The organism is Streptomyces sp. Alt3 (assembly GCF_030719215.1).
In the GTDB taxonomy this organism is placed as follows: Bacteria; Actinomycetota; Actinomycetes; order Streptomycetales; family Streptomycetaceae; genus Streptomyces; species Streptomyces glycanivorans.
The window spans coordinates 7,093,775-7,150,529 of record NZ_CP120983.1 but is presented as its reverse complement, the minus strand read 5'-3'; the positions used below and the strand labels follow the sequence as shown (position 1 = coordinate 7,150,529).

General features: G+C 70.6%; 48 protein-coding genes, 3 pseudogenes and 1 riboswitch (2 of these 52 cut by a window edge). Of the genes and pseudogenes, 18 read left to right on the top strand and 33 right to left on the bottom strand.

The genetic code is table 11. The features are described from left to right. Window positions 1-361: the 5' portion of an Lrp/AsnC family transcriptional regulator gene (locus tag P8A20_RS31695; protein ID WP_147962434.1), read on the bottom strand. It extends 80 nt beyond the left edge of the window; the window shows 361 of its 441 coding nt (coding positions 1-361); the start codon lies at window positions 359-361; its stop codon lies beyond the left edge, outside the window. Window positions 362-564: 203 nt separating this feature from the next. Between P8A20_RS31695 and P8A20_RS31690 the strand changes: the two genes are divergently transcribed. After that, window positions 565-993 (top strand): hypothetical protein, encoded by a 429-nt coding sequence (locus P8A20_RS31690; protein WP_306104720.1) that lies wholly within the window; start codon window positions 565-567, stop codon window positions 991-993. Window positions 994-1,404: 411 nt separating this feature from the next. On the opposite strand, the gene P8A20_RS31685 is transcribed toward P8A20_RS31690, so the two are convergent. Beyond that, window positions 1,405-2,577, bottom strand: a complete 1,173-nt coding sequence (locus P8A20_RS31685) for an acyl-CoA dehydrogenase family protein (RefSeq protein ID WP_147962432.1) — start codon at window positions 2,575-2,577, stop codon at window positions 1,405-1,407. A gap of 352 nt (window positions 2,578-2,929) precedes the next feature. Here P8A20_RS31685 and P8A20_RS31680 point away from each other — a divergent pair, with 352 nt between their 5' ends. The 6 genes from P8A20_RS31680 to P8A20_RS31655 all read left to right on the top strand — a co-directional run bounded on the left by P8A20_RS31680 (window position 2,930) and on the right by P8A20_RS31655 (window position 11,661). After that, window positions 2,930-4,195, top strand: coding sequence for a glycoside hydrolase family 18 protein (locus tag P8A20_RS31680; RefSeq protein WP_306104719.1), 1,266 nt, complete (start codon window positions 2,930-2,932; stop codon window positions 4,193-4,195). A 221-nt stretch (window positions 4,196-4,416) separates the two neighbouring features. Next, window positions 4,417-5,454: an extracellular catalytic domain type 1 short-chain-length polyhydroxyalkanoate depolymerase gene (locus tag P8A20_RS31675; RefSeq protein ID WP_306104718.1), complete on the top strand. Its 1,038-nt coding sequence runs from the start codon at window positions 4,417-4,419 to the stop codon at window positions 5,452-5,454. A gap of 486 nt (window positions 5,455-5,940) precedes the next feature. After that, the gene (locus tag P8A20_RS31670) at window positions 5,941-6,915 is read left to right on the top strand and encodes an alpha/beta hydrolase (RefSeq protein ID WP_306104716.1); all 975 of its coding nucleotides are present in this window, start codon (window positions 5,941-5,943) and stop codon (window positions 6,913-6,915) included. Between the two features lie 44 nt (window positions 6,916-6,959). Further along, a complete protein-coding gene (locus tag P8A20_RS31665) occupies window positions 6,960-7,679 on the top strand; it encodes an alpha/beta fold hydrolase (RefSeq protein ID WP_306104715.1) in 720 nt (239 codons plus the stop codon). A 176-nt stretch (window positions 7,680-7,855) separates the two neighbouring features. Continuing rightward, window positions 7,856-10,642: an AAA family ATPase gene (locus P8A20_RS31660; RefSeq protein WP_306104714.1), complete on the top strand. Its 2,787-nt coding sequence runs from the start codon at window positions 7,856-7,858 to the stop codon at window positions 10,640-10,642. A 116-nt stretch (window positions 10,643-10,758) separates the two neighbouring features. Further along, a complete protein-coding gene (locus P8A20_RS31655; RefSeq protein WP_306104713.1) occupies window positions 10,759-11,661 on the top strand; it encodes a helix-turn-helix domain-containing protein in 903 nt (300 codons plus the stop codon). A 41-nt stretch (window positions 11,662-11,702) separates the two neighbouring features. On the opposite strand, the gene P8A20_RS31650 is transcribed toward P8A20_RS31655, so the two are convergent. Beyond that, window positions 11,703-12,674 carry a helix-turn-helix domain-containing protein gene (locus tag P8A20_RS31650; RefSeq protein ID WP_147962426.1) on the bottom strand — a complete coding sequence of 324 codons (972 nt, stop codon included), beginning with the start codon at window positions 12,672-12,674 and terminating at the stop codon, window positions 11,703-11,705. 292 nt (window positions 12,675-12,966) lie between these two features. Between P8A20_RS31650 and P8A20_RS31645 the strand changes: the two genes are divergently transcribed. Continuing rightward, on the top strand, window positions 12,967-13,950 hold the full coding sequence (locus P8A20_RS31645) for an alpha/beta hydrolase (RefSeq protein WP_147962425.1): 984 nt from the start codon (window positions 12,967-12,969) through the stop codon (window positions 13,948-13,950). 171 nt (window positions 13,951-14,121) lie between these two features. After that, entirely contained in the window at window positions 14,122-14,769 is a 648-nt protein-coding gene (locus P8A20_RS31640) for a Dps family protein (RefSeq protein WP_147962424.1), read from the top strand. Between the two features lie 88 nt (window positions 14,770-14,857). Here the strand turns inward: P8A20_RS31640 and P8A20_RS31635 are convergent, their stop codons facing one another. Continuing rightward, complete coding sequence (locus P8A20_RS31635; RefSeq protein ID WP_147962423.1) at window positions 14,858-17,572, bottom strand: helix-turn-helix transcriptional regulator; 2,715 nt, start codon at window positions 17,570-17,572, stop codon at window positions 14,858-14,860. Window positions 17,573-17,983: 411 nt separating this feature from the next. On the opposite strand from P8A20_RS31635, the gene P8A20_RS31630 reads away from it, so the two are divergent. Together P8A20_RS31630 and P8A20_RS31625 are read left to right on the top strand one after the other, a co-directional pair. Continuing rightward, a complete protein-coding gene (locus P8A20_RS31630; protein WP_306104712.1) occupies window positions 17,984-19,321 on the top strand; it encodes a hemolysin family protein in 1,338 nt (445 codons plus the stop codon). Further along, on the top strand, window positions 19,318-20,337 hold the full coding sequence (locus P8A20_RS31625) for a hemolysin family protein (RefSeq protein WP_306104711.1): 1,020 nt from the start codon (window positions 19,318-19,320) through the stop codon (window positions 20,335-20,337). Before P8A20_RS31630 ends, P8A20_RS31625 begins: the two co-directional genes overlap by 4 nt. Window positions 20,338-20,393: 56 nt before the next feature. On the opposite strand, the gene P8A20_RS31620 is transcribed toward P8A20_RS31625, so the two are convergent. The 14 genes and pseudogenes from P8A20_RS31620 to P8A20_RS31555 form a co-directional block, all read right to left on the bottom strand. Further along, window positions 20,394-21,104: a phytanoyl-CoA dioxygenase family protein gene (locus P8A20_RS31620; RefSeq protein WP_306104710.1), complete on the bottom strand. Its 711-nt coding sequence runs from the start codon at window positions 21,102-21,104 to the stop codon at window positions 20,394-20,396. A 10-nt stretch (window positions 21,105-21,114) separates the two neighbouring features. Further along, window positions 21,115-21,921, bottom strand: a complete 807-nt coding sequence (locus P8A20_RS31615) for an ABC transporter permease (RefSeq protein ID WP_306104709.1) — start codon at window positions 21,919-21,921, stop codon at window positions 21,115-21,117. Continuing rightward, on the bottom strand, window positions 21,914-22,732 hold the full coding sequence (locus tag P8A20_RS31610; protein ID WP_147962418.1) for an ABC transporter permease: 819 nt from the start codon (window positions 22,730-22,732) through the stop codon (window positions 21,914-21,916). Before P8A20_RS31610 ends, P8A20_RS31615 begins: the two co-directional genes overlap by 8 nt. After that, the gene (locus P8A20_RS31605) at window positions 22,729-23,703 is read right to left on the bottom strand and encodes an ATP-binding cassette domain-containing protein (protein ID WP_147962417.1); all 975 of its coding nucleotides are present in this window, start codon (window positions 23,701-23,703) and stop codon (window positions 22,729-22,731) included. The genes P8A20_RS31610 and P8A20_RS31605 overlap by 4 nt, the downstream gene beginning before the upstream one ends. Further along, window positions 23,700-24,488 (bottom strand): aldo/keto reductase, encoded by a 789-nt coding sequence (locus tag P8A20_RS31600; RefSeq protein WP_306104708.1) that lies wholly within the window; start codon window positions 24,486-24,488, stop codon window positions 23,700-23,702. Before P8A20_RS31600 ends, P8A20_RS31605 begins: the two co-directional genes overlap by 4 nt. After that, window positions 24,485-25,261: a cupin domain-containing protein gene (locus P8A20_RS31595; protein ID WP_261988911.1), complete on the bottom strand. Its 777-nt coding sequence runs from the start codon at window positions 25,259-25,261 to the stop codon at window positions 24,485-24,487. The genes P8A20_RS31600 and P8A20_RS31595 overlap by 4 nt, the downstream gene beginning before the upstream one ends. After that, the gene (locus P8A20_RS31590; protein WP_306104707.1) at window positions 25,242-26,501 is read right to left on the bottom strand and encodes a radical SAM protein; all 1,260 of its coding nucleotides are present in this window, start codon (window positions 26,499-26,501) and stop codon (window positions 25,242-25,244) included. The genes P8A20_RS31595 and P8A20_RS31590 overlap by 20 nt, the downstream gene beginning before the upstream one ends. Window positions 26,502-26,963: 462 nt before the next feature. Then, the gene (locus P8A20_RS31585; RefSeq protein ID WP_306104706.1) at window positions 26,964-27,929 is read right to left on the bottom strand and encodes an arginase family protein; all 966 of its coding nucleotides are present in this window, start codon (window positions 27,927-27,929) and stop codon (window positions 26,964-26,966) included. Further along, window positions 27,926-29,137 (bottom strand): JmjC domain-containing protein, encoded by a 1,212-nt coding sequence (locus tag P8A20_RS31580; RefSeq protein WP_147962413.1) that lies wholly within the window; start codon window positions 29,135-29,137, stop codon window positions 27,926-27,928. Before P8A20_RS31580 ends, P8A20_RS31585 begins: the two co-directional genes overlap by 4 nt. A gap of 113 nt (window positions 29,138-29,250) precedes the next feature. Then, window positions 29,251-29,412, bottom strand: coding sequence for a hypothetical protein (locus P8A20_RS31575; RefSeq protein WP_187282333.1), 162 nt, complete (start codon window positions 29,410-29,412; stop codon window positions 29,251-29,253). A 132-nt stretch (window positions 29,413-29,544) separates the two neighbouring features. Further along, entirely contained in the window at window positions 29,545-30,087 is a 543-nt protein-coding gene (locus tag P8A20_RS31570; protein WP_147962412.1) for a GNAT family N-acetyltransferase, read from the bottom strand. A 447-nt stretch (window positions 30,088-30,534) separates the two neighbouring features. Beyond that, window positions 30,535-31,717: pseudogene (locus P8A20_RS31565) on the bottom strand (alpha/beta hydrolase family protein). Between the two features lie 482 nt (window positions 31,718-32,199). Then, window positions 32,200-32,784, bottom strand: coding sequence for a TerD family protein (locus P8A20_RS31560; RefSeq protein WP_014157423.1), 585 nt, complete (start codon window positions 32,782-32,784; stop codon window positions 32,200-32,202). A gap of 441 nt (window positions 32,785-33,225) precedes the next feature. Continuing rightward, entirely contained in the window at window positions 33,226-33,534 is a 309-nt protein-coding gene (locus tag P8A20_RS31555; protein ID WP_147962410.1) for a hypothetical protein, read from the bottom strand. Window positions 33,535-34,071: 537 nt separating this feature from the next. Between P8A20_RS31555 and P8A20_RS31550 the strand changes: the two genes are divergently transcribed. From P8A20_RS31550 to P8A20_RS31535, 4 genes and pseudogenes are all read left to right on the top strand, one after another. Further along, the gene (locus P8A20_RS31550; RefSeq protein WP_306104704.1) at window positions 34,072-36,432 is read left to right on the top strand and encodes a proprotein convertase P-domain-containing protein; all 2,361 of its coding nucleotides are present in this window, start codon (window positions 34,072-34,074) and stop codon (window positions 36,430-36,432) included. Window positions 36,433-36,663: 231 nt separating this feature from the next. Continuing rightward, window positions 36,664-37,389 (top strand): hypothetical protein, encoded by a 726-nt coding sequence (locus tag P8A20_RS31545; RefSeq protein WP_147962408.1) that lies wholly within the window; start codon window positions 36,664-36,666, stop codon window positions 37,387-37,389. 71 nt (window positions 37,390-37,460) lie between these two features. Further along, window positions 37,461-37,889, top strand: a complete 429-nt coding sequence (locus P8A20_RS31540) for a hypothetical protein (protein ID WP_147962407.1) — start codon at window positions 37,461-37,463, stop codon at window positions 37,887-37,889. A gap of 281 nt (window positions 37,890-38,170) precedes the next feature. Further along, window positions 38,171-38,329 (top strand): annotated as a pseudogene (locus P8A20_RS31535) (IS5/IS1182 family transposase); the annotation flags it as partial. Window positions 38,330-38,467: 138 nt separating this feature from the next. Here P8A20_RS31535 and P8A20_RS31530 read toward each other — a convergent pair. From P8A20_RS31530 to P8A20_RS31520, 3 genes are all read right to left on the bottom strand, one after another. Beyond that, the gene (locus P8A20_RS31530) at window positions 38,468-39,073 is read right to left on the bottom strand and encodes a peptidase inhibitor family I36 protein (RefSeq protein ID WP_306104703.1); all 606 of its coding nucleotides are present in this window, start codon (window positions 39,071-39,073) and stop codon (window positions 38,468-38,470) included. A 4-nt stretch (window positions 39,074-39,077) separates the two neighbouring features. Beyond that, window positions 39,078-40,136, bottom strand: coding sequence for an AraC-like ligand-binding domain-containing protein (locus P8A20_RS31525; RefSeq protein WP_306104702.1), 1,059 nt, complete (start codon window positions 40,134-40,136; stop codon window positions 39,078-39,080). A gap of 445 nt (window positions 40,137-40,581) precedes the next feature. Then, on the bottom strand, window positions 40,582-41,937 hold the full coding sequence (locus P8A20_RS31520) for a C39 family peptidase (protein WP_306104701.1): 1,356 nt from the start codon (window positions 41,935-41,937) through the stop codon (window positions 40,582-40,584). A gap of 187 nt (window positions 41,938-42,124) precedes the next feature. On the opposite strand from P8A20_RS31520, the gene P8A20_RS31515 reads away from it, so the two are divergent. Beyond that, window positions 42,125-42,739 (top strand): uridine kinase family protein, encoded by a 615-nt coding sequence (locus P8A20_RS31515; protein WP_306104700.1) that lies wholly within the window; start codon window positions 42,125-42,127, stop codon window positions 42,737-42,739. A gap of 367 nt (window positions 42,740-43,106) precedes the next feature. Further along, window positions 43,107-45,014, top strand: a complete 1,908-nt coding sequence (locus tag P8A20_RS31510; RefSeq protein ID WP_261988909.1) for an AAA family ATPase — start codon at window positions 43,107-43,109, stop codon at window positions 45,012-45,014. 61 nt (window positions 45,015-45,075) lie between these two features. Here the strand turns inward: P8A20_RS31510 and P8A20_RS31505 are convergent, their stop codons facing one another. From P8A20_RS31505 to P8A20_RS31455, 11 genes and pseudogenes are all read right to left on the bottom strand, one after another. Beyond that, window positions 45,076-46,158 (bottom strand): hemolysin family protein, encoded by a 1,083-nt coding sequence (locus P8A20_RS31505; RefSeq protein ID WP_306104699.1) that lies wholly within the window; start codon window positions 46,156-46,158, stop codon window positions 45,076-45,078. After that, the gene (locus P8A20_RS31500; RefSeq protein ID WP_147962402.1) at window positions 46,155-47,549 is read right to left on the bottom strand and encodes a hemolysin family protein; all 1,395 of its coding nucleotides are present in this window, start codon (window positions 47,547-47,549) and stop codon (window positions 46,155-46,157) included. Before P8A20_RS31500 ends, P8A20_RS31505 begins: the two co-directional genes overlap by 4 nt. 188 nt (window positions 47,550-47,737) lie before the next feature. Beyond that, window positions 47,738-48,217: a PH domain-containing protein gene (locus P8A20_RS31495; protein ID WP_147962401.1), complete on the bottom strand. Its 480-nt coding sequence runs from the start codon at window positions 48,215-48,217 to the stop codon at window positions 47,738-47,740. Between the two features lie 125 nt (window positions 48,218-48,342). Beyond that, window positions 48,343-49,191: an ATP phosphoribosyltransferase gene (hisG, locus tag P8A20_RS31490; protein ID WP_306104698.1), complete on the bottom strand. Its 849-nt coding sequence runs from the start codon at window positions 49,189-49,191 to the stop codon at window positions 48,343-48,345. Window positions 49,192-49,244: 53 nt separating this feature from the next. Continuing rightward, window positions 49,245-49,517: a phosphoribosyl-ATP diphosphatase gene (locus P8A20_RS31485; RefSeq protein WP_014157415.1), complete on the bottom strand. Its 273-nt coding sequence runs from the start codon at window positions 49,515-49,517 to the stop codon at window positions 49,245-49,247. 35 nt (window positions 49,518-49,552) lie between these two features. Further along, window positions 49,553-50,038: a 6,7-dimethyl-8-ribityllumazine synthase gene (gene ribH, locus P8A20_RS31480; protein WP_014157414.1), complete on the bottom strand. Its 486-nt coding sequence runs from the start codon at window positions 50,036-50,038 to the stop codon at window positions 49,553-49,555. A 36-nt stretch (window positions 50,039-50,074) separates the two neighbouring features. Then, a complete protein-coding gene (locus P8A20_RS31475; protein WP_306104697.1) occupies window positions 50,075-51,361 on the bottom strand; it encodes a bifunctional 3,4-dihydroxy-2-butanone-4-phosphate synthase/GTP cyclohydrolase II in 1,287 nt (428 codons plus the stop codon). Beyond that, complete coding sequence (locus tag P8A20_RS31470) at window positions 51,358-52,002, bottom strand: nicotinamide mononucleotide transporter family protein (protein ID WP_147962398.1); 645 nt, start codon at window positions 52,000-52,002, stop codon at window positions 51,358-51,360. The genes P8A20_RS31475 and P8A20_RS31470 overlap by 4 nt, the downstream gene beginning before the upstream one ends. Further along, window positions 51,999-52,619: a riboflavin synthase gene (locus P8A20_RS31465; protein ID WP_306104696.1), complete on the bottom strand. Its 621-nt coding sequence runs from the start codon at window positions 52,617-52,619 to the stop codon at window positions 51,999-52,001. Before P8A20_RS31465 ends, P8A20_RS31470 begins: the two co-directional genes overlap by 4 nt. Next, a complete protein-coding gene (ribD, locus tag P8A20_RS31460; protein WP_306104695.1) occupies window positions 52,620-53,720 on the bottom strand; it encodes a bifunctional diaminohydroxyphosphoribosylaminopyrimidine deaminase/5-amino-6-(5-phosphoribosylamino)uracil reductase RibD in 1,101 nt (366 codons plus the stop codon). A 159-nt stretch (window positions 53,721-53,879) separates the two neighbouring features. Next, window positions 53,880-54,010, bottom strand: a riboswitch (FMN riboswitch). Between the two features lie 555 nt (window positions 54,011-54,565). After that, window positions 54,566-55,136 (bottom strand): annotated as a pseudogene (locus tag P8A20_RS31455) (Scr1 family TA system antitoxin-like transcriptional regulator); the annotation flags it as partial. A 368-nt stretch (window positions 55,137-55,504) separates the two neighbouring features. On the opposite strand from P8A20_RS31455, the gene P8A20_RS31450 reads away from it, so the two are divergent. Next, entirely contained in the window at window positions 55,505-56,134 is a 630-nt protein-coding gene (locus P8A20_RS31450) for a hypothetical protein (RefSeq protein ID WP_306104694.1), read from the top strand. 272 nt (window positions 56,135-56,406) lie between these two features. Here P8A20_RS31450 and P8A20_RS31445 read toward each other — a convergent pair whose 3' ends face one another. Then, window positions 56,407-56,755, bottom strand: partial view of an ROK family transcriptional regulator gene (locus P8A20_RS31445; protein WP_306104693.1) — the final stretch only. The gene runs 851 nt beyond the window's last position; 349 of the gene's 1,200 nt are visible here — the last part of the coding sequence; the start codon falls outside the window, past its right edge; the stop codon is at window positions 56,407-56,409.

The following is a 56,755-nucleotide window of genomic DNA, read 5'->3' as shown; positions in this document are numbered from 1 at the left end:
TCCGGGTGAGCAGGTGCTCGAGCTCCAGAGGGCTGGCGACCCGCACCTTGAGGATGTAGTTCTCGTCGCCCGCGACGCTGTGGCACGCCTCGAGCTCCGGCACACCGGCGAGCCGCTCGGCGATGTCGTCGGGGGCGCTCGGGTCGAAGGGTTTCACCGAGATGAACGCGGTGAGGGGCAGGCCGACGGCCTCGGGGTCGACGACAGCGGCGTAGCCCCGGATCACTCCCCGCTGCTCCAGCCGGCGGACGCGCTGATGAACGGCCGAGGTGGACAGGCCCGTGGCCTTGCCCAGGTCGGTGTAGCTCATCCGCCCGTCCTTGACGAGCAACTCCACAATCTGACGGTCCAGCTCCTCCATGCGGATCAACCTATGGCCCCAGGTCCCTCCAGGCACAGTCGTAGGCGCCCCGGAAGGGCACGTTCGAGGGGCATGTGACCAATACCACATGTTTACGGGTGGGTAGCCGACGGCCTCGCGATTACGGCCGACTTCCGACGGGAAGTGCTTGCTGTGGCCGAGGCCGTGGCGCCATGCCGGCCCACCCGAGGGGGGAAAGACCCATGCAGAGCCTGAAGCTCACCGGACGTACCGAACCGCAGCCCGATACGGACGCGGTGGTCACCGCGTTCACCGCGCCGGACGAGGACACCGTCCTCGACGCGTACGACACCTTCGAGATGTACCGGGTGATCTGCCCGGACTGCTCCCAGCCGATCGCCCTGCTGGCGGACGAGGACGTACTTCCCGAGCACGCGCTGTGCGCCACGCCGTGGAACCCGTTCGTCCTCACCGTCTGCCCCGGCACGAACCGCGACGCCTCCCTGGCACTCCCGGCGGACGAGTCACTGGAGGCCCAGGAGCAGGAGACCGCACTGCTGTTGACGCTCCCTCAGGGGCTCGACTGGCGGATGCAGCCGTTCTCGCACGCCGGCGGCCCCGGTTCGCGCCCTCTGCGGTACGTGCCGCAGCTGCGGCGGGACGCCGCCTGACGCCCCCGCGCCCGAGGGCGCGTTCCTGTGCGCACCACGACGGCCGGGCCGACGTGGTGCGACAGTCCACCGGCCGGCTGGCCGCGGCACCCGAGGAACGGGCGCGCGAATCGGCCGGACAGTGACCCCGGACCCCGCAAAGGCGTTGGCTCTGCATGACCACGCTGCATCCAACGGCCGGACCCGCCCGGCGCCGTCTCGCCGCACCGGCGCCTGGAGAATCGGTTCCCCGGTCCGGGCCGTCGCCCCAGGAGTCCGCGCGGCAGTCCGTGCCGCACAGCACCGACCCGCCCATCTACCGGGCCATGCTGCGCCATTGGGAGAGCATGGGCCGGACCCTGCCGGGCCGCCATGACCAGGAGTGGAACCGGATCATGACGACACCGGTCTGGTCGGACCGGCCCCTGCGGTTCAGCGCGTCTCGGGACCCGCGAGGTGACGGGCGATGACCATGCGCTGGATCTGGTTGGTGCCCTCGACGATCTGGAGCACCTTGGCCTCGCGCATCAGCCGCTCGACCGGGAAGTCGAGGGTGTAGCCGTAGCCCCCGAGCACCTGGACCGCGTCGGTGGTCACCCTCATGGCCGCGTCGGTGCAGAAGAGCTTCGCCATCGCCGCCTGCCGCGAGAACGCCAGGCCCGCGTCGCGGAGCCGTGCCGCCTCCAGGTAGAGCGCCCTCCCGGCCTCGATCTGGGTCGCCATGTCGGCGAGCATGAACCGCAGCCCCTGGAAGTCCGCGACGGGACGGCCGAACTGGCGCCGGTCGGTGGCGTATCGGACGGCCTCGTCCAGGGCGGCCTGGGCGACACCGACGGCGCACGCGGCGATGCCCAGGCGCCCCGAGTCGAGTGCGGACAGGGCGATGGCGAATCCCTGCCCCTCCTCACCGATACGGCGGTCGCCCGGGATACGTACGCCGTCGAAGTGCAGTTGGGCTGTGGGCGAGCCCTTCATGCCCATCTTCTTCTCGGGCAGGGCCGCGCCCAGGCCCTGGGCGTCACCGGGGACGAGGAAGGCGGTGATGCCCCGGGGGCCGTCCACCCCGGTACGGGCCAGCACCGTGTAGAAGTCGGCGATGCCGCCGTGCGTGATCCACGCCTTGGTCCCGGTGAGCACCCAGTCCTCACCGTCCCGCACGGCTTTCGTGCGGAGGGAGGCGGCGTCGGAGCCCGAGGACGGTTCGGAGAGGCAGTAGGCGCCGAGCAGGCCGCCCGCGAGCATCTCCGGCAGGTGGGCGGCTCGTTGCTCCTCGGTCCCGAATCCGGCGAGCGCGTGACAGGCGAGCGAGTGGACGCTGACGCCGAGACCGACGGTGAGCCGGGCGGCGGCCAGCTCTTCCAGGACCTGGAGATAGACCTCGTACGGCTGGTCACCGCCGCCGTGCGCGGAGTCGTACGGCAGTCCGAGCAGGCCGGCTTCGGAGAGCAGGGTGAAGACCGGGCGCGGGAACAGCCCCGCTTCCTCCTCCTCGGCCGCCCGCGGGGCGATCTCCTTCGACACGATGTCGCGTACGAGCTCGACGAGCTGCCGGGACTCCTCGGTGGGCAGACGGCGTTCCACCGGCTGCGGGGCACGGTCGGACATGACGGCGCTCTCCTCCCTGTCGGGCGTGACGGCGGTCGCGCGCGGGGTGTGCGCGGCACCGCCGGGTGGTCCCGGGCGATGCCCGGAAATCTACGGCTCCTCAGCCGATCCTGCCTTCCCGGATCACGGGAGGCGCTGGCCAGCGGCTGTGGCGCGTCGAGTATGCCCGATCGGAGCGCACCCGTCACCGGGTGGCGGGGGACGTGATCAGGGAAATTGGTCCGAACCATTGACCCAACTGGTCTAGTCCTTCTACGGTCTCCACCAATGCCTCTTCGCGTCCATGCCAATCACGGGCGGACGGGGCAGGCACCCCCCACAACACCCAAGCCCTCCCCCACGAGGAGCCACAATGACCGGACTTCACCGTCCCCGCGCCCGTCTCCGGGCCCTCGCCGCGACCTTCTGCACCGCCGCACTGGGAGCCGCGCTCCTCGGTGTCGCGGGTACGTCCTCCGCGGGCGCGGCCCCCACCGCGTCCGCTCCGGCGGCAGCCGAGGCCGCCCCGGCCGCGGCCGGCGACAAGGTGGTCGGATACTTCACCAACTGGGGTGTCTACCAGCGTGATTACCACGTCAAGAACATCGAGACCTCGGGCTCGGCCGACAAGCTGACGCACATCAACTACGCCTTCGGCAACGTCCAGGGCGGCAAGTGCACCATCGGGGACAGTTACGCCGACTACGAGAAGGCCTACACGGCCGACCAGTCGGTGGACGGTGTCGCGGACACCTGGGACCAGGAACTGCGCGGCAACTTCAACCAGTTGCGCAAGCTGAAGAAGCTGCACCCCGATCTGAAGGTCATCTGGTCCTTCGGGGGCTGGAGTTGGTCCGGCGGCTTCGCCGAGGCCGCGAAGAACCCGGCCGCCTTCGCCGAGTCCTGCCACGGTCTGGTCGAGGACCCGCGCTGGGCCGATGTCTTCGACGGCATCGACATCGACTGGGAGTACCCGAACGCCTGCGGCCTGACCTGCGACACGAGCGGTCGCGACGCGTACGGGGACCTCCTGTCGGCGCTGCGGTCGAAGTTCGGCACGGACAGCCTGATCACCTCGGCGACCACCGCGGACGGCTCCGACGGCGGCAAGATCGACGCGGTGGACTACGCGGGGGCGGCTCAGTACCTCGACTGGTACAACCCGATGACCTACGACTTCTTCGGCGCCTTCGCGGCACAGGGCCCGACCGCTCCGCACTCACCGCTGACCTCCTACCCGGGCATCCCGACCGAGGGCTTCAACAGCGACGCGGCGATCTCCAAGCTCAAGGGCCTGGGCATCCCCGCGGAGAAGCTGCTGCTGGGCATCGGCTTCTACGGGCGCGGCTGGACCGGCGTCACCCAGTCCGAGCCGGGCGGCACGGCGACCGGGGCAGCTCCGGGGACGTATGAGGCGGGCATCGAGGACTACAAGGTCCTGAAGGACAGCTGCCCTGCCACCGGCACCGTCGCGGGCACCGCCTACGCCCACTGCGGCACCAACTGGTGGAGCTACGACACCCCGGCCACCATCGCCACGAAGATGGACTACAAGAACCAGCAGGGCCTGGGCGGCACCTTCTTCTGGGAGCTCAGCGGCGACACCGCGAGCGGTGAGCTCATCAAGGCCATCAACTAGCCCCGGCGGGGTACACGCACCGCAGGGCGGGTCAGGGGTGGGGTGCCGGGCGGGCGCCCCACCCCACCCGTCTAGAGCGGGGGCCGCGGGTCACATGAGACCGGGGCGTGGCCGTGCGGTGGGAGGCGCCGGGTACGAGGGCCGCCGCATCTCGCGTCGAAGGGCGGTCGCCGGTCATCCTGCCGATGCCCCGGAGAGGTGCGTGGGCCCACGCTTCGGGCATGGAATCCCGAAGCGCGGCGGGCGCGGAATCCCGCTTCTCGGTACGCAGGATCAGGACGCTGCTCACGGTGATCGTCGCCGTGGCGGCCACGGCCGTTCTCACCGCCGCCCCGGCGCGGGCGGAGACCGGCTTCCACGAGGTGCCGGCGTTCGGCAGCAACCCCGGCAATCTGAGGATGTTCGCGTACGTCCCGGAGCAGGCACAGTCAGGCGCCCCCGTCGTGGTCCTCTTCCACGGCTGCGGCGGCTCCGCCGAGGACCTGGACATCGACACGGGCTGGCGCAAGTACGCCGACACGTACGGGTTCACCCTCGTCCTGCCCGAGCAGAAGGACGAGAACGTCGGATCCGGCGGCATCGTGCCGCACAGGTGCTTCAGTGCGTGGAACCCGGCCGACCGCACGCACGACGGCGAGGGCGAGGCCCGCTCGGTGGTGCAGATGGTCGACCACATGAAGGCGCGGTACTCCGCCGACGCGGACCGCGTCTACGCCGCCGGCTACTCCGGTGGCGGCGCTGCGACCAATGTGATGCTGGCGGCCCACCCGGAGGTGTTCGAGGCGGGTGCCGTGTTCTTCGGTATGGCCTACGGCTGCGCCGACACCGAGACGGACTACTTCCGGACCGGTTCCCTCGCCCCGTGTCCCGGGCGGTACAACCTCGTCTCCCCGACGGAGTGGGGCGACAGGATCCGCAGCGCCCACCCCGGGTACACCGGCGCACGGCCGCGGGTGCAAATCTGGCACGGCGGCTCCGACCTGCTGATCAACAAGAAGTCGCTGGAGAAGCAACGCGACGGGTGGACCGACGTGTTCGGTGTCCCGCAGACTCCGACGTCCTCCTCCAGCCCGGCCTCCGGCGTCACCAAGCAGGTGTACGGCAGCGGGCAGGTGGAGACGTATCTGATCGACGCGATGGGCCATGAGGCCCCGGTCGACCCCGGCACCGGCATCGACCGGTGCGGCACGGTGGGGCGGGGCCACGACTCGCTCTGCGGTCCCTACTACGCGTCGCGCTTCTTCGGCCTGGGCGGCTGAGTCGCGCCGAATTCCGCGTCCCGCCGAGCCGGCGCACGGCCGGGGACGGAATTCCGGGCGGTTCCCCGGAACTCCTTCGGAGTGGACGGCCTGCGCGTCGGAAACCTTTGGGGAAGAAATATCCGGGGCGGAAACCTTTCGGAAATGTGCCGCAGATGCTGGAATGCATGAGGGAGACGCGCATACGCGGGAGAGCCCGACATCACGGCGGCAAACCACGCCGCACCGGAGCGCGTTCGCGTACGAATTCGCCCGCGACGGCCCCGCCTCGCGACCGTTTCTCCTCGGCCGGCCCGGGAAACCGCACGCTTCGCACCCCGTCCCAGGCTTGTTGTGCACGGGCAGGCAACATCCGTGCGTGCGCAGGCAAGGGTGCGCGGCAGTCCCGGCCTAGCGTTTCCTGCCCACCCTATTGATTCCCCGGTGCACGCACCCGGCACGACCCGGCACGGTGCGCCGGATTCACGAATTGCAGGAGTACCGCTCATGCCTGAAGACGTCGCACGTACCTCCCCCGTGCTGGAGCCGGCCGCTGCCGCTTTCGCCGAGGCGACGGCGAACCCGCCCTATCTCTTCGAACTCGCCCCCGCGGAAGGCCGTAAGGCGGTGGACGAGGTCCAGTCCGGCGACGGCGTCGAGAAGCCGGAGGTCGACGAGGAGTGGATCACGGTCCAGGGCGGGCCGACGGGCGACGTCCGGGCGCGCATCGTGAAGCCGGCCGGCGCCACGGGGACGCTGCCGGTGATCCTCTACATCCACGGCGCCGGCTGGGTGTTCGGCAACGCCCACACGCACGACCGCCTGGTGCGCGAGCTCGCCGTCGGCGCGGGCGCGGCCGTGGTCTTCCCCGAGTACGACCTCTCGCCCGAGGCCCGCTACCCGGTGGCCATCGAGCAGAACTACGCCGTCGCCCGGTGGATCGTCCAGGACGGTGCCACCAAGCAGCTGGACGGTTCCCGGCTGGCCGTGGCCGGTGACTCGGTGGGCGGCAACATGACCGCCGCTCTGACGCTGATGGCCAAGCAGCGCGGTGACGTGGCCCTCAAGCACCAGGTGCTGTTCTACCCGGTGACCGACGCGAGCTTCGACACCGGCTCGTACCAGCAGTTCGCCACCGGCTACTTCCTGCGCCGTGACGGCATGCAGTGGTTCTGGGACCAGTACACGACCGACGAGGCCGAGCGCGCCCAGATCACCGCCTCGCCGCTGAGGGCGACGACCGAGCAGCTCAGCGGGCTCCCCGCGGCTCTCGTGATCACCGGCGAGGCGGACGTGCTGCGCGACGAGGGCGAGGCCTACGCCGACAAGCTGCGTGAGGCCGGCGTGCCCGTCACCGCCGTGCGCTTCCAGGGCATCATCCACGACTTCGTCATGCTCGACGCCCTGCGTGGGACCCACGCCGCGGAAGCCGCGATCACCATGGCCGTCCAGACGCTGCGCACCGCCCTGCACGGCAGCTGACCGCGACCGCCCTGCACCCACACCGACCCGAGACAGGCTGAGAGATGACCACCACCCCCACCGTCGTACTCGTCCACGGAGCCTTCGCCGACGCAGGCAGCTGGTCCGGCGTCGTGACCGAGCTCCGGAGCCACGGCATCCCCGTGGTGGCCGCCGCGAACCCGCTGCGGGGGCTCGCCTCCGACGCCGCCTACATCGCGGCAGTGGCCTCCCGGATCGACGGACCCGTCGTCCTGGTCGGGCACTCCTACGGCGGCGCTCTCATCACCGTGGCGGGGACCGCCGAGAACGTCGTCGGGCTCGTCTACATCGCGGCCTACGTGCCCGACGAGGGCGAGAGCCTGGGCGAGCTCCAGGGCCGCTTCCCTCTCTCGCCCCTGGTCAGCAACCTGCGCGAGGGTGTGTACCCGGTCGCGGGCGAGGAGACCGCCGTCGAGGTCACCATCGCGGCCGAGAAGTTCCCGGAGATCTTCGCCGCGGACGTCCCGGCCGACGTCACCGAGGTGCTCGCCGTCGCACAGCGGCCGCTGTCGACCACGGTGTTCACGGAGACCGCCGCCGCGGCCGCGTGGCGGACCAAGCCGTCGTGGGCTCTCGTCGCGGGCGCCGACCAGGCGATCAACCCCGACGTCGAGCGCTTCGGCGCGGAGCGGGCCGGTGCGACGACGGTCGAGCTGGACGGCGCCTCGCACGCCGTCGCGGTCTCCCGGCCGAAGGAGGTCGCCGCGCTGATCGTCGACGCGGTGACGGCCACGACCCGCTGATCACTCGCACACGGACCGCGGCGCGGCCGGGCCATCGGGCCCGGCCGCGCCGCGGTCGTCGTGCCACCCGTGCTCGGCGACTCCGGCGCTGCCCGATAATGGTGGTTCGGTCGTGAAAGCGATTCGGTCGTGCTACCTCCGACGGCGGCACTGCGGGCCCGACGAGCGAGGACAGCATGAGTGTGCGGGAGACCGGTCTTCCCGGTGACGGGGACGACGGGCCGGAACTGGTGGGACGCGCGGCCGAGCGTGCGGCTCTCTCGGCCGCGCTGTCCGGGGCCGGTAACGCCGTGCTTCTGCGCGGTGACCCCGGGATCGGCAAGACCAGCCTGCTCGAATGGGCCGTCCGCCGGGCCAGGGCCGCGGACGCGAGGGTGCTGCGCATGGTCGGCGCGGCGGCGGAGTCGGGCCTGGCCTACGCCGCGCTCCACCAGGTGCTGTGGCCGTTGCTGGACGAGTCCGCGGGCCTTCCCCCGGCCCAGCAGGACGCACTGGAGCGGGCTCTCGGCGTGCGTGAGGGGGCGCCGCCGGACGGATTCGCCCTGGGCGACGCCGCGCTCGGCCTGCTCGCCAGGACGGCCGCGCGCCGGCCGCTGCTCGTGGTCCTCGACGACCTCCAGTGGTCCGACGAGACGAGTGCCACGGTCTTCGCCTTCCTGCAGCGGCGGATCGAGCGGACGGCGGTGGTCCTGCTGGCTGCCACGCGCGACGAGGAGGCACGGTTCGACGGGCCCACCAGCACGGTGATCGACGTGGGATGTCTCAGCTCCGACGAGGCGGGCGTCCTGGTGGACTCCCGCTGCCCCGACCTGGAGTCCGGGGTGCGTCACCGCATCCTGCACGAGGCCGGCGGCAACCCGCTCGCGCTGACCGAGCTGCCGCTCCAGCTGGACCCCGATGTCGGCCGGGGCGCGCTGCCCCTGCCGGACCACCTTCCGGTGGGCACTCGCCTCGGACGCCTGTTCGAGGAGCGTATTGGTCGTCTCTCCTCCCCGGCGCGGGACCGGCTGCTGCGGCTCGCCCTCGGGGAGGCCGGGCGCAGGGCGGACCTGCCGGGTGCCCGGGTCCGCGTGCCGCATCCACCGGGTGACGACGGTCTGCGGGAGGAACTCACCGATTCCGGCCTGGCGGTCGTGGATCCCGCGACGTCGGAGCTCCGCTTCCGCCATCCGCTGGTCGCGTCGTGTGTCGTGGAACTCGCGCCGAAGGCGGCGGTACGCAAGGCGCATCTGCGGATCGCGGCACTGCTGCCGCCGAACCACCCGCAGCGTGCCCTGCATCTGTCGGCCGGGACCGTGGACCCCGACGAGGGCACGGCGTCGTGTCTCGAACGGGCGGCTGAGGAGATGGCGCAGCGGCGCGGCGAGGTGGAGGCAGCCCGGCTGTACGGCAGAGCGGCGGCGCTCAGCGAAAGCCCGTCCGGTGCCGTGCGCCGGTGGATCATGGCCGCGTCGCTCGCCACCCGGGGGGCGGCTCCGCTGGACTTCATCCGCCGCCTCCTGGACGAGGCGTCGCGGCATCCCGTGCCGGAGGACCTCGCTGTCCTCCACCAGTTCTCGATCGCCTTCTTCCAGCTGCACGAGGGTTCGGACTACCGCGCTCCGGCCGTGGTCATGTCCGAGATCCTGGACGGCCTGGGAGCGCTCCCCCAGGAGGAACCGGGCGGTCTGAGGGACTCGCTGTTCTGCCTGCTGATCCTGACCACCGTCTACACCGGGGACGACGCCCTCTGGCGGAACCTGGACCGGCACATTTCCCAGGCCTCTCCACTCGCCGCGCTCTGCTACGACGTGTGGAAGGACCCCGCCCGCACCGCGCACGGCGCCGCCGAGCGGCTGCGGCCGGTGCTGGCGGCCCTGACGCCCGAGCAGGAAGCCATGTCCGTCTGGCTGATCCTGTGGACGGCCGTCGGTGCCGACGTGATCGGTGAGCACCCCGAGCTGCTCGGGAGGCTGCAGAGGCAGCACCTCTGGGGGACCCGCTCCTTCCTCGACCTCGTCACCTGCCGGGACGACGTGATCAGGGGCCGCTGGGAGAGCGCCCTGCGCACGGCCGGCCGGGGAGCCCGGGAGTCGGCGGCACGGGGCTTCGACATCCACCGGATGACCTATCACCTGCATGCCGGGTTCGTGCTGGCCGGCAGGGGCGAAGCAGAGGCGCTCGATGCCCTGCACGAACAGCTGGGGCCCTGGGCCAGGGAGCGGGGGCTGCGCTTCCTCCTGGACGGGATGCACGCCCACCGCTCCCTCCTGGCCCTGGGGGCGGGCCGGTACGAGGACGCCTACGCCCACGCGGCTGCGGTGACCCCGCCCGGCACGCTGCCCGCCCGCGCTCCCTGGTTCCTGCACAGCTTCCTGGACCTGGTGGAAGCGGCGGGACACACCGGACGTGGGGAGCAGGCACGCGCGCACGTAGACGCGGCCGTTGCCGCCGGTGTCTCGGAGATCTCCGGTCATCACGCGTTCACCGTGGCCGCCGCGTCGGCCCTCGTCGCCCAGGACGACGCCCTGTTCCGTGCGGCGCTGGCCCGTCCCGGTGCGGAGCAGTGGCCTTTGACCCATGCCCGTCTGCACCTGGCGTACGGCGGTCACCTGCGCCGCCGGAGCCGACGTAAGGACGCCGTGCTCCCGCTGCTGGAGGCACGGCGGGTCTTCGCCGGGCTCGGCGCCGTGCAGTGGGTGGCCGCGGCCGACCGGGAGCTGAGCGCCGCGGGCGGTGCCGTCCCGGCGGCGGGGCGGGGCGAGACGCGGCCGGTGCTGACCGCGCAGGAACGCCGCATCGCCGAGCTGGCCGCCGGCGGCCTCACCAACCGGGAGATCGCGAACCGTGTCCGGGTGTCCCCCCGTACGGTCGGCGCGCACCTGTACCGGATCTTCCCCAAGCTCGGAGTGACCTCCCGTGCCGCGCTCTCCGAGGCGCTGGCGGACGCCGGTGCGCGCAGGTCCGCACCGGACACCCGGTAGCGGTCCGCCGGGCCCGGTTGCCGGTCCGATCGGAACCCGTCAGTCAAACGACGTACTCCCGCGTCCCCCCGCTGTCGCAGCATCGAGTGACAGACGTGTCGCGGGAAGGGGTTCTCATGAGGTCGGCCGGTCCGGAGCCTGTCGGTGCCGCCGAGGCGGTGGACGACGGGCTCCCCGAGCTGCACGTCCGTACGGACGACGGGCCGGCCGATGTGCGCAGCCACGTGGTCGGGCCGCTGCGCGTCACCACGGTCCGTGGCCCGGCGCTCGCTCTGCGGGCCGTACCCGGGGGTGCGCCAGGCGTCACGGCGCTGGTGCACGTACGCGGCTCGGCGGTCCTCGGCGACGGCGGCACCGGGCGGTGCGGCCCCGGGGATCTCGTGGTGTGTGACGGCCCGTTCGCCCTGCGGGAGACGGAGGACTTCCTCCTCCACATGGTCCAGCTGCCCCTGCACGTGCTGGGTCCGGCCCTCGACCCGGCGGGCCTGCGCGGGGTTCACCGGCCGGCGGACAGCCCCACGGCCTCCCTGATCGAACCGCTGCTGGTGTCCCTGGCCGGGCCGGGCGAGGCATGGCAGGGACCGACCGCGGACCGGCTGGCCTCCGACACGGCGGGGCTGCTCACGACCCTGGCGAGGGAGACGGGCAGCGCCTTCCCTCCGGACGCCGGATCCGACCGGCACCTGCTGACGACCCGTCTGCGGGCCTACGTCAACGAGAACCTCTTCGACCGGGGTCTGTCACCGGAGAGCATCGCCGCCCGTCACCACATCTCGGTGCGCTACCTGCACAAGCTGTTCGCCGGTGAGGGAGTCACGGTCAGCCGGTGGATACAGCAGCGCCGGCTGGAGGAGTGCCTGCGTGAGCTGGGCCGTCGGGGCGGGACGCCCCGGCCGGCCGTGGCGGTGGTGGGCAAGCGCTGGGGCTTCGGCAACGCGGCCCACTTCAGCCGGAGTTTCCGTGCGGCGTACGGCATCGCGCCCCGTGACCGGTCCGGCCGCCCTGTCCGCCCGTCCTGATCCGTGCAGCGGCGGACGTCCCGCGGCCCGCCGCTCGTGGCTCAGGGCCGGACGGTGTCCGTCGTCGCCGGTGCGGCCCCGCGCCACCGGCCGGGCGGGTGGCCGTACAGCGCCTTGAAGGCCCGGCTGAAGTGCGCCGGGCTGTGGAATCCCCAGCGCGACGACACCGCCGAGACGGTGGCGCTGACGCCCCCGCGACGGGCCAGTTCCTTCGCGCATTCCTCGACGCGGCGCCGCTGGACGAGCCGGCTCACCGTGACGGCCTCGTCCTCGAAGAGGCGGTGGAGGTAGCGCACGGAGATGCGGTGGGCGGCGGCGATGGTCTCGGGGCCGAGGTCCGGGTCGCCGAGATGACGGTCGATGTGACGGAGCACGGACCGCACCAGCCGGTCGCGGGCGGCCCCCGCGTGGTCGTCGTCGTCCGGGTCGGACGCGTCGTGCACCAGGGTGGCGAGCAGATCGGTGGTGTTGCCGCCCAGGGCGTCGGCTACCGAGGGGGGTATCCGGCCGGCCGTGACGGCGAGCCGGGCGAGGAGGGGGACGAGCAGCGCGGGTACTCCGTCACGTGGTGACAGGGCGCGCCCTGTCACCCTCCGGACGGAGTGCTCGGGTACGTCGAGCGCGTGGTCCGGCACGCGCAGGACGCGGAGGCGGAACCGTTCCCGCTCGTCCAGCGCGAAGGGCCGCCGCAGGTCGACGACGGCGGCCTGCCCGGGTTCCAGCACGGTACTGCGGCCGTCCTGGGTGAGGGCCGCGTGTCCGTGTTCCTGGAGGACGACCGCGACCGCCCGGGCGGGTGCGCTCTCGACGAGTCCGGGGGTGCGGCTGAGCCGGACGGGGTCCGCCTCCAGCGACAGCAGGCGTACGTAACCGAGCGGCACGCCGGTGAGCGACGCCGCGAAGGGGCCGTCGTGCCGACGGCCCGCCTTCACCGCGGCCAGCCGCAGCCCGACTTCGCGCTGCCAGGCGGCCAGGTGGCCGGTGCCGGCGTGGCGGGCGGGGTCGGGGTGCACAGGGGTCTCCTCATTCGTACTGTCACCCGAGTCTGACCGGCCGGAGCGCCCGGTCATTAGGTCATCTGACTGACCGCCGCGGCAGGGCGGACACCGTGCGGTGCCGGGCGCGGACGAAGTGTGCACGGATCGGCATGTCCCGGTGCGCCGGGCGGTGCCGCGGCGTTCGCGGCGGCCGTAGGGTGGTGCTCCGGTGCCGGGAGCGGGAAGCTCCCGGCACCGGGTGTTTGCCTGCGTGGCCGCGGCGGGCTCCGCTCCCCCGCTCCCGGCCGCGCCACGCGCAGGAGTCCTCATGGAACAGCAGGGTCAGCCCCTGGAACCGCCGCTCGTCCTGGAACGCCTCGCGCGGGCCTTCACCGAGGGGAACCGCTGTCCCGGGGCCGGGGACGGATCCGACGTGGCGAGGGCCAGGGACACCGCCGCCGCCTGGCAGGACGGCTCCGCGGGCGACCCGGACGTGACGGAGGAGTGGCTGGCTCTGCCGGGACCGGCGGGGCGGCGGATCAGGGTCTGCATCCTCAGGCCCGCGGGGGTGACGGGGCCGTTGCCGGTGGTGCTGTATCTGCACGGGATCGGCTGGACACTGGGGAGTGCCACCGCCCATCGGCGGCTGATCGACGACCTGGTGCTCGGCGTGGACGCGGCCGTCGTCGTGCCCGAGTACGACCGGGTCCCCGAGGCCCGCTATCCGGTGGCGGTGGAACAGGGGCTCGCGGTCGCCGGATGGATCGCCGACCACGGTGCACAGTGGCAGTTGGACGCCGGGCGGATGGCGGTGGCGGGGGTCTCGGCGGGCGCCAATCTGGCCGCCGGGGTCACGCTGCTGGCCCGACGCAGCGCCGGGGTCCGGTTCCGGCACCAGGTACTGGTCTGCCCGGTCACCGACTCGGCCATGGACACACCGTCGTACGGCCTCTTCGCCGAGGGGTTCTTCCTGGGCCGCGCCGCGATGAGCGGCTTCTGGGAGGCCTACGTGCCGGATCCCGCACGGCGGTCCGAGAGCGCCGCCTCGCCCCTGCGGGCCACCCCCGAGGAGCTGTCGGGACTGCCCCCGGCCCTGGTCGTGACCGCCGAGGCGGACGTCGTACGCGACGAGGGCGAGGCGTACGCAGCGAGGATGCGGGAGGCCGGGGTGCCGGTGGTGTCGGTGCGGTACCAGGGGACGGTCCACGGCTTCGTCCTGTTCGGCGCCCTCCGGGAGAGCCACGCCTCCCGGGCGGCCAGGACCCAGATGACGGACACGCTCCATGTCGCCCTGCACAGCGGCTGTCCCTGAGTCCGGGCCGCCGCCCTGCGCGCCGTGCAGTGTCGGAACAGCACCGGTCGTCCACGGTCAAGGCCCGGGCCGGGGGCGGCCGTAGCGTCGTCGGTGGGCCGTCGCGCCCGCCACGCGGTGGGCGTTTCCCGGCTCCCGCGTGCGACACCGAGTCTCAGGAGCACCACCCTCATGACCACCGCTTCCGCCGCGCCGGCCACGTCCGCCACCACGGCACCGGCCGCTGCCCAGCCCCTGCTGCACCAACGGGGTGCGGAGATCCAGCACTTCGGCACGGTCAAGCAGCTGCCGATCGCCCTGTCGCACGATGCCCGGATGTACGCGTGCCAGCGGCTGAACCGTCTCCTGGCGGATACGCAGATGCTGTACGGCCTCTACAAGAAGCACCACTGGCTGATGCGCGGCGCGACCTTCCACCAGCTCCACCTGCTGCTCGACCAGCACGCGACCGCGCAGCTCGCCGTGGTGGACGCCCTCGCCGAGCGGGTGCAGAGCCTCGGCGGAGTGGCCGTCGGCGACCCCCGTCACGCCGCCGAGATCACCTCGATCCCCCGTCCGCCGAACGGCGTCGAGGAGGTTCCGGCGATGCTGTCGCGGCTGCTGGAGGCACACGAGACGATCCTCGGTGACGCCCGGGACGCCGCACGGAAGGTCGCGGAGCACGGGGACGACGGATCCAACGACATGATCGTCTCCGAGGTGATCCGTACCGGCGAGACCCAGACGTGGTTCCTGGCCGAGCACCTCGTCGACACACCGCTCACCCATGTGAGCCGGACGGCTGCCGCGCGCCCTCAGGACGGCGCCGCTCGCGGCTGAGCCCTCGGCGGTCCCGTCGCCCGGGTGGCCGGGTCCGAAAGACGCCCCGCCGGTGCCCCGGGAAGGGACGAACCCGTCCCGGGCGCCGTCAGCCCTCGCGCAGGGCCTGCGCGAGGGCTGCCCGCGAGGTGATCCCGAGCTTGGGATAGATCTTGTACAGATGGGTGGCGACGGTACGGGGTGAGAGCTGGAGCTGCTGCCCGATGTCCTTGTTCGTCAGTCCGGTGGCGGCGAGCCGGGCGATACGCGTCTCCTGCCCGGTGAGCTGCTCCCGGCCCTCGGCCCGGGTACCCACCTGGTGGCCGTCCGCCCGCAGTTCGGCCGCGCACCGCTCCTCCCAGGGCGTGGCGCCCAGTCCGGAGAAGACCTGGCGGGCCTCCATCAGGACGTCGCGGGCTCCGGCCCGGCGGTGTCTGCGCAGCCATGAACCGTGCGCGAGCCGCAGCCGGGCCGTCTCGAAGACCCAGCGTTCCGCACCCGGCACGGCGCACGCCTGGCGGTAGCGTTCCTCGGCCTCGTCGTCGGGCGCGGCCAGGGCCTCGGCCGCGGCCAGCAGGAACGCGTGATGGGCGGAGATCCCGTCCATCCGGGCTGCCCGCCCCGCCTCCAGGTGCCGCTGCGCCTGCTCCCGCCGGCCGGTGTGCACCGCGGCGTCCACGAAGTCGAAGAACGGCAGGTGGAACCAGGGGAGACCGGTCGGCAGCACCCCCGGCGGGGTGAGTTCGGCCATGCGGGAGTACGCCTCCTCGTACCGCCCGTGGGCGAGGGCGGCCAGGCCGTGCAGATGGTCGAGGTGGTCGGTGACGAACCGCATACGGGCCGTGCGGGCGACCGGGCCGATCAGCGCCTCGATCCGCTTCAGGCCCTCCTCGTCGCCCCGTCCGGCGAGGAAGTGCGCGTAGTGGTGCCGGAACAGCAGGGCGTTGCAGTGGTAGCCGAGTCCCTCGGACGCCTCGGCCTCACGCAGGCAGTCGTCCGCGGAGTCCCAGCGGCCGAGGAGGAAGTCCTGGTAGTACCTTGCCTTGGCGACCGAACCCTGGGTGGCGTAGGCGTGCTGGCCGGTGAACCGCCGCCACAGGCCGCTGTCGGCGACGTCGACGGCCGTGGCGGTCCACAGCAGCAGCCAGGCGGCGCCGGCCTCCTGTTCCTCGTTCAGCCCCTCGCTGAGCAGCGCGAGTTCGTCGGCGGCGCCCTGCGCCGTGCGGGCCGGGTCGGACCAGGCGCGATGGCAGAGCCTCGCCAGCGGCGACACGTTGTCCAGGTGTCTGTCCAGGGCGTGCCAGGCGCGAGCGTCGTCCGTGTACGTGGCGGCGAGCAGCAGCTTGAAGAACACCTGCTCGGCCAGGCCGCCGAAGGAGTCCGCGCCGGGCACGGCGAGGGCGTCGAGCGCGCCGGGCAGCAGGGTGAACGAGGACTCGAAGTCGATCCGGTGGCTCTGGTCGACGTAGACGACGGCGTAGGCGAGGAGCGGTGCGATGTCGTCGGGCACGGGCCCCCGGCGCAGCTCCTCGACGAGCCGGCCGGTGTGGGCGAGGCGGCCACCGCGGGCGGCGGTCACGGCTGCCCAGGTCATGCGTCGGGCGCGGTCCGCGGGGTCGGAACTGAGCATCGCCGCGCGGTCGAGCAGCAGTGCGCCCTCGGCGTCGGCGCCCCGCGCGGCGATGCGCTGTCCGGCCCGCTCCAGGCGGCCCGCGAGTGCCTCGTCGGGGTGCGCGGCGGCGGAGGCCTCGTGGACCAGCCGTCTGGGTTCGTCGTGCGGCAGCCGCGCCGCCAGTGCGAGGTGGGCCTGACGTCGTTGGTCCTCCGTCGCCCGGGAGATCACGGCGCTGCGCACGAGCGGATGCCGGAAGGCGAGGCGCCCCGATGGGTCCGAGCGGGCCAGGCCCGTGGCCTCGACCTGCTCCCTCACGTCCTCCGCCACCTCCCCCGCCGGTCCCGGCTGCCCGGCCGGGGAGGCGCCGTACGCCCCGCCGCCCAGGGCGGCCAGCAGGAGAACCCGCGCGGCGTCCGGCGACAGCACCTCCAGCCGGTCGGCGAACATCCGCTCCAGCTTCTGTCCGAACGGCAGACGTTCGGGCAGGGGCTCGAGCCCGCGGAGCACGTCCCCGTCCAGTTGCGCGGGGAGCTCGACCAGCGCCAGCGGATTGCCGGCCGCCTCCGACAGAACCCTGTCGGCGGTGCTGGCCGCCAGGCCGGGATGCCTGCTGCGTAGCAGTGCGCCGGCCTCCTCGGGTGCGAGAGCGTGGATCTCGGCGGGTGACGCGGGCCAGCCCTCGGCCGCCGCGGCCCCCGGCCGGGCGGCTGTGACGAAGGCCAGTGGCAGTTCACCGATGCGGCGGTGGAGGAAGGCGAACACCCCGGCGCTGGAGGAATCGATCCACTGCAGATCGTCGATGACGATCAGCAGAGGGCGGACGCGTGCCGCCTCGGCCAGCAGGGCCATCGAGGCGGCGCCCACCAGGAACCCGCCGGCCGGCGGCCCGGAGCGCAGCCCCAGAACACTCTCCAACGCCTCGCGCTGCGGGTTCGACAGGGCCGAGGAGCGTTCCAGCAGGGGGTGCAGCAGCTGGTGCAGCGCACCGAACGCGGTTTCCGCCTCGGCTTCCACCCCGACCGCCCGCAGGACGGCGAACCCGCTGTCGCGGGCGAGCGTCTCTGCCAGCTCCAGCAGCGCCGTCTTACCGATGCCGGCCTCACCGCGCAGCAGGACGGACGATCCCCCGGATCCCGACCGGGCGTGGCTCAGGACGCGGCCGAGCAGGTCCCTCTCCGCGTGCCGGCCGACGAGTTCGCTGCCGGCCATCTCGGCGGACCTCCTCATGTGCCCCGGACACGTGGCGCGTCCGGCTGAAAGACAGCATATCGACCGTTTGTCCGAGTGGACGGCCGGCCGCCGCGGACAGTCCGGCACCGGCCTGTGCGCGGCTCCGGACGCCCGGCACCGCGGGCGCCGACCCCGAGGGCGGCCCCGGCCCGACCGGGGCCAGGCATCTTCTACAGGGGAGTAGAAGCATAGAGTTGCCCCCGCCGGCTCATGGCGCCGACCGGTGCGCTCGGTGGCCGGGAACGTGGTTTCGGTCAGAATCGTTGTGTGTGAGCACGCCTAGATGAGGAGCCCTCGCTTGTCCGCCAGATCGACGGACCCTTCGGGATACAGTCCCCGACCATCCCGCCCAGCGCTTCCTGAGCACGGCACGCGGCGGGGTGGTGTCGGATGAGTGCCGTACAGGCGTGGCTGGGCGTGCTGTCCGTCTTCGTGCTGACCGCGGGCACCGGTTATTTCGTCGCCCAGGAGTTCGCGTACGTCTCCGCCGACCGGCTCGCCCTCGCCCGGGAGGCCGAAGCCGGGGACAGGAGGGCCGCCCGGGCGCTGACCGTGCTGGGCCGGTTGTCGTTCATGCTGTCGGGCGCCCAGCTCGGTATCACCGTGACCGGTCTGGTCGTCGGTTTCATCGCGGAGCCGTCCGTCTCCGCGCTCCTGCGGCCGGCCCTGTCCGGCCTGGGCATCCCCGACGGCGCCGTGAGCGGCATCTCCGTGGTGCTCGCGTTCGTCCTGGCCACCGTGGTGCAGATGGTGCTGGGCGAGCTGGCCCCCAAGAATCTGGCCATCGCCGTCCCGGAGCGGCTGGCGAAGTCCCTGGCCGGTTCCACACTGGCGTATCTCAAGGTCGTCGGCCCGGTGGTGCGGATCTTCGACGGGGCGGCGAACAAGCTGCTGCGGAAGGTCGGCATCGAGCCGGTCGAGGAGCTGCACCACGGCGCCACCCTGGAGGAGCTCGGCCATCTGATCGGCGAGTCCCACGAACAGGGCCAGCTTCCGCGCGGCACGGCGGAACTGCTCGACCACGCCCTGGAGTTCTCGGAGCGGACCCTGCACGCGGTGATGGTGCCGCGCGCCGACGCGGTCTTCGTCCGCAAGGACGCCACGGCCGCCGAGGCGATCGGTCTCATCGGCAGGCACGGCCACTCCAACTACCCGGTGCTCGGCGACCACCCCGACGATGTCGCGGGTGTGCTGGGCGTGCGGGAGCTCATGGGGCTGCCCGCCGGCCGGCTGACCGCCGCGACCGCCGGGGCGGTGGCACGCGGGGCGCTGCTGCTGCCGGACACCCTGCCGCTGCCGGCTGCCGTGGAGCGGATGCGGGAGCGGGACGACGAGTTCGCCGTCGTCCTGGACGAGCACGGCGGCGTCGCCGGGGTCGTCACGTACGAGGACATCGCCGAGGAGCTCGTGGGTGACATCGCCGACGAGTCCGACACGGTCACCGAGGTGGCCGTCGCGGACGGCGACGGGTGGATCGTGGACGCCGGGCGCCGCCTGGACGAGGTGGCGGAGACCACCGGGATCGAGCTGCCCGCCGAGGAGGACTACGACACCGTGGCCGGCCTGATCATCGACCGGCTCGGGCGCTTCCCGGCCATCGGCGACCGTCTCACGGTGCCGCTGTCCCACGGGGCGGTCGCGGCCATCGACGTACGCGCCCTCGACCGGCACGTGCCGGAGCGCATCCGTATCGAGCGTCTGGCGGACCGGCCGGAGGAGCAGGCATGAGTTTCCCGATGGCGATCTTCGTCACCGTGCTGCTGCTGGTCGGCAGCGGGTTCTTCGTCGCGGCCGAGTTCGCACTGGTCGCCGCCAAACGGCACCGCATGGAGAAGGCCGTGGCCGAGGGCCGGCGCGGCGCGAAGGCGGCGCTGGCCGGTATGCGCGAGCTGTCACTGATGCTGGCCGGCGCACAGCTCGGCATCACGGTGTGCACGCTGGGCCTGGGTTCGGTCTCCAAACCGGCGATCTCCCACGAGCTCGACCCCCTGCTGCACGACCTGGGGCTCCCCACCGCGCTCAGTTACGGCGTCGCGTTCGCGGTGGCGATGATCGTGGTGGTCTTCCTGCACATGGTGCTCGGCGAGATGGCACCCAAGTCCTGGGCCATCGCCCACCCCGAACGCTCCGCGATGCTGCTCTCCCCGCCCTTCCGGAGCGTCGTGAAGACGGTGCGCCCGCTGATCTGGGTCCTGAACAGGATCAGCAACGCACTCGTACGGCTGTGCAAGGTCACCCCGCGCGACGAGCTGACCTCCGTCCACAACCGCGAGCAGCTCACCCACCTGGTGGAGGAGTCCGAGCGGCTGGGCCTGATCAGCGAGACCGACTCCGAGCTGCTGACCCGCTCACTGACCGAACCGGACACCCCGGTGCGCGACCTTCAGATCCCCGCTTCCGGCATCTCCGCCGTCGACGGCGACGCGGACGCGGAACAGATCCTGCGCCTCGCTGCCGACACCGACCGCACCCGGCTGCTGGTCCTCCGGGACGGGACCGTCCTGGGTTCGGTGCACGCCCGTGACGTCCTCGTCGCGCGCGCCCAGGGACGGGCGGCCTCGGCACGTGAGCTGGCCCGTCCCGTGCCGGAACTGACCGAGGACGCCACGGTCGCCGAGGCGATCGAGCTGCTGCGCCGGCGCCGGGCCTCGCTCGCCGTCGTCCGGGACGCCTCGGGACGGCTCACCGGCATGGTGAGTCTGGACGACCTGCTGGCCCGCCTCCTGCAACCCCAGTCCGCGTAGGACCCGCACGTCTCCGAGCGCCCCGGCCCTGCGCCGGGGCGCTCACGCGTGAGGGTTCACCGGACCGGCCGGCGCCTGCCTCCCCTGCGCAGCGGCAGATCGCCGAAGGCGGCGTCGTTGGGGGTGAGTTCCACGGTCCGGGCACTCTTGTACTCGTGGATCAGGATGGACCGGTGGCGGTCCGTCGTGTTGCTGCTGGCACGGTGCTCGGTGAGGCAGTGCAGGAACAGCACCGATCCCGGACGGGCAAGGACCGGCACCGCCTCGTGGGCCCCGGGCTCGGACTCGTGGCGGAGGTGGCTGCCCGGCCGTACGAGGGTGGCGCCGGACTCCGCGTCCATGTCGTCGAGGTAGATCAGCGCGGTGACCAGCTCGGGCCGGGTGTGCCGGTCCGTTTCGAGGTCGCGGTGCCAGCCCTCCTCGGCCCTCAGACGGGAGGGTCGCAGCCGGGCGAATCCCATGTGGAAGTTGATGTCGGGCCCCAGCAGCTCCTCCACGACGTCCAGGACCCGCTCCTCGCGGATGAGCGCGTACCAGTCGTCCCCGGCCAGCGGAGTGTTGACGATCTTCCACACGGCGTACGGGTTGAACGGGTCCAGGTGGGGCAGGGGCGTCCCGGACGCGGCGTGGACGTGCAGCCGGGGGTGGCCGGAGTACGGAGGGTCGATGAGGCCGGACAGCATCTTCTTCAGCTGCGCCACCTCCGCCTCCGAGTAGAGGTCGGCCACCAGATATCCGTCACGCTCGAACACGTCGCGGTTGTTCATAGCGGGCTCCTCATGAACCGGTGCTGGAGTAGCGGTCGATCCCGCTCCGCCAGAGCAGGACCGCGGGCAGGAACAGCAGGGGCCCCGCGAGAGGCAGGAGCCAGACGAACGGTGAGTCGGTCCTGCCCAGGATGTAGAGGCAGGGGAAGTAGCCGACGAAGGCGAACGGCACGACCGTGGAGAACACCGTCATCAGCCACTTCGGGTAGAAGCTCATCGGCAGTTGCGCGAAGGTGTCCAGACGCCAGATCAGCATGCTCAGCATCGCGTCCTGCCGCAGCCAGAAGGACAGGGCGGTGACGGCGAGGTGCATGGCCGCGAAGACCAGCGCCGAACCGGCCAGCGCCAGCGGGATGAAGAGCAGCACGGGCCCGGAGAGCTCCGCCCCGCCGACGTGGAGGGCGACGCCGAGCATGCCCGTACCGACGGCGATCTCGATCCAGACGTCCGTGTCGACCTTCGAGAACAGGATGAGCATCAGCGGGTTCGCCGGACGGACGAGGTAGTGGTCGAGCTCCCCGCTGCGCACCATGTCCGGGATGTCGAGGGTGCCGAAGAAGACCGTGTTCCACAGGGCGCGGGCCACCGTCGTGAAGCCCGTGAGCGCCGCCCACTCGGCCAGTGTCCAGCCGTGGATGCCGTCCGACGCGGAGAGGGCCAGCATGAAGACGGCTGCTCCGGACACGGCCTGGACGAGCGCCCCGATGTTGGCCAGCAGGACCTCGCCCGGGTGCACCAGATGGCTCCGGAAGTTCATCCGGGTGGCGAGCAGCGCGATTCCCGCGGACTTCCGCATCCCGGCCAGGGTGTCAGCCACCGGCGATCACCAGCTTCCGCAGGGCGGCACGGGTGCACAGGACAGCGGCCGCGGACAGCAGGACGGCCCAGCAGGCGCCGAGGGCGACGACCCGGTCGTCGACGAAGGGGTCCCGGACCAGGGTGCCGAGCGGGGTGTAGAAGCCGTGCACGAAGGGGGTCCAGAGCGCGGCGTCACGCAGACCGGCGGGGTACAGCGAGATCGGCATCATCGAGCCGCCGAGCAGGAGCAGCAGTGCCTCACGGACCTCGTTGAGCCCTTCGACACGACGGATGAAGAACGCGGACAGACCGATCAGGTAGCTGAAGTCGAAAAGGACGACGAAGGCGATGGCGGTCGTCAGCATCAGACGCCCGACGTGGGCAGGATCGAGGGTGAAGGGGTGAAGCACCGCGGCTCCGGCGATCGACGCGGGCACGCCGACGAGCACGGTGACACCGGCGGTGCGGCCGATCGCGGCGGAGAACCACTGCGTCAGGAACCCGGTGGGCAGGAGGAGTTCGGACACGATCCTGCCGTCCCTGATCTTCGTCTCCAGCTGCCGGGCCAGCGCGAGCCCGGGGAGACACAGCACCCAGACGGTACCGGCCGCCGCGTACACCGTCGTCTGGTGCAGGGTCAGCCCGCCTGCCCGCACCTGGCCGTCGCCGCCGGCGTACACGGCGCTCCACAGCGCCACCTGGAGGCCGATCAGCAGGAGGGCGCCGATCCCCTGCGCGAAGGCCCGGGTCCGGTAGTGGAAGGCCAGTTTCATCTGCATGCCGGCGATGGCCTGCTGGGTCCGCCATCCACGCCGCAGAGTGCCCGTCACGCTCCCTCCAGGTAGAGGTCCTTGATGAGGGTCTCCAGGCTGGGGGCCTCGATCCGCACGTCGTCGACCTGTGGGTCGGCGAAGAGTTCCGTGAGGAGCCCGCCGGGCAGCTCCCCCTGGGCGAAGACGTACGTGGTGACCGTGCTGGTCCGTTCCTCGGACCGGGCAGGTCCCGGCAGCGGGGGCAGCCGGTGGCCCGCCGCGTGGTGGATCACCAGGGTCCGGCGGCCGCCGCCGAGCGTCCGGAGCTCGTCGATCTTCCCGTCGTACACCAGCCGGCCGTCGTCGATCATGACGATGCGGTCGCAGATGGCCTCGACGTCCCGCAGGTCGTGGCTGGCCATGAGAACGGTGGGCGCGGTGTCCTGGCGGAGGTCGCGCAGGACGTCGCAGATGGCCTCCCGCGCGAAGATGTCGAGGCCGATGGTCGGTTCGTCGAGCAGGAGAAGACGCGGCGCGTGCAGCAGTGTGCCCACGAGCTCGGCCCGGGTGCGGTTGCCGAGGGAGAGCTCACGCACGGGGGTGCCGAGGTGCCGCCCGATGTCGAGGCGGGCGACGAGATGGTCGTGGCGGCGTCGGAAGAGGGCCGGCTCGATGTCGTAGACCCGCCGCAGCAGCTCGTAGGAGTCCCTCACCGGGAGGTCCCACCAGAGGCTGGCGCGCTGGGCGGCGAGATACCCCAGCTCCGCGGAGAGACGACGGCGTTCCGCGTGCGGGTCACGGCCGTCCACCGTGACCCGGCCGGAGGTCGGCGTGAGGATCCCGGCGACGAGCTTCATGGTGGTGGACTTGCCGGCCCCGTTGAGCCCGATGTAGCCGACCGCCTCGCCCTCGTCCACCCGCAGGTCGATGCCCCGCAGCGCCTCCACCTCGCCGCTGACCCTGCGAAGCAGCCGGGTGAGGCGGCCGCCGGTCTCGGGGGCCCGGCGCACCCGGTAGGAGCGGTGCACGGACTCCAGCTGGACTCTCACGGGGCCGCCCCCGTCCACGCGTCGTCGGCGATGCGGTCGATCGCAGCCACCTCGGCGGAGGTCAGGGCGAACTCGCCGGCCGTGAGGTTCGCGGTGAGATGGGCGGGTGAGGCCGCCTTCGCCACGGCCGGCACCCCGTGTTCCAGGTGCCAGCGCAGCAGGATCTGATGGACGCCCCGGCCGCGGTGTCCGGCGACGGCCTTCAGCACGGGGTGCCCGAGGTCGTTCTCGCTGAAGGGACTGTGCCCCTGGACCGCGACGCCCAGGGCGGCGTGGTGCCGGAGAAGGGCGGGGTCGAACCAGCGCGGGCCGAAGGCGACCTGGTTCACCGAGGGGGTCACGCCCGAGCGGGCGACGAGGTCGTCCACCTGCGCGGGCCGGAAGTTGCTGACTCCGATGGCACGGACCAGGCCCGCCTCCCGTGCGTCGACGAACCGCTCCCACACGGCCAGTGACCCGTCCGGGTCCAGCGGTCCGTGGATCAGCCAGAGGTCCAGGTGGTCCACACCCAGCAGGTCCAGGCTTCGCAGCAGCGTCTCGCGTTCACGTCCGGCGTCCTCCTCGGGGAACTTGGTGACGATCAGCAGGTCGTCGCGCTCGACGCCCGATGCGCGGATCCCCGCCCCCACGTCCTGCTCGTTGTCGTACCCGGTGGCGGTGTCGACGCAGCGATATCCCAGGGCGAGGGCCTGCTGGACCGCGCGGCTCGCCTCCCGGCCGCGCAGCTGCCAGGTGCCCAGGCTCACCGGGGGGAGACCGAACGGCAGGGTGCCGGCCCCGCTCACCGGGCGCCGCTCCCGCCGGTCACGGCGTCCAGCCGGTCGAACGCCGTACTCACAGCCGTGAGCAGATCGAGGTTCGCCCGGTCCCCCAGGATCTCGAAGTAGCGTCGCGCGAAGCCGAGGTTGGACCGGTTGATGAAGTTGGCGGTGACGGAGACGGTGCCCGTGAGGTTGTGCACCTCGTGGGCCCAGCCGCTGGGTGTCACCACGATGTCTCCCGGCTCCTGGACCAGCGTGACGGCGTCCGTGCCCTCTCCGCCCGGCGGACCGCCGCAGCCAGGAGGCAGCAGACGCAGCTCCTCGGCGCGGTTGGGAGGGTGGAAGGTCCATCGCTTGCGCCCCGATCCGAGCAGGTTCCAGGCGGAGCTCGCCATCGTGTCGACGTGCAGCGGGGAACTGGTCCCGGCGCCGCCGATCATCAGCCACACCCAGTCGGGGCGTACGTCATCGGGCAGGGCCAGCAGCCAGTTCATCCTGCGGACCTCACGCGGGACCAGTTTCCACAGCGTGGGTTCGAACTCCGAGACCAGCTGGTCGCGCAGGTACAGTCCCCGTGGCCGCTCGGCCCGCGACTCGTCGAGGATCTCCCGCAGAGCCACGGTCACGGGCCTGCGCCCGGCGCCCTCCGCGACCACGGGGCGGTCTTCGAGCTCCCGCAGCCGCGCCTCCCCCAGCGCGGCGTACACCGGCCAGTCGCGGCCGGCACCGCGCAGCACGGCGGGCCGGTCGCCGCACATCGCGGCGGTGACGGTGCCGTCAGGCGTTGAAGTAGTCAACGCGGCTGCCTCCTTGCGCCTGACGTGCCCAGTCCTCGCGGTGCCCGCTCAAGGCCTGCGCCCCGAAGGTGTCCTCGATGTCGGCCCGTGCGCGCAGGCCCTGTTCGAGGTTCTCCCGCTCCGACATGCAGCGCGCCCGCTTGGCCGTCACCTTCTCCCGTACGGTCCCGGCGGGGTCCGACGCCCGGAAGGGCGCCTCCGGCACGGTCACCGTGCACATCGGCGCCGCCCAGCAGGTCCGGCAGGAACCCGCCTGTACGGCGTCCCGGAACATGCCGAGCTGCTCGACCCCGGCCAGCGGGTCGACGCCCCGGTCCGTGTGGCCGACTGCGAAGTCCGGGGACTGGTATTCGTACGAGGAGTACAGCGTGCCGTCCGAGCCGAGCACGAGGTATTCGTTGCCCGGGACGAACTGGACGCCCAGCAGGTGCCCGAGCCGGGGGCCGCCGTCCCGCGCCGGCTGGTTCAGGGCCCGGTGGAAGGACCGGTGGAGGAAGCCGTGGCTGAAGGCGAAGCGGTAACGGCCCGACTGTTCCCGGGTCTCGTAGGGCAGTTGGTGCGACGCGACGAAGAGGTCCCAGACCCGGCGCTGTTCCGCGAACATCTGCCGGAAGTCCGAGTAGGACTCCTCGCCTCCCGGCAGCAGCAGGTCGAAGTCCCAGGCCAGCGCGCGCAGCGCGGTCGGCCACTCACTGAAGTACCGGTACAGGGAGGCCTCGTCGAGCGGCGCGGACAGGACGCAGATGACGGCGACGCGTGAGGCGAAGTACTCGGGCCGGTACTCCGCGAGCCAGTCGGTCCGCTCCCGTACCCGGTCGTGGGTCCCTCTGCCGCGCCGGTCGATCCGGTAGCGGTCGTGGTTGGGCCCGTCGATGGAGATGTTGAGGTAGATGTCGTGCTCGACCAGGAAGTCGACGATGTCGGGGGTGAGCAGCATGCCGTTGGAGTTGACCTGGATGATCAGGTTCTCCAGGTGCGAACCGACCTCCCGCTTCCGCTCCTCCAGGGTGAGTACGGCCTGTTTCAGCTGGTCGAAGGCCATCAGCGGCTCACCGCCGAAGAAGTAGACCGCCCGTTGGGCGGGCTCCAGCCGTTCCTCCCCGGTGACGAACAGGTCGATCGCCGCCTTCACCATGTCCGCTGCGGGCGACGCGGTCTGATGCGGCCGTGTCCCCGGATAGGCGCCGCCGTAGTAGCAGTACGTGCAGCGGATGTTGCACTGCTCCGTGGGGTTCAGCATGAGCACGCGTACCCGCGGCTGTTCCAGACGCGCGTCCGGCGGCAAATCGGGGAACTGCCAGCCGGTTCCTTCGAACGGCCTGATCAGTGCGGCCAGTTCCTCGATCTCGCTCTCCTCCCAGACATCTTCGGGTGGGGCCGGGGGGCCGCCCCGGGCCTCTTCCGGGGCCGGCGGCCCAGTGGTCCGCCCGCAGGAGGGACGCCTGGCGGGGAGTGATCCGGTGGACCTCTCCGGTGGCGGGTGCGTACAGGTGGAAGCGGCCCGCCCTGCGGTCGCTCTCCCAGACCTTGTAGAGCCAGGTACGACCGCGCTCCTGACGGATCGACACATCGCTCTCACCGGCGTTGACGCCGGTGCTGGAGTCCCCGCTCGTCCGGGTGGCGGGCCGGTCCGTCCGCTCGATCAGTTCGATCTGCCAGTCGTGCAGGCGGTGGGTCCCGCTCTGTTCTGCCGTGTCCGTACTCATCGGCCCCGTGTCCCTCCTCGGTGGTGGTCGTCCAGCAGTGCCCGGAGGCAGCTCATGACGAGCGCGGAGATCGTGGCGCTCGTCGCCCTGTTCTCGCGGTCGTCCTGGAGGGCCTCCACGATGTCGACGGCGACCACGCGGCGTGTACGGCACACGTGCTCGACCGCGGCGAGCAGTTCCCGCAGGCGGTAGCCCCCCGCTTCGGGGTGTCCGGTCGCCGGGAACTCCATGGGGTCGATCACGTCGAGGTCGATCGACAGATGGACCGGCTCGTCCTCCACGGTGTCCGCCGGCTCCGGGAAGCCGTACGCGTACGTACAGCGCAGGTCCGCCGGAAGCGGTCCGCACGAGGCCGGAAGCAAGGTGCGTACGCCGTACAGTTCGCACGCGGTGACCGCTCCGGTCTGGAACAGGTGCCCCAGGAAGTCGCCGTGCGTGATGTCGGTGACACCCGGCATCGGCCGGGCGCCGAAGTCGCAGTGGGCGTCGAAGCACACGACGCGCACGGGTCCGTGCACGGCCGCGAGTCCCGTCACCACGGGCGCGGAGAGACTGTGGTCCCCGCCGATGAAGAGGGGGACGGCCCGCGTCCTGGTGAGCCGTTCCACGAGACCGGTCAGCGCCCGGTAGTACGCGGCCCGGCCGACCCGGGGGTCGATCGGTACGGCGCCGAGGTCGCCGAGGTCGAACACCCGGCGGCCGGCGAGCACCGGCCCCCCGGTGAGCGGGTCGATCAGTCCGCCCAGCGCCCCGTCGTCGTCGACGCTCCAGTCGTGCCCCGGACTCAGCTTGCGGAAGATCTCGGGTCCGTGGCGTTGGCCGGGCACCCCCGTCACCCCGGCGTCGAACGGCAGGCCCATGATCACCGCTTCGGCCTCCAGGGACCCGGACACGACGGGGTCGACGTCGGCCGCGGGCAGCCCCAGGGCGCCCGCACCCGGCCGGACCGAGGGGTGCCTCACGAGGCCCGCCACCCTTCGGCCGGTTCGGCGCGGCCGTCGGCGACCGTGACCAGGCGGGCCCGGAGCAACGCGGAGACCAGGGCCGACACGGCGGCCGGGGAGGCACCCGACTGTTCGGCGAGCTCGGCCATACCGACACGTCGTGCCCGGACCAGCACCTCGCACGCCTCCCTGTGGGCGGCGGGCAGGACGAACTCCTGGTCCGCGGCGGTGAGAACCAGCTGCTCGCCCCTGAGCTCGATCAGCGGCGCCTGGACGGTGGCCAGTTCGACGGACGTCCCGGCCGAGGGGCGCGCCTTCAGTACGTCCCAGGGCAGGCTGGCCGTGTCCCGGCCCCCGCTCCTGCGCCGCTCGGCGTCGAAGAAGTCCCGCAGTGTCACCGCCTTCGCCTCGTTCACGAACGCCGTGACGAGCCGCTCGGCCTGGGCGCGCTGCTCCTCCGGGGTCCCGGCGCGGGCCAGGCTCTCCCGTACGTCGGTGCTGTCCAGAGCCCGGTAGGCCACCCAGCGCAGCCAGTCGTAGCCCGTACGCCGGGTGAAGGCGAAGGTCAGGTGCAGGCTGGATTCGCCGCCTCCGCGCACGGTGTGCCACCACCCGCGCGGCACGTGGATCACGTCGCCCGGTTCCAGCGTCCGCTCGAAGAGCACGGTCTCCGGGCAGCGGGCGGGGTCGCTGTCCCCGTACTCCGGGAGGGGGTGCTCCTCCGAAGGCCCGTGCACCTGCCAGCTCTTGGTGCCGAGCACCTGGAGGACGAAGGTGTCCACCTCGTCGAAATGGCTGGCGAAGGCCTGCGAGTCGTCGAAGGTGACGAAGAGGTTGCAGGAGGCGGTCTCGCCGACCATGCGCATGACGTCGTCGGTCGCGGCGCGTACGGCGGGGTGGATCCGGTCCAGCGAGTCGATGACGAGACTGGCTCCGGACCGCATGAGCGAGAACGTCCGGGTGAGGTCAACCACGCGGTGGCCCGCCCGCGTCACCGTGTACTCGTGCCGGGGCAGGGATCTGCCTCCGGTGCACAGCTTCAGTTCCGCCGGTTCGACACGGCCCCGGGAGAGGATCTCGTTGAGGTCGCGCCAGGAGAAGTGTTCCTGGAGAAGTTCCGGATCGAGATGCCGGAGTACCACGTCGGTGCTGAGGTGTTTCACCACGAAGTCAGGGCCGAACGCGGCCGCCAATGCCCGGCCGAGTTCCGAGGCGGGTGCCGTCATGATCCCGATGTCTCCCTAGTCGCCGCCGAACGGAGGAATTCGCGAAAAGGCGATGGAAACGGGTTCCGCGTGCACCGGACCCGGTCGGTCCGGCGCACGCGGAACCCTGGGCCCTACTTCACCGAGTCACCGAACATCTGGGTGAAGTCCGGAACACCCGCACGATTGTGCGTCTTGGCGAAGGTCGCCCGCGCCCTCTCGGCCACGGGTGAGACCTGGACCTCCACCTCGGGGAATTCCTGCTCCTGGGCATTCCTTGCTGTGTTGTCAGCCATGTTCGCCTCCAAAGCGACGTTGCCGGCAGTTCCCGGTGAGAGTACGACGGTCTTTACCGGACGAACAAGGGGCGATATTCGGAGCGCAACGAAAAGGGATGCGTTCGCCATTCTGTAGCAGGAAAACCCGTTCTATTCGACGGGCTCGTCATTCCACTGCGGGACGGTCACCTTCCCGGACAGCCAGTCCCGGCGCAGAATCGCGTATCCGACCGCGTCGTGGACCCCGCCGTCCGACGACGGCCACGCGTCCCGGTAGTGCGCCTCCTTGGCGTAGCCGGAGCGCACGAAGACGCGTCGCATCGCACGGTTGTCCTGCCGGGTCGTGCCCTCGATGCGGCGCACGTCGGGGAATTCCTCGAAGAGATACCTGGTCAGCCATGCGACCGCCACGGCCCCGACGCCACGGCCCCGGTCCGCGGCCCGCAGGCGCAGGTCGAACAGCGGTGTGGCGTCCCCGAGGTCCATGAGGCGGACCAGACCGACCGCCGCCCCGTCGTCGGCCACCCAGAAACTCCTGTTCTCCTCACTCTCGAAGCGACCCTCGGTGACCCATTGGCCGGCGGTCTCCCGGTCCACCTCGCTCACGGCGTGGAACGGCCAGTTCTCGCTGGTCAGAAAGGTGACCAGAGGCCCGGATTCGGAGGCGGAAAGTCGCCTGAAGGAAATATTCATGATCGCTACCGTACGACCTCGCAGCCGTCCGTGAGAACCTTCCGGACCCGGGCCCTGGGCAGAGGTGCGTCGTAGAGTCAGAGTCCGGATATAGATGCTGGAAGTCTTTCGCCGCGGGGAATAATGCGCACGCGATTCCGGGGCGCCGAACAAGGATTCAACGACTTCTCCCGGTCGGCACTGTGGCGCATTCGCGCTCCCGTGATGAAAGCCGACGCACAGCCCCCGCCCACTCCGGCATGCGTGGTGGCTGAAATGGCATGCCACAGTCGGCGTCCCTGCCGGTTCCGCGTGCTGCGCACAAACCCGAGGGTGTCGCGCCGCGGAACTGTGCCATCGCCATGGAACCGGCCATTTCGCGGAACAGCGAAGAATCGTGCCGGGGCGGGGAGGGCCGCTCCGGCGCGCACGCCGTGCATTCGCCGTGCGCGCCGGTCCGTGCGGTCCTCAGACGCAGGTGCTCGTCTCAGGGGTGCAGAACATGACCTGCGGGTATCGGGCGGAGGGCTCGTCCAGGAGAGGCTGGGGCCGGTGGCGCAGATGCAGCTGCATGAACGCACGGGTGTAACCGCGGACGATCTCCGAGACCCGGGCCGCCGGGAAGGCCGGCACCGATGTCGATGCCCAACTGCTCCGCCAGCAGGCCGACATCGGTGAACGAGGCGTGTTCGGCCCCGGACACCACGAGCCACCGCTTCCACCCGGTCAGGTGCCGCCAGTCGCGCTCCCAGGTGGCGACCGCATCGCCACCGCTGCCGGGGCTGTACTGGGACTGCCTTCCGAGGAACAGGAACGGCCTGGACAGGCCGCTGTCCGGGACCGGGACCTGGGTCGTGCCGTCGATGTCGATCCCGGCGCTTATCCGGGAATCGGCGAGCAGGGACGTCAGCGCGCCGGCACCGCCCACGGAATGGCCCGCCATGGCGATGCGTGACGGGTCGACGAGCCGCGCGCCGTCCCACTTCGCGTGCCCGCCGGTCAGCTCGTCCAGGACGAACGAGACGTCGGCGGCCCGGCTCGTCACCAGCCGGTCCCAGAACGCTTCGTCGTGCGGGAGGTCGCAGGCGGCGCAGGTGGCGACCCGCCCGTCCGGGAAGGTGGTGGCGACACTCTCGTAGGTGTGGCCGATCGCGGCCACCACGTAGCCGTGGCTGGCGAGGTCCTCGGCGAGCGTGGTCAGCGTGGCGCGCGGCTTCTTGAAGCCCGGGGACAGCACGACCAGCGGAAGACCGCGGGTGGCGCCCGTCGGGCGGGCTCCGGCGAACGCGTTGGTCCGTGTCGTGCTCAGCACGTCCGGCTCCGGGCCGGTGATGCCCCCGTCCTCGAGAAGCAGCTCCGACTCCGTCGGCGTCATGTACTGCGCACGCCGCCCGTTCGGGGACGCCGTCGGGTACCACAGGGAGACCATCAGTTCCCGCGCGTCCACCCCGGCGGCCCAGGGGTCGGGGCGGGAGTCGTCCGTCAGGTGCAGTGACGTGGTGCCGACCGCACGGGGGCCGGTCGGTGCGGGCAGCCGCGGTGCGCTGCCGGATTCCCCGGCCGCCGCGGCGGGGGGTGCGCCCATGGCGACGGCGAGCGTCAGTAACGCGGTCGCGGCGGTCAGGCCGCGACGGAAGAACGTGTGGTTCATGGAGTCGTCCGTTCTCTGCTCGGGGTGGGCCGTGGATGCCGGCCTCGTCCCGGCGCCCCGACGCGCTCCGGTCCGCACCGCGTCGCACGGGGCGGGCCGTCGTGGTGGCGGGCCCCGTCCCGCGGAGTCCGTGCACCGGTGCGGTCGTCCGGCGGCTCCTCGGGATCCGGTCGGCCGGATGAACGTTACGAGCGGCCCCGGGCAGCGCGCGTCGTCCGCAGGCACCCCATGCGGTACCGCGCCGGGACGAGCGCCGTGGATGTCATCCCGGCGGTGTAGGCGGGTGAAGTACCCGGCCGGGTGAGGGCGCGCACCGGGACGGCGCGGCACGACCGGCGGACCGGGCGCTGCGGCGGCACCGGCGGCCGGAACCATGGGCGGGGCGGAGCAGGAACTCGACGCGGCGGGCGCCGTCGAGCAGTACGTGCTCGAACCGGCGCCTGCCGCCGCCGCACCGGCCGGGACGTACCCCGGCCGCGGAACTACTTGCTGATCGCGAAGCGCATCAGGGCGTGCTCGTCACCCGGCTTGATCTTCCCCGTCGCGTTGATCACTTCGAGCTTCCACGAGCCGCCGACCCGCACGGCCTTCGCCACCGCGCAGCCGTTGTCCTGCGTCAGCAGGCTGGGCCAGATGTCGGCCACCTGCTGGGTGGTTCCGCCGGTCCCGTCGTAGACCTTGAAGCTGATGTTGCGGGCCTTCTGGAAGGAGCTGCCCTTCTTGAAGGCCGCGGCGACGAAGACGATCGACGTGATGTTGGTGGGTACGCGTGAGAACTCCACCGTGACCGTCTCGTCGTCACCGTCGCCGCGCCCGGTCTGGTTGTCGCCGCTGTGTACCAGGGAGCCGTTGCCCATGGGGTCCAGCGAGTCCAGGCCCGCCAGACGCACCGGGTCCGCGCCCTGCATGGCGATGGCGATCAGGTCGAGGTCGGTGCCGGTCTTGCGGCGGAGCATGCCCATGACCCCTCCGCTGCTCCCGGCCGTGGGGTCCCAGGACACGCCTATGGACAGGTGGGTGACGCCGTCCAGGTCCGCCGGCCCGTCTTCCTTGCTGAGCGTAATCATGCGTGGATCATCCTCTGGTGGTGGAACTGCAACACGCCGAGTCTGCCTGGCGTCCCCCCGGTTCCCCGCGCCGGGCCCCCGCATCGACGCCGCTCTCCGGCCCGGCACGAGCGATCCGGGCCCGTTCCGTCGCAGATGACGAACGGGACCCGGCGACGAACTCGTCCCGGACCAGGGGCAAAAGTCTCAGACCGGCTGCTCGGGGGCTTCGAGCACCAGCCGCCAGGCCTCCGAGGCCGGAGAGGCCACCGGCCTCCCCGGTGGCAGGACCGGGGGCGAGCGCCTGGAAGACGGCGCGTACACGGACGTCGGTGTAGCTGTGGATGTCCTCGGTCGCCTTCAGCCACACCCCTCCTCCGGGGAAGGGCATGACCTCGGTGACGGCGTGCGTCCAGCCGCGCGGTTTGCGCAGCACGAATCCGGAGAGAGCAGTCGCCCGGTTCAGCGGAGAGGCGACGGCTTCTCGTCGTCCGTCAGTGCGCTCGCGTCCGCTTCGCGTGTGCGAGCACGACGATTCGCCCGTGCGTTACGGGTGGCAAGACAGAAGACCGCCCCCGGTGCGACAAGGAGGGTGCAGAAGACGGCGGTGGTGAGTCCGCCGCCGACCATGAGCACCGCCCAGAAAATCCAGGCGACCACGAGAGCGAGAGTGGCGGCGGCGAGCCACAGGAGGCTCCTGACTACGAGCGATCCTCCGTACGAACCCGCCGGGTCGGCGAAGTTCGGGTCGTCCTTCCCCCTGATCTGCACGCGGTGAATGTACACCACACCTTCACAGGAAGCATCCAGTGCACGAGTGACTCCATGCACTCCGGCACGCAGAACTGGGGGAGCATCCTCCGGTTTGCTGTCGAGATTCCACCGATGCAGTTCCTCTCTCCGGGCGGTTTCGGTAACCCCTGGTCAACTCACCAATCCGATGGCACCCCGGGCTTTGCCGGAGCAATGTGCGGAATATCGAGTTCCGTTAAATCTGCTCTTGTAAAACATTTACGACTCGCCCTAAGGTCCGTGCCGATCCAGAGGTGTTCGGCACGAGGGGGCGTGCGGCACTTCGACACCGCTGCGGGCGGAGCCCGGGGAGCTCCGCGTTTCGGCCATGCGAGAGGCAAGGCCGTCACCTTCCTCCGCGCGGTAGTCGCGGAACTCGTACTGCGCCCGGTCACTGTCCGGTCGAGCCGGCACACGGCGGCTCGCGCTGCGCTCCCGCGACCGGGACATGACTTCAACCGGCGGGCTGCGCCTGCCCACTTCCACGAGAGCGATATGAACAGACCGATATGGACCGTGGTGGCAACCGCGGTGATGGCCTTGGCCATGGGGGCGGCGCCGGCTGTGGCCGAAACACCTTCACCCGATGCCCCGTCAGCTCCTGTGACCAGTGGGTCGATCGACCCGTCGCTCTACGGCGCAGCAGCCGAGAAGGGCACTGTTCGCGTCAATGTCGTGACGGAGGAGCGGTCTGACCTCTCCGGCGCGTCCTCTGCCGGTAGAACGATGCAGAAGTTCCAGAAGCTGCCGCTGGTCACCCTTCAGGTCACCAGGAGCGGCCTCGACGCTCTGGCCGCCAAGCCTGGCGTGGTGAGCGTGACGGAGGACACTCTCTCCGAGCCCACCCTGGATACCAGCATGCCCTTCATCGGCGGCGACCGGGCCATCAAGACGGGGAAGACGGGCAAGGGAAGCGCCATTGCCGTCATCGACACCGGTGTGGCGACAAAACACCCGTTCCTCCAGGGGCGTGTGGTCTCCGAGGCCTGCTTCTCGCCGATCGACCCCGCCTACTCGGCCACCAGCCTGTGCCCACAAGGGACGGCGGCTGAGGAAGGGCCGGGTACGGCCGACTCCGAGGTCGGCCCCTGCGCCACCATCACCGAGTGCGAGCACGGAACGCATGTCGCGGGCATCGCGGCCGGCGACGGAACCGGCATCGTCTCGGCTCCCGTCTCGGGGGTTGCCCCGGACGCCGACGTGATCGCGATCCAGGTGTTCAGCAGACTCGATTCCCCCGACTACTGCGGTGAGGGAAACACGCCTTGCGTGAAGAGCTTCACCAGCGCTCAGGTCGCGGCACTGGAAAAGGTCCTGCAACTACGGCAGGCCGGGATTCCGGTGATCACCGCGAACCTCAGCCTCGGTGGCGGACAGTACAGCTCCCCATGCGGTTCCGACGTACGCAAGCCCATGATCGACGCCTTGCTCGAAGCGGGGGTCGCCACCGTCGTCGCCGCAGGCAACAACGGTTTCAGCAACAGGGTCAACAGTCCCGCCTGTGTCGACAGCGCCATCACGGTCGGCTCCTCGGGCTATGACGACACGGTCTCGGAATTCTCCAACCGCGGTTCCCTGCTCGACCTGTTCGCACCGGGTGACGAGATCGTCTCTTCGGTACGCAACGGTGCCTACGGGGCCAAGAGCGGCACCTCCATGTCCGCGCCCCACGTGGCCGGCGCTCTCGCCGTCCTGCGTCAGACCTATCCCGCCAAGCCCGTCACCGAACTCGAGCAGCTGCTCAAGTCGACCGGCAAGCCGATCGTCGACGGGAGCGTGACCACCCCCCGCCTGGACATCGGCAAGGCTGTGGGCGGGAGCGAGCCGACACCGCCGCCCACGCCGGAACCCAAGCCTCTGCCGTCACACATCGGCAACTACACGGCCTACGCAATCCCCGATCCGGGAATCGTGCAGTCGCCGGTGACCGTCTCCGACGTGGCGGGCAAGGCGTCCAAGTCGCTACAGGTACGCGTGAACCTGATGCACGACTGGCACCCTGAGGTCAAGATCGACCTGATCGCCCCGGACGGCAAGTCCTACCCGCTCAAGGCAACGGGCGGAAGTCAGACCGGCGGTGCGTTGAGCGCGACGTACACAGCCGACGCCAGCACCTCACCCGCCGGCGGCACCTGGAAGCTGCAGGTGGAGGACCGCTCCAAGGGTGGTGTCGGCACGCTCAAGGACTGGTCGCTGATCCCGGCTTCTTTCGCGAAGAAGGGGACGGTCGCGATTCCTGACGCAGGCACACTCGACTCGGACATCAGCGTGGCCGGATTGCCGGGCAAGGCCTCCGGGGCCCTTCAGGTGCAGCTGGACGCCGTCCATGAGTGGTCCGGGGACCTCAAGGTCGATCTGATCGCTCCGGACGGGACGCCCTACCGCGTCAAGTCCACTTCCGCGACGGACCCCCCGGTCAGTGGCACCTACACCCTTGACGCCCGCACCTCTCCCGCGAGCGGGACGTGGACGCTACGGGTTCAGGACACATCGGCCGGCGCCGTCGGCTCTCTCAACGGGTGGTCGCTGACCTTCCCCTCGTACGAGAGCCAGACCCCCGTCGCCCTGCCTGACGCCGACCACGTGCGTTCGCCGATCACGGTCAGCGGGATCACGGGTAACGCGCCGAAGGACATCAAGGTGTACGTGGATATCACCCACGGATGGCTCGGCGACCTGAATATCAACCTGGTCGACCCGAACGGCAAGCTGCATCTGCTCAAGCCGGATTCCACAGCGGAGTCGGGCGGCACCCTTCAGCGAATTTATACGGTGGACGTCGGCACAGCGCCGGCGTCAGGGACCTGGAATCTCAGCGTGGACGACACGTCCGCGGGCTCCACCGGCACACTGAACGGTTGGACTCTGACCTTCTGACCTGCTTTCACCCTCGCGGCGGGATGGAAAAGACGGCTCGATCCGAGAATACGGACGAGGCGTCTTTTCCATTCCACGGGAAGACAACGTTGTCCGAATGCAGGTAACTCAGGAAGCTCAGATCCAGCTCAAGCAATTGAGATTTCCTCGTCACGAGTTGGATGCCGTGCCAGAATTCTTTTCAGGACGCAGTTCCAATGGGGAACATGTACTAATTGTGGGGGGACCCTTATGTCCGTTCGTACCAGAGTCGCGGCCGGCGCGGTCAGCATCCTGATCCTCGGAGGCGCGGCTACTCCGGCGCTCGCGGACACAGACGTACCGGTCGACGCACCGGTGATCGCAGAGGGCTCGTCGATAGTGTCCGACGAACTCGGCGACGCCCCGTCCGGAGGCGGGGAGATCCTCAACGGTGTCGAGTCCATCGACGAGTTGAACGAGGAGCTCGACCTGCCCGGCCAGGTGGACGGCCCGGAGCTTCCCGATGAGCCCCTCACGGGCACCGAGGACCTCTCCTCGCCCACCGGACAGTACTGCGGCAGCCCCTACAACTTCGTGCGCATCACCAAGAATCTGAAGAACACGATGTCCGTCAAGTACAGCACGTTCGTGCAGAACAAGCGCAGCAGCACCATGGACTGGAAGTTCACCACGAAGAGGTCCGGCACGACCGAGATCGGCGGTTCCATCACCCTGGGCGGTGAAGCCAAGGTCCTCTGGCTGGGGAAGATCAAGACCGAGGTCACCGCATCGGCCAAGAAGTCCTGGACCTCCGAGCTGGGGGTCGAGGCCTACGGCAAGGTCAAGGCGGGAAAGACCGTGTACGGCGACTACGGGATCAAGAGGGAGAAGGTGTACGGCTACATGGCCCGCGCCAACAGCAACTGCACCGTCAGCAACAAGCAGTACATGACCGTCTGGGCCCCCTACCGTGAGGGCTGGGTCATCAGCGACTGACCAGCCCCGTGCACAGCAGTGCCCCGGACCGCCTCAGGCGGTCCGGGGCACGCACCTTCAGGAGATCGCCAATGCGCAGAGTTGCATTCATCGCCCCTGCACTGCTTGCCCTGTCCCTTTCGGCATGTACATCCGGAGACGCCGAGCCCGGAGAAGAGGCTGACGCGAAGCCGGCCTCTGCGACTTCGGCCGGGAGCAGCACTCTGGATCTGAAGCTGCCGAAAAACGCCAAGTACTTGATCCCGGAAACCACCGGATCGGGCACCAAGAAAATCGATCCTTTCCTTTCGGAAAAGGACGTTTACACCGTCCACGTGCGGTGCGACGGGGAGGGGAATCTTTCCCTTGGGGACGAGGCGACAGATCCGGTCCAGGTCAAGTGCGGCGGCCCTGTCGCCATCGGCAACATCTTCGTCGACGAGGGGGCTGAGCAGAGCTTGACAGTTTCACCCGAAAGCGAGAAGACCACATGGGCGATCGCCATTGTGGAAGGAAAGTAAGAACTCACGCCGCTAAGGGCCGTCCCGTAATCTCTGGTGGATCAGCGCGCGGCGTCAGATGCGGTGCATCGCAAGGCGGAGGGACGCCCGCATACTGGATGTATTCGGGCGTTCCGACAACGCGGCGAGGTGCCGTAGCTGTCGTCGTGCGCCCGCCAGGGATTGCGGGACGGCCCTTAGACCGGGTCTCACGTGGCGTCGGGGTCTTGATCGCCTGCCTCACGCGGGCAGGGGTCTCCCAGACGTCGTTTCTCATGGCCTGATCGTCCGTTGAACCGCGCATGACGGATCTGGTCGAACCGCTGGTGCCGAATGAGTCATGGGTACTGTTTCGGCGGGTGGTGCCACCGACAGAGCTGACGCGTCCGCAGGGCGGAGGCAGGCGTCGCGCGGGTGATCGTGAGGCCCTTGCTGCGATCGTAGCTGCCCGTAGCTGCTCCACCGACGGCGCGTGGCCTCTGCCTCAGCATCGAGACAGGGGCCACCCGACCGCCAGACGATGTGATGCGCCGCTGGATCAGTGATCTGGAACGACGACCTGCTCAAGGACACCGAATGACCACGACATCACACAGGCCCTAGCAGGGGCTGAGGTAGTAGACCCAGCCCCAGGGGGCGTTGTTGTCCTGGCTGTATCCTCCGGGCGAAGTCCAGCCGAGATTGGCGTTGATGTCGTAGAACTTCGCCCTCAGGTGAGATGCCTGGTTGTTCTTCCAGGACCCGTTCCCGCTCCACGGAATGCTGTTCAGCGTGTTGCAGTCGTAGAAGCTCAGGCGGGCACCCTCGAAGTCCGGGAGTGCGAACGCGCATACGTAGGTGTACGGGCAGGTGCCGGCGGCGGCGGTCCGCGCGCCGTTCTTGTCGGCGAGATCACGGGCGTACTTCTCTCCGGGCAGCGGGATGAGCAGTTCCCCTCCGGCCCGGGTCACGATCTTGTTGATCGCCACCTGGGTGCCGTCCGTCTTGGCCAGGTAGCCGTCGGCTGTGCGCTGAAGTCCGTCCGCCTGGGCGCTGGTCAGCCCCAAAGAGCTCGCCTGCGCCGCGAAGCCCGGGCTGCCATTCCGGTCGGCTGCCGGGGAAGCCCCGGCCGCACCCGTCGTGGCCGCCAGGGCGAAGAGCGTCATCATCACTGCGACGACGGCCCTTCCCCACGCGGTGGGTCTGAACGTTCCCTGATCTGCCACGGAATTACCCCTCTGATCGACGACGTGTTTCGCACTGGCCACAACACTGCTGTGTGCGACCTCCGCCGTCATCGTCAAGGAGCGCAGCCTTCATTCGCGATGCGCGCCGGTACTCACCGGGCGTCACCTCGAAGGTGGTGCGGAACAGGCGGCTGAACGTGGCGGCGTCGACCAGGCCCCACCGCGCGCCGATGTCCTGCACAGGCATCGCGCGCAGCCGGGGGTCGGCGAGGTCCGCGCGGCAGCGTTCGAGCCGCAGGCGGCGGATGGTGGCCGCCACGCTCTCGTCGCGGCCACGGAAGAGATGGTGCAGGAGCCGTACGGAGATGTGGTGCTGCGCGGCGACGGCACGGGGGGTGAGCCGGGTGTCCGACAGGTTGTCCCGGAGGAACGTATCGACCCGGGCCAGCAGCATCGCGTGCCGCGCCTCCGGCGGCAGGTACTCCTGGGCGTCGAGGTGGTGGGCGAGGAACCCCGTCGTCAGGTCGAGGCTCGTCCCGCCGAGCCGCTCCCGTTCGGTCGCGTCCAGCACGGCCGCCTCCTCGACCACTGAGCCGAGGAACTGCGCCAGCACCCGGCCCGTCCCTGACCTGGCCGGGATGCCGACGGCGAGCAGCTGGTCGATCTTCGCCTCGGGCAGCGGCACCAGCGCGCGCGGCAGGTGCAGGATGATCGCCCGCGAGTCCCCGGTCACGGGACCACTCTCGGCGTGGCCGCTGTAGGGGCGCGACGACGTCCACATCGCGAAGTCGCCCGCGCGCAGCCGGGTCTCGTTGCGGCCCTGGCCCACCACCATCGCTCCGGCCAGGATCAGCGTCAGCTCGTACGTCTCGGGGTCGGAGCGGCTTATGAGCCCGGCGGTTCGCTCCGACCGGAGCCCGGGGAAGGACATCGTGGTGACCTGGAGCCGCCCCAGGTCCAGCGACCCCGCGCTGCCCGCGAAGTCGGCGGCGTGGTCGCTGGTGATCCGGGTCGGCGCCACCCCCCGGGCGACCACCTCGCGCCACCAGTCGAACCGGTACTCCGCCGGTAACTCCGCCGTGTCGAACTCCGTGAACGCCATCGGGACCCCCGTCTGCCGTGCGCCTACCGTAAATGTGGCACTCGGTCGCCTTCCCGGCGTCGGCACCCGCTACAACCGGCCGGCAGCCGTCCGCCGCAACATGGCCGGTCCGGGCCCAGGATTGGCTGAGGTGACCCGAGGTACGGGGAAAAGACCTCCCGGAAGCGCGGCAGTTCCGCGAACGGATCGCACTGCACACCCCGCCGCACCACACCCGTCAATGCGGCCTTCGCATCAAGTCCTCCACCTCTTGGCAGAGTTGAGTCACCGGCTCATGTGATGTGACCATTCGTTGAGCAAGGCATGACCGCGGCCTCGGGGGGGGGCGGCCGGTCGGCGCAGCCGAAGTGGTCGCTGCGTCACCGTGGCCCGGTACGGCCGCCTCGCCCGGACGGCCGGGAACGTCGCCGTCCGGTGGGCGAGGCGGCCCTCGGGCCTCACACGCTCAGGTCAGCCCGAGCGACCTCAGGACGCGGCGCTGGGCCGCACTCGGATCGGCCGGCCAGTAGATGTAGCAGACCCCGCCGGTGCCGCCCCTGACCGCGCCGTTCGCGTCGTACCGCTTGGTCCTCAGCCAGACGTTCTCCCACTCGCGCCGCTGATAGACACGGCGCACCGCGTCGTTGGACGGCGAGGCCGGATCGTTGGCGATCACGTCGCCATCGGCCGTGAAGCCGATGACCGTCATCAGGTGTCCTGATGTCCCGTAACCCGCGCCCGTCAGCTCGCCCTTGAAGAACGACTGCGACGTTATGACCGGGATACCGGCGGCGACCAGCTGCTCCAGATCGGTAAGCGATCCGAGCCGGGTGATCACGGCGTTCATGTCCTCGTACGTCGCGGCGTAGGCGGCGTTGAAGGGCCAGTTGCCGCAGCCTTCGTACTGGTAGTCGAAGGTGTAGCGGGCCGCGTGGCAGATCTGCGGGTCGGCGAGGCCCGGCTTGACCCAGGACAGGTCCTCGGGGGTGGGCGTGCGGCCCCAGTACTCGATGATCATCTGGGAGGAGGTGGGGCTGCACCAGGCCTCGCCGCCGTTGTCGTACTCCGGGTACTCCCCCACGTGGACGTTCTGGGAGTAGCGGGGCACCGCGAGCTCACGGGCGGCGCCGGGCGTGGTGGCCGGGACGGTGAAGCGGTCCGGCACGTCCGAGGCCATGGCGCCGACGCGGTGGACGGTGGGGGTGAGGCGGGTTCCGGGTGTCCGGTACAGGGTGAGGCGCAGCCGGTACGAGACCAGACGCAGTCCGCTCGCCGCGTCGTCGAGCGAGAAGGTGTCGGTCCAGACGGTGCTCCTGCCGTCCGTCTGGTCGTCGACGGAGGTCCGCCGGACGTCCGTGTCGGCCGAGGCCCAGCGGCCCATGACGTACCAGGGGGTGTCCGTGCCGTCCGAGTAGCTGCCGCGCAGCTCGACCTGGATCCAGGTGCCCTCCGGGGTGGCCGCGTTCCAGGAGGCGATCACCTCGGTGGCGGGGACGGCCGGGCGATGGACCGGGGAGGTCCAGCTCGCGTACTCCCAGGTGGCGGTCGTGCCGGTGTGCGGGTCGGTGTGGTCGGTGCTTCCGGCGGGGGCGGAGATCACCAGGCCGGGCCGGCGTCCGGGGACCGCGCGGGTACCGGCCGAGGAGCCGCAGCGCCAGTCCGAGTAGGTGGTCCAGAAACGGTTGTCCACGAGAGAGGCCGCCGCCGGGGATGAGGAGGTCCGGGACGGGGCGGCGCCCGCCGGGCCGGCGGAGGCGACGGCGCCTGCCCCGGCCGCGAGGGCGGCGGTGAGCACGGTCCTGCGTGAAGTCGGTCTGGTCATGGGCGGGACCCCCGGTCGTTGAGCGGATTGGGGCTGCGGGTGCCGATCGGTGCGCCAACTATCGCGGGTCGGGACCGGTTCCTGCCAGTGATTCACCCCGTGCCGCGACAGCAATATTGGTCTGGTCCACTGGCGTGACCTGCGCGGGCCCGGGAGCGGCTCCGCACGGTCTCGTAGGGTGGAGGACATGAACGACCTGGCGGACCTCGCGCGACGGCTGCGCTCCCTGCCCCCCTCCTGCGGTCCCGTGCGGCTGATCGCGGTCGACGGTCACGCGGGGTCCGGCAAGAGCACCTTCGCCGGCCACCTGGCCACGGCGCTCGGTGACGCGCCGGTGCTGCGGCTGGACGACCTGGCCACGCACGAGGAACTCTTCGGCTGGACGGGCCTGCTCCGGGCACAGGTCCTGGACCACCTCTCGCGCGGGGAGCCGGCGCGGTATCTCCCGTACGACTGGACGACCCGCCGCTTCGGGCCGCCGAGGACGCTGGACCCGGCCCCCGTGCTTCTGGTCGAGGGAGTGGGGGCCGGACGCTCCGCAATGCGGCCGTTCCTCGCGGCACTGCTGTGGATCGAGGGCGGCAGCGCGGCGTCCTGGGAGCGGGGCCGGCTGCGCGACGGTCCCGGGCTGTCGGAGTTCTGGGACGGCTGGACCGTCGCGGAGCAGCGCCATTTCGCCGGTGATCCCTCGCTCCCCTTCGCCGATGCGGTGATACGGCGGGTGCCCACGGGATACGAGTGGCTGGAAGGGCCTCACGCGACAGCGGGGGCGAGTCATTTCGTCACGGACGGTGAAGCCTGAGGAACGCCGTACCCGTCGCCGGGAAATGCCCCCGTACGAGCCTCAACTCGCCTTGACCGAGGGGCCGTACAGGTCCTACGTTCTGGATGTGCGGCTTTTCGGAGCCCCCGCAGACGCGAAGCCCCCGGTTGTTCCCCCGTGACCGGGGGCTTCGTCCTGCCCTGCCGCTCCCGCCGCAGGGGCCTTCCGCTCACCCTCGGTCACCACCTCCGGAGCGCCGGTAACGTACTTAACCGCTCACTCCCTGTACAGGTACGATGCGTCTCGGATGTGGTCAATTCCCGTCTCCGGCGCGGTGATTAGGCGCGCCGCGCTGGGCATGCTGTGCGGGCGGGACATTCTGGGGGCTCGGTTTGTGGGGGACCTGATGGACATCGGCACGCCGGGCACACAGGCCCCGGCCGACCTTGCCTGGCTGCGCGGGGTGGACGCCTACACGATGGGCGCGTACCCGCAGGCCGAGGAGGAGTTCAGAGCCGCGGTACGCCTCGATCCCGGCATGGCGGACGGCTGGCTCGGCCTGCACGCGCTGCGGATCGACACGACCACGGCGCTGTTGCGCATGTTCCGCCATCGCGACCGCTTCGGCGAGCAGCGCACGCGCCACCGTCGCACACTCAACTCGTGGTACTGGCTGGGCTGGTGGGTGCAGCCGGTGCTGGAGAGCCCGCGTGACCTCCTGCTCGCGCACGCGTCGCACTGGCTGGACGGCCGCCATGTCCCTGAGCTGGACCGGGCGTTGGCCGGACTGCCGCCCGTGGACACAGATCCCCAGGTACGCTTCCTGCACGCCTGCCGCTCCTACCTGGTCAAGGACTGGGAGCAGCTCGTGCGCACCACGGAGCAGCTCGTGGACGATCCGCTGCTCGGTATCGAGGCGGGACTCTTCGGCGGCATGGCCCGGGTGCGCCTGGAGATGTACGGGCAGGCGGAGCCCCTCCTCTCGGCCGCTCTGATGCGATGTCGCAGTGAGCAGCCGCAGCGCAAGGAGCTGCGCTACTGGCTGGCGCGGGCGCACGAGGGAACCGGCCGCAGCGCGGCGGCACTGCCGCTGTACCGGGCGGTACACCGCGTGGACCCGGCGTTCATGGACACCTCGGCCAGACTCGCGGCGATCTCCGAGGGGGACGGCTACGACGAGGCGGTCGACCTCTCGGCGGTCTCGCTGGCCGGCTTCGGCTCGGACGGCACGGGCGTGGAGGCGCGGACGGACGGCGACACGGCGCTCGACACCGATCTGGTGGACGGGCGTGAGCCGTGGCTCGGCGGCGACCCGCAGGTCCTTCCCGGTGCCGCGGTGCCGTCCTCCGGGCCCGGTGGCGACGGGACGCGGACGAAGCGGGGAGCGCCGCGGACCGCCCTCTTCCCCGCCGGGCCCAGCGATCCCGCGATGCTCGCGAAGGCTCTGGCGGAGCTCGAGCGCATGGTGGGGCTCGAACCGGTGAAACGTCAGGTCAAGGCTCTCTCCGCACAGCTGAACATGGCACGCCTGCGCGCGGAGCAGGGCCTGCCGGTGCAGCCGCCGAAGCGCCACTTCGTCTTCTCCGGCCCGTCCGGGACGGGCAAGACGACGGTCGCCCGCATCCTGGGCCGGGTGTTCTACGCGCTGGGACTGCTCGGCGGCGACCATCTGGTGGAGGCCCAACGCTCGGACCTGGTAGGCGAGTTCCTCGGGCAGACCGCCGTGAAGGCCAACGAGCTGATCGATTCGGCACTCGGCGGGGTGCTGTTCGTCGACGAGGCGTACAGCCTCTCCAACTCCGGTTACACCAAGGGCGATGCGTACGGCGACGAGGCACTGCAGGTCCTCCTCAAGCGGGCGGAGGACAACAGGGACCATCTCGTCGTCATCCTCGCCGGCTATCCGGAGGGCATGGACCGGCTGCTGTCCACCAACCCCGGTCTCTCCTCACGCTTCACCACGCGGGTCGACTTCCCGAGCTACCGTCCACTCGAACTCACCGCGATCGGCGGGGTGCTGGCCGCCGACAACGACGACGTGTGGGACGAGGAGTCGCTCGACGAGCTGCGCAGCATCAGCGGGCACGTGGTCGACCAGGGGTGGATCGACGAGCTGGGCAACGGCCGTTTCCTGCGCACCCTGTACGAGAAGAGCTGCGCCTACCGTGATCTGCGGCTGTCCGGATACACCGCCGCGCCGACCCGGGACGATCTGGCCACGCTGCGGCTGCCGGATCTGATGCAGGCGTACGGCGAGGTGCTGTCCGGACGGGGGCCCGTGGACCGGGGGACCCAGGAGCCCGGGGCGCTGTGAGAAAGCCGCCGGACGGCCCCGGAGGGACCGCCCGGCGGCGGAGGTGATCAGCCCGGGGGGCCTACCCCAGCGGGGCCATGGCCTTCGGCGCCTCCGGTGTGCGGCGGGGCACCGAGACACGGTGGGCGGGGTCGCGGACCTCGCCCACGAGCATCTCCAGGACGTCCTCCATCGCGACGAGGCCGAGTACCTTGCCGGACGCGTCAGCGACCTGCGCGAGGTGTGTGGCGGCTCGGCGCATCACCGTCAGGGCGTCGTCCAGGGGGAGTTCGGCCCGGAGCGTGGCCATGGGGCGCCAGATCTGCTGCGGTACGGCACGCTCGGAGTCCTCCAGTTCCAGGACGTCCTTGACGTGCAGGTAGCCCATGAAGCCACCGCCCTCCGCGCAGACGGGGAAGCGCGAGTAGCCGGTGCGTACGGTCAGCTCCTCGATGCGGCGCGGGGTGACGGAGGGATCGACCGTCACCAGGGACGCCCGGTCGAGCAGTACGTCGGTCACGGGCCTGCTGCCCAGTTCCAGGGCGTCCCCGAGCCGTTCCTGGGCCTCCGGTTCCAGCAGCCCGGCCAGACCCGCGTCCTCGACCAGCCGGTTGAGCTGCTCGCTGGTGAAGACGGCCTCCACCTCGTCCTTCGGCTCGACCTTGAAGAGCCTGAGCACGATCCGGGCACAGGCCCCGAGCGCGGAGGTGACGGGCCGGCAGAGCCGGGCGAAACCGACCAGGCCGGGGCTGAGCCACATCGCGGTCTTCTCGGGGGCTGCCATCGCCAGGTTCTTCGGGACCATCTCGCCGATGACGAGGTGGAGGAAGACCACGGAGACGAGGGCGACCGCGAAGCCGAGCGGGTGGACGAGCCCCTCGGGCAGATGTGCGGCGTGGAAGACCGGCTCCAGCAGGTGGGCGACGGTCGGCTCGGCGACGGCACCCAGGGTGAGGGAACAGATGGTGATACCGAACTGTGCGGCGGCCATCATCTGCGGCAGGTTCTCCAGGCCGTACAGCACCTGCCTGGCCCGGCTCGACCCGCCTGCCGCGAGGGGTTCGACCTGACTGCGCCGTACGGAGACGAGCGCGAATTCGGCGCCGACGAAGAAGCCGTTCGCCAGCACGAGAAGACCGGCGAAGAGCAGTTGCACGAGGCTCATCGCACGGCCTCCAGGAGGTCCTGGGTGAGCCGCTCGGGGCCTTCCGGCTGTTCGGGCGGTCCGGCCGGAGACACCGGTATGTCCGTCAGACGGACGAAGCGGACCTGCTCGGCACGGTAGTGGCCGACCTGGCGGACCGAGATCCGCCAGCCGGGGAGCTCGGAGCGGTCACCGGGTGCCGGGATGCGCCCCAGCAGGTCGGCGACGAGCCCCGCCACGGTCTCGTAGGGCCCCTCGGGTACGTCGAGGCCTATCCTGCGCAGGGTCAGCACCCGGGTGCTGCCCTCGACGTCCCAGCCGGCGCGACCGTCGTCGGCGACGACGGACGTCAGCTCGGGACGGTCGGCGCCCTCGGCGTCGTGCTCGTCCCTCACCTCGCCGACGAGCTCCTCGATGATGTCCTCGAGCGTGACGACACCGGCGGTGCCGCCGTACTCGTCCACCACCACGGCGATCGGCTGCTCGCTGCGCAGACGCTGGAGCAGCTGCTCGACGGGCAGCGTCTCCGGCACCAGGAGCGGTGCCACGGCGATCCGGCTCACCGGGGTGCGCAGCCGGTCCTGGGAGGGGACGGCCAGGGCGTCCTTGAGGTGGACCATGCCGACGACCTCGTCGATGCGGTCCCGGTAGACCGGGAAGCGGGACAGTCCGGTGGCCCGCGTGAGGTTGAGGACGTCCGCCGAGGTCGCCGAGACCTGCAGCGCGCTGACCTTCACCCGCGGGGTCATGACGTGCTGCGCGGTGAGACCGGCGAGGGACAGGGTCCGTACGAAGAGATCGGCGGTGTCCTGCTCCAGGGTGCCGGCCTCGGCGGAGTGCCTGGCCAGGGAGACGAGCTCGCCCGGGGTCCTCGCCGAGGCGAGTTCCTCGGTGGGCTCGACTCCGAGGAGCCGGACGAGGCGGTTGGCGACGGTGTTCAGGGCGGTGATCACCGGTCGCAGGAGGGTGGAGAAGCGGTGCTGGGGACCCGCGACGAACCGGGCGACCTGGAGCGGCCGGGAGACCGCCCAGTTCTTCGGCACGAGCTCGCCGATCACCATCTGGACGGCCGAGGCGAACAGCATGCCGATCACGACGCTGACGCCGGGAACGGCACCTCGGGGCAGTCCGGTGGCGGTGAGCGGTCCGGCGAGCAGCTGGGCGAGCGCCGGTTCGGCGAGCATGCCGACGACCAGCGAGGTGATGGTGATGCCCAGCTGGGTGCCGGAGAGCTGGAAGGAGAGTTCACGCAGGGCGGCGACGACGGTACGGGCCCGGCGGTCGCCTTCGGCGGCGGCGCGTTCGGCGTCCGGCCGTTCCACCGTGACGAGCCCGAATTCGGCTGCCACGAAGAACCCGTTGGCGAGGATGAGAAGGAATGCCGCGAGAAGCAGCAACAGGGGGGTGGTCATGCCGCCGCCTCCGGGGAGAGGGCGGCGCAGGTACTACCGGACGATCCGTCCATTGCTGGAGGGAGTCACTCCTTGGGTCGCAGGAAAGTGCCCCGCGGGCCTCGGAGGCCTTCTGGTGCGGGGCGGGGCGCACCCGGTGCGCCACCGGTCCCAGAATAATCGGGATCGGGCCGAACGGGGCAGGGGGCTCAGCCGTTCTCCGTGGCGTTGTTCACTCCGCTGCCGTGGAATTCGACGAGCGCGCGGAGGGCGCGGGCGTCCGTGACGGCCCGTTCCTTGGAGATTCCCGGCTGGATGCCGAGCGCGGGCATGCTGGTGCCGTCGCTGAGGTCGAGGAAGACCCACGGGTCGCCGGCGCGCAGGTTGACGCGGAGGATCTCCGCCCAGGCGAGCCGGCGCGTACGGGTGATGTTGACGACCGTCACACCTGTCTCGTCGGCCGTGATGTGGGGCCTGCTGAGCAGGGCGAGGACGCCGAAGAAGAGCAGGGCGACGAAGACAAAGCTGGTCCGCTCCCCCGGGCCCAGGTTCTCCAGGATCAACGCGACGGCGGTGATGACGACGAACATCGCCGCCCCCACGGCCAGCAGGACCACCCGGGTGAGGGTGGGCCTGAAGGTGGCCGGAAGGGCGGGGAGTTCGGGAGCCCGGGGTGCGGGAGCGGACATGGCGGCGCTGACGTCCTTAGCTGTGCTCGTGGGCCGGCCGCCGGAAGCCGTCGGCGGGGTCGACGGCTGTCGGAAGCCGTCGGCAGGGGTGGATGGACCCTCGGAGGCGGCGGGCGTGGCTGCCGTCAGAGGCGGCAGGCGTGGATGGCCGTCGTGAGGATGGCGCGCGCACCCAGCTCGTAGAGGTCGTCCATGATCCGCTGGGCCTCCTTCGAGGCGACCATGGAGCGGACGGCGACCCAGCCCTCGTGGTGCAGCGGGGAGATGGTCGGCGACTCCAGCCCGGGGGTGAGTGCGACCGCGCGCTCCAGGTGCTCGACCCGGCAGTCGTAGTCCATCATCACGTAGCTGCGCGCCACCAGGACGCCCTGCAGACGGCGCAGGAACTGCTGCACCTTGGGGTCGTCCTCGGGGGCGCCCTTGCGGCGGATCACCACGGCTTCCGACTTCATGATCGGCTCGCCGATGATCTCCAGGCCCGCGTTGCGCATGCTGGTGCCGGTCTCGACGACGTCGGCGATGACCTGCGCGACGCCGAGCTCGATGGCGGTCTCGACGGCGCCGTCGAGGTGCACGACGGAGGCGTCGACGCCCTCGTCGGCGAGGTGCTTCGCCACGATGCCCTCGTAGGACGTGGCGATCGTCATGCCGGTGAAGTCCTTGGGGCCGGCGGCCGTGCCGGGCTTCGTGGCGTAGCGGAAGGTGGACCGTGCGAAGCCGAGCTGGAGGATCTCCTCGGCCTCGGCGCCGGAGTCCAGCAGCAGGTCACGGCCGGTGATGCCGATGTCCAGCCGACCCGAGCTGACGTAGATCGCGATGTCGCGGGGCCTCAGGTAGAAGAACTCGACCTCGTTCGTGGGGTCGACGAGGACCAGTTCCTTGGACTCCTTGCGCTGCCGGTAGCCCGCCTCATGGAGCATCGCCATCGCAGGCCCGGAGATTGCACCCTTGTTGGGGACGGCGATGCGCAGCATGAGGTCAGGTTTCCTTTGTGCGGAGGGAGTTCCGGGATGTGCGGGGGGTGTGCTCAGAGGTGGGCGTAGACGTCGTCGAGGGAGATCCCGCGGGCGACCATCATCACCTGGACGTGGTAGAGCAGCTGGGAGATCTCCTCGGCTGCGGCTTCCTTGCCCTCGTATTCGGCGGCCATCCAGACCTCGGCGGCCTCCTCGACGACCTTCTTGCCGATGGCATGCACGCCCTTGCCCACCAGCTCGGCGGTGCGGGAGGTGGAGGGGTCGCCGTCGGCGGCCTTGAGCTGGAGCTCGGCGAAGAGCTCTTCGAAGGTTTTGTTGGCCATGATGGTCCTTAGAATACGGGGTCCCGGAGTGCCGCTCAGCGCCAGGGTTCGCTGACGGTGCGCAGTGTGGCGGCGGTGGCCACGGCGGCGGTGACGGCCTCGTGCCCCTTGTCCTCGTGGGAGCCCTCGAGTCCGGCCCGGTCCAGGGCCTGTTCCTCGTTGTCACAGGTGAGCACGCCGAAGCCGACGGGGACCCCGGTGTCGACCGTGACCTGGGTCAGCCCGTTGGTGACGCCCTGGGACACGTATTCGAAGTGCGGGGTGCCGCCGCGGATGATCACTCCGAGGGCGACGATCGCGTCGTAGCCGCGGCCGGCGAGCACCTTGGCCACGACCGGGAGCTCGAAGCTGCCGGGGACCCGGAGCAGCGTGGGCTCGTCGATCCCGAGGTCGTGCAGGGCGCGCAGGGCCCCGTCGACGAGTCCGTCCATGACCTTCTCGTGCCACTGGGCCGCGATCACCGCCACCCGGAGGTCTCCGCAGTTGCGTACGGACAGTTCGGGTGCGCCCTTGCCGCTCATGTCTCTCCTGTGTGTTCGCGTGTGCGTGTGTGGTGGTTACTGGTTGCCGCAGGCGGACGCGGTGGCGTCGAGCCAGGGCAGGTCGTGCCCCATCCGGTCCCGCTTGGTGCGCAGGTACCGCAGGTTGTGCTCCCCGGCCTGGACGGGCATCGGTTCGCGTCCGGTGATCTCGAGTCCGTACCGCACGAGCGCGGCGGTCTTGTCCGGGTTGTTCGTCATCAGGCGCAGGGTCCGCACACCGAGGTCGCTCAGGATCTGGGCGCCCGCCGCATAGTCCCGGGCGTCGGCCGGCAGGCCGAGTTCCAGGTTGGCGTCGAGGGTGTCGGAGCCGCGCTCCTGGAGTTCGTACGCGCGCAGCTTGGACAGCAGTCCGATGCCGCGGCCCTCGTGGCCGCGCAGGTAGACGACGACCCCTCGGCCCTCGGCCGTGATGCGTTCCATGGAGGTGTGCAGCTGGGGCCCGCAGTCGCAGCGCTGGGACTGGAAGATGTCGCCGGTCAGGCATTCGGAGTGCACCCGGACGAGGACGTCCTGGCCGTCACCGATGTCGCCGTGGACGAGAGCGACGTGCTCGACGCCGTCGACGACGGAGCGGTAGCCGTACGCGGTGAACGCGCCGAAGCTCGTGGGCAGCCGGACCTCGGCCTCGCGGCGCACCGTGGGCTCGGCGCTGCGGCGGTAGGCGATCAGGTCCTCGATGGAGATGATCGTGAGGCCGTGCTTGCGGGCGAAGGGGACGAGCTCGGGCAGCCGCAGCATCACTCCGTCCTCGCCGGCGATCTCGACGATGGCTCCGGCGGGACGCAGCCCGGCGAGCCGGGCCAGGTCGACTGCGGCCTCGGTGTGGCCGTTGCGGACGAGGACACCGCCGGAACGGGCGCGGAGCGGGAAGACGTGGCCGGGGCGTACGAAGTCGCCGGGGACGGCCCTGCCGCCCGCCAGCATCCTGAGCGTGGTGGCCCGGTCGGCGGCGGAGATCCCGGTGGTCACCCCGTGCTCGGCGGAGGCGTCCACCGAAACGGTGAAGGCGGTCTTCATCGACTCGGTGTTGTGCGTGACCATCTGCGGGAGTTCGAGGCGTTCCAGCTCCTCGTCCTCCATGGGGGCGCAGATCAGACCGCGGCACTCACTCATCATGAAGGCGATGATCTCGGGGGTCGCCTTCTCGGCGGCGATGACGAGGTCGCCCTCGTTCTCCCGGTCCTCGTCGTCGACGACCACGACGGGCCGCCCGGCGGCGATGTCGCGGATCGCCTGTTCGACGGGGTCCAGCGAGAGGTCTTCGAGGGTCCGGCCGTGCAACCAGGTGGGCTGGGCAGTCATACCGTGGCTCCTTCCAGAGCGGGTGTCCGCGTACGCAGCCACCAGTCGCGCATGCCCCACAGGACGAGGGCGCCGTAGACGACGTAGATGAGACCGGAGAAGGCGAGTCCGCTGTGGAAGTTGAGCGGTACGCCGACGAGGTCGACGAGCAGCCAGGCGAACCAGAACTCGACCATGCCGCGCGCCTGGGCGATCATCGCCACGAGGGTTCCGGCGAAGATGTAGGCGTCGGCCCACGGGCTCCAGGAGAGCGACGGGAAGGCCGTGAACAGCCCGCCGACCGCGAGGGTTCCCAGCGCGGCGCCGCCCAGCAGGTATCCGCGTTCGCGCCAGGTGGCGAAGCGCACGGCGATGGACCCGTCCTGCGCCTGCTTCCTGCCGCGGGTCCACTGCTGCCAGCCCCAGACGGCGACGGCAACGACGATCAGCTGCTTGCCGACGCTGCCCGCCTGCTGCACGGAGACGTTGGCGGCGATCAGGACGACGCCGGACAGGAGCTGGGCGGGCCAGGTCCAGACCGACCGGAGCCAGCCGAGGGCCAGGGCGAACAGGCCGACCGTGTTGCCGATCATGTCGGACCAGATGATGTGCTGCCCGAAAGCGCTGAAGGCCTCCGAGTTCAGCCAGTGCAGGGCGTTCATGCGACCGGCTCCCCGGCTCCGGGGGCGTCACCGTGGGCGAGCAGCCGTTCGACGTACTTCGCGAGGACGTCCACCTCGAGGTTGACCGGGTCGCCGGGCTCCTTGATGCCGAGCGTGGTCAGGGCGAGGGTGGTGGGGATCAGGCTGATCGTGAAGAAGTCGGGTCCCGCGTCGACGACGGTCAGGCTCACGCCGTCGACGGTGATCGAGCCCTTCTCCACCACGTAGCGGGTCAGACCGGCGGGCAGGGAGACCGTGACGAGCTCCCAGTTCTCGGAGACCTTGCGCTCGACGATGTGGCCGGTGCCGTCCACGTGGCCCTGGACGATGTGGCCGCCGAGGCGTCCGCCGAGGGCCATCGGGCGCTCCAGGTTGACCCGGGAGCCGGGGGCCAGTGCACCGAGGCTGGAGCGGTCCAGCGTCTCGGCCATGACGTCGGCGGTGAACTCGTTCTCCCCGAGGTCCACGACGGTGAGGCAGACGCCGTTGACCGCGATGGAGTCGCCGTGCTTGGCGCCCTCGGTCACCACGGGCCCGCGCAGTCGGAAACGGGAGGCGTCGTCGAGCTTCTCGACGGCTGTGACCTCACCCAGTTCTTCGACAATTCCGGTGAACACTCAGTTTCCCTTCCGAGCAGGAACGGGGGCGGCGGTGATGCGCAGATCGGGGCCGATACGGACGGTCTCGGTCACATCGAGGCGCAACGCCTGGGAGATGGTGGAGATTCCGGCATCGGCGAGGGCGGCGGGGCCCGAGCCGAGGAGTACCGGAGCGAGGTAGCCGACGACGGTGTCGACCGCCCCCGCGGCGACGAAGGAGCCGGCCAGGACCGGGCCGCCTTCGAGGAGTACGGAGCGGATTCCCCGGGCGTGGAGGGCCGCGAGCAGGGCGTCGACGTCGAGGCCCGGCCCGGCGGCCGCGCGCGGGAGGCGCAGCACGGCCTCCTCGGGGAGGTGGCCGGCCTCGGCGTCGGCGGCGACCGCGACCAGGGTGGGCGCGGACCCGTCGAGCACGCGTGCTCCTGGCCGGACGGCGGTGGCGCCGGTGTCGACCACCACGCGGAGCGGCTGGGTGGCACCCTCGATGCCGCGTGCGCCCAACTGGGGGTCGTCGGCCCGGGCGGTGCCGGAGCCGACCACCACTGCGTCGGCCTCGGCCCGCAGACGGTGGACGTCGGCGCGGGCCTCGGGGGAGGTGATCCAGCGGCTGGTGGCGTCGGCGGCGGCGATCCGGCCGTCGAGGGTCGCGGCGTACTTCCAGAGGACGTACGGGCGGCCGAGTCGGACCGAGGTGAGCCAGGCGGTGTTGCCGGTCTCCGCCTCGTCGGCGAGGAGGCCCTGCTCCACCTGGACGCCCGCGGCGCGCAGGGTGTCGGCACCGCCGGTGGCCTGCGGATTCGGGTCGCCCACCGCGTAGACGACCCGGCGGACGCCGGCGTCGACGAGCGCCTGGGCGCACGGTCCGGTGCGTCCTGTGTGGTTACAGGGTTCGAGGGTGACGAGGGCGGTGCCGCCCCGGGCCCGCTCGCCGGCCGCGCGCAGGGCGTGGATCTCGGCGTGCGGCCCGCCGGCGCGCTGGTGGAAGCCTTCGCCGGCCTGTTCCCCGGCGGCGTCGAGGATGACGCATCCGACGACGGGGTTCGGGCTGGTGGCGCCGAGTCCGCGGGCCGCGAGCGTGATCGCCCGCCGCATGGCGTCTGTTTCGGCTGCGGTTGCCACCGGGTCCTCCTGCCTCTTCGGGCACGGACTCCGGGGCCTGTCGATGACGACAGATGAAGCGGAACGCAACAGGGGAACGCCGGAGACCGAGGACAGGATGTGGTGGTCCCGGGATCTCCCGGACACATCCGCCTACGGCGGCGTACCTGTGACGGCCCGCCGCGCACTGCCTCCCATCCGGACTTTCACCGTCGGTCCAGGAATCTCACCTGGTCAACCGGCCGCTGGATGCGGACGGGTCGCGGACTATAACCGCCGGTTCGGAATTACACCGACCCCGGAGTGCGCTGCTGCTGGTACATGGTCATTGTGCCACGGCAGGCAGTGATCCGAACGGGTGGTCACTGTGGGACGACTCACAGGCACGGCTGCGGCTGCGGCTCCGGGGACCGGACCAGGTCTACGCCCGCACCGCGTCGGGGTCAGCCGAGTCGGGCCGCCCCGTAGCGCCCGCAGGCGAAGAACGATCGTGTCGGACGTCCGGACACAAGGGCAGGACGTCCCCGCGGAAGGCGCTCCCCCCGGTGCAGCCCGCCCCGACAGAGTGCTCGCACCCGCTTCCCGAGCGGCACCCATGTCTCCGGCCTGTGCGCAGTCGACGATCAGCGTGTCCGAAGACCGCATCGACGAGAGCGGGCGGCGACTGTCAACGACGAGGCCGACGACGGCAAGGGCCCTCGCCGACTCCGGGGGCGACCACATCGAGGCGACCGCCGGGACAGGGCGGGCCGGCACCTCGGCCCTGACAAAAGCTTCCGGTCCCAACTGGACCGCGGCGCGCGCCGGGCCGCATGGCGAAGGATCCGCCGCTAGGAGAGAACGGGCGAGTAGTCCCCGTATGCAGGAGGGCGCCGCAACACAGACTCCTCGATCACGAAGCTCAGGGTCGGCATCAGTTCTCCGGGAGGAGATGGCCTGCCGCGCCAGGCGTGCCGGTACGCGTTGCTCGATCGTCTCCTCGTCGAGAAGTGGCCGCCTCATGACAAACACCGCGCGTGCGTAATCCTCGGTTTGCAACAAGCCCGGCACAGCCATGGTTGCGTACACATGAAGGGTTACCGCCTCGGCCTCCAAACGCGCCATATCCCGGAAGAACGGCGGGTACTGCGATCGCGCCACCTCCTCCTTCAACGCCACCAGCAATCCACTGGCGTCCAGCACCTGGTCTGCCTTGTCAATGAACTACGGCTGCGGAATCCGGCGCCCCTGCTCGAACGAGGCCACCGACTGCGCCGCATAGCCCACTCGTTTACCAAACTCCGCCCGGTCCAGCCCCGCCCGCAACCGCAGCAACTTCAACTGCTTCCCGAACGCGACCGCAACCCCGTTTTCCGGCTTCCCCTCCGGCTGCGTCTCCGGCGAGAGCTGCTCACCCTCCCCCGCGCCCGCGTCCGCACTCAGCCCGTCCTGCGTCATCGCCACCGCCCGTCCCACGTACGTACGCGCCCCGGCCTATCGCGTACAACCAATCAGCGAGGGACGGCTCTTCAAGGCGCCGCCGTACCGACAACAGCGGCCCCGGAAGGCAACGCCCCCGGCTCGTCCCAGCCGGGCACCGTAACCACCCACCCAGCCGCACGCACACCATTCCGGCCGCGTTCCATCGGAGGAGTGGCCCTACGCTTGAGCTTCGGGAATCGGGGGCCGGGATGCGAGCTTCGAGATCCGAGCGATCTTTTTCATCCGGAAGAGTAAGGCATACACGCCTCTCCGGTTTCCAACCTCCCCGCCGCAGCGAGATGCGATTGTCCAGCGCTTCATGGATCTCCTCCAGGAGAGAGCAAATGAATGACGATATAGAAAAATCAGAAACATCACTGGCTCGTGAAATCTTCGGCCCTTTGGGAGGAATCGTCGAAATCGGCGCTGCAGCCAACTCTGTCGATAATTTGCCACTTAATCGCGTCTCGGTCGGAAACTTCGCCAATCGAAACCAAAACGACTTGAACCGCATTCTACACATCACGCGGACGGTCGGAAGTTTCCACGAATCAACGATGACTCTCGTCGATGAGTTGGGTTGGCACGCCGATCACGAAGTTACTGCACCATCCCTGCTCCTGTGGTCCGGAGGAATTGAGAAATATTCTCCGGACATTGAGACGCCTGACGCTGTGCGTCGAATGCTGGGCGCGGGCGGCGACCTGCAATTGGTTCGGCTCATACATGCATTGGTCGGCGCAGCCGTTGCCAGTAAACAGCCTGCGACACTGGCCTCCGAACTGATTGCTGAAGCAATTCAGAGAGCCTGCACTGTGGCTGGAATCCGTGAATCCGGTGCAGATCGCACAGCATTTCGCATGTGGCGCGTCGCCCATCTCCCAGCTGTCCTGATGCCAAGTTCCGGCTCTTCGGAAGCCGTCAGAACTGGTTACAGATCACTCGCGCATGCCATTGAGCGCCTCGTGTCGTGACGAAGGTAGCGAGTTCCTCTCACCGGACACGGAGGCCAATGTCCGCCGGACGAGCAGAGCGCCCGTTCCGCTGCCAGGCACAAGGATCAAGCTGCACAGGACCGACCACTCCTGCCCGGTGACCGGAGAACCCCGTCCCCTCCCTCGCTCCCCACAGCTTCACTGGACTGGAGATCGACGCCCGTGGGGACTTGTCCTGCAGGATGTCGGCTCATCCTGCACCCCCGCCACCTGACCGGACAGGCCGCCCTCGCCCGCACCGCGGGTCGCCTTCACCCTCCAGGGGCGAAGAGGGCGTCCTGGGCCGCATCCCGGGCCGCGAACAGCGCGCCGCGCAGGACCGCCCCGCCCCCCAGCATCCCGGCCCTGACCTCCGTGCGCAGCGGAGACATCCGCGCCAGTCGCTCCTCCACCCGCGCGGCGAGCGCGTCGCCGCCGGCGCGGCCGACCTCGCCTGCCAGGACCAGGCAGCCGGGGTCGACCACGGACACCACGGCGGCGGCTCCGAGCGCGAGACGGTCGGCGAGCGCCCCGAGGAAGGCGTCGGCGTCCGCATCGTCGGCACGCAGCGCGGCCCGGACAGCGAACGCGGCCGCGGGGTCCTGTTCCTGTGCCCCCTCC

Excerpts from the sequence above, each read along its gene's own strand:
- P8A20_RS31690 (WP_306104720.1), top strand. The coding sequence starts at position 565 with ATGCAGAGCCTGAAGCTCACCGGACGTACCGAACCGCAGCCCGATACG.
- P8A20_RS31685 (WP_147962432.1), bottom strand. The coding sequence starts at position 2,577 with ATGTCCGACCGTGCCCCGCAGCCGGTGGAACGCCGTCTGCCCACCGAG.
- P8A20_RS31680 (WP_306104719.1), top strand. The coding sequence starts at position 2,930 with ATGACCGGACTTCACCGTCCCCGCGCCCGTCTCCGGGCCCTCGCCGCG.
- P8A20_RS31675 (WP_306104718.1), top strand. The coding sequence starts at position 4,417 with ATGGAATCCCGAAGCGCGGCGGGCGCGGAATCCCGCTTCTCGGTACGC.
- P8A20_RS31670 (WP_306104716.1), top strand. The coding sequence starts at position 5,941 with ATGCCTGAAGACGTCGCACGTACCTCCCCCGTGCTGGAGCCGGCCGCT.
- P8A20_RS31665 (WP_306104715.1), top strand. The coding sequence starts at position 6,960 with ATGACCACCACCCCCACCGTCGTACTCGTCCACGGAGCCTTCGCCGAC.
- P8A20_RS31660 (WP_306104714.1), top strand. The coding sequence starts at position 7,856 with ATGAGTGTGCGGGAGACCGGTCTTCCCGGTGACGGGGACGACGGGCCG.
- P8A20_RS31655 (WP_306104713.1), top strand. The coding sequence starts at position 10,759 with ATGAGGTCGGCCGGTCCGGAGCCTGTCGGTGCCGCCGAGGCGGTGGAC.
- P8A20_RS31645 (WP_147962425.1), top strand. The coding sequence starts at position 12,967 with ATGGAACAGCAGGGTCAGCCCCTGGAACCGCCGCTCGTCCTGGAACGC.
- P8A20_RS31640 (WP_147962424.1), top strand. The coding sequence starts at position 14,122 with ATGACCACCGCTTCCGCCGCGCCGGCCACGTCCGCCACCACGGCACCG.
- P8A20_RS31635 (WP_147962423.1), bottom strand. The coding sequence starts at position 17,572 with ATGGCCGGCAGCGAACTCGTCGGCCGGCACGCGGAGAGGGACCTGCTC.
- P8A20_RS31630 (WP_306104712.1), top strand. The coding sequence starts at position 17,984 with ATGAGTGCCGTACAGGCGTGGCTGGGCGTGCTGTCCGTCTTCGTGCTG.
- P8A20_RS31625 (WP_306104711.1), top strand. The coding sequence starts at position 19,318 with ATGAGTTTCCCGATGGCGATCTTCGTCACCGTGCTGCTGCTGGTCGGC.
- P8A20_RS31620 (WP_306104710.1), bottom strand. The coding sequence starts at position 21,104 with ATGAACAACCGCGACGTGTTCGAGCGTGACGGATATCTGGTGGCCGAC.
- P8A20_RS31590 (WP_306104707.1), bottom strand. The coding sequence starts at position 26,501 with ATGCTGAACCCCACGGAGCAGTGCAACATCCGCTGCACGTACTGCTAC.
- P8A20_RS31580 (WP_147962413.1), bottom strand. The coding sequence starts at position 29,137 with ATGACGGCACCCGCCTCGGAACTCGGCCGGGCATTGGCGGCCGCGTTC.
- P8A20_RS31575 (WP_187282333.1), bottom strand. The coding sequence starts at position 29,412 with ATGGCTGACAACACAGCAAGGAATGCCCAGGAGCAGGAATTCCCCGAG.
- P8A20_RS31570 (WP_147962412.1), bottom strand. The coding sequence starts at position 30,087 with ATGAATATTTCCTTCAGGCGACTTTCCGCCTCCGAATCCGGGCCTCTG.
- P8A20_RS31560 (WP_014157423.1), bottom strand. The coding sequence starts at position 32,784 with ATGATTACGCTCAGCAAGGAAGACGGGCCGGCGGACCTGGACGGCGTC.
- P8A20_RS31545 (WP_147962408.1), top strand. The coding sequence starts at position 36,664 with ATGTCCGTTCGTACCAGAGTCGCGGCCGGCGCGGTCAGCATCCTGATC.
- P8A20_RS31540 (WP_147962407.1), top strand. The coding sequence starts at position 37,461 with ATGCGCAGAGTTGCATTCATCGCCCCTGCACTGCTTGCCCTGTCCCTT.
- P8A20_RS31525 (WP_306104702.1), bottom strand. The coding sequence starts at position 40,136 with ATGGCGTTCACGGAGTTCGACACGGCGGAGTTACCGGCGGAGTACCGG.
- P8A20_RS31520 (WP_306104701.1), bottom strand. The coding sequence starts at position 41,937 with ATGACCAGACCGACTTCACGCAGGACCGTGCTCACCGCCGCCCTCGCG.
- P8A20_RS31515 (WP_306104700.1), top strand. The coding sequence starts at position 42,125 with ATGAACGACCTGGCGGACCTCGCGCGACGGCTGCGCTCCCTGCCCCCC.
- P8A20_RS31510 (WP_261988909.1), top strand. The coding sequence starts at position 43,107 with ATGGACATCGGCACGCCGGGCACACAGGCCCCGGCCGACCTTGCCTGG.
- P8A20_RS31505 (WP_306104699.1), bottom strand. The coding sequence starts at position 46,158 with ATGAGCCTCGTGCAACTGCTCTTCGCCGGTCTTCTCGTGCTGGCGAAC.
- P8A20_RS31500 (WP_147962402.1), bottom strand. The coding sequence starts at position 47,549 with ATGACCACCCCCCTGTTGCTGCTTCTCGCGGCATTCCTTCTCATCCTC.
- P8A20_RS31495 (WP_147962401.1), bottom strand. The coding sequence starts at position 48,217 with ATGTCCGCTCCCGCACCCCGGGCTCCCGAACTCCCCGCCCTTCCGGCC.
- hisG (WP_306104698.1), bottom strand. The coding sequence starts at position 49,191 with ATGCTGCGCATCGCCGTCCCCAACAAGGGTGCAATCTCCGGGCCTGCG.
- P8A20_RS31485 (WP_014157415.1), bottom strand. The coding sequence starts at position 49,517 with ATGGCCAACAAAACCTTCGAAGAGCTCTTCGCCGAGCTCCAGCTCAAG.
- ribH (WP_014157414.1), bottom strand. The coding sequence starts at position 50,038 with ATGAGCGGCAAGGGCGCACCCGAACTGTCCGTACGCAACTGCGGAGAC.
- P8A20_RS31475 (WP_306104697.1), bottom strand. The coding sequence starts at position 51,361 with ATGACTGCCCAGCCCACCTGGTTGCACGGCCGGACCCTCGAAGACCTC.
- P8A20_RS31470 (WP_147962398.1), bottom strand. The coding sequence starts at position 52,002 with ATGAACGCCCTGCACTGGCTGAACTCGGAGGCCTTCAGCGCTTTCGGG.
- P8A20_RS31450 (WP_306104694.1), top strand. The coding sequence starts at position 55,505 with ATGAATGACGATATAGAAAAATCAGAAACATCACTGGCTCGTGAAATC.